Annotated in this window: 48 protein-coding genes and 2 pseudogenes; 13 read left to right on the top strand and 37 right to left on the bottom strand. The window is 52.1% G+C overall.

Going from position 1 to position 56,115, the window contains the following annotated elements:
• On the top strand, nt 1-665 hold a 665-nt coding region (locus BLQ82_RS30160), incomplete at its 5' end, for an IS3 family transposase (RefSeq protein WP_074648827.1).
• A gap of 74 nt (nt 666-739) precedes the next feature.
• On the opposite strand, the gene BLQ82_RS30155 is transcribed toward BLQ82_RS30160, so the two are convergent.
• Entirely contained in the window at nt 740-1,330 is a 591-nt protein-coding gene (locus tag BLQ82_RS30155; protein ID WP_062520873.1) for a TetR/AcrR family transcriptional regulator, read from the bottom strand.
• A 214-nt stretch (nt 1,331-1,544) separates the two neighbouring features.
• Between BLQ82_RS30155 and BLQ82_RS30150 the strand changes: the two genes are divergently transcribed.
• Nucleotides 1,545-2,756 (top strand): MFS transporter, encoded by a 1,212-nt coding sequence (locus BLQ82_RS30150; protein WP_062520871.1) that lies wholly within the window; start codon nt 1,545-1,547, stop codon nt 2,754-2,756.
• Nucleotides 2,757-2,946: 190 nt separating this feature from the next.
• Here the strand turns inward: BLQ82_RS30150 and BLQ82_RS30145 are convergent, their stop codons facing one another.
• From BLQ82_RS30145 to BLQ82_RS30130, 4 genes are all read right to left on the bottom strand, one after another.
• Nucleotides 2,947-3,435, bottom strand: coding sequence for a GNAT family N-acetyltransferase (locus BLQ82_RS30145; RefSeq protein ID WP_062520869.1), 489 nt, complete (start codon nt 3,433-3,435; stop codon nt 2,947-2,949).
• A 125-nt stretch (nt 3,436-3,560) separates the two neighbouring features.
• Nucleotides 3,561-4,412: a GNAT family N-acetyltransferase gene (locus BLQ82_RS30140; protein WP_062520867.1), complete on the bottom strand. Its 852-nt coding sequence runs from the start codon at nt 4,410-4,412 to the stop codon at nt 3,561-3,563.
• A gap of 22 nt (nt 4,413-4,434) precedes the next feature.
• Nucleotides 4,435-5,184, bottom strand: coding sequence for a WecB/TagA/CpsF family glycosyltransferase (locus BLQ82_RS30135; RefSeq protein ID WP_062520865.1), 750 nt, complete (start codon nt 5,182-5,184; stop codon nt 4,435-4,437).
• A complete protein-coding gene (locus tag BLQ82_RS30130) occupies nt 5,181-5,699 on the bottom strand; it encodes an NUDIX domain-containing protein (RefSeq protein WP_062520863.1) in 519 nt (172 codons plus the stop codon). Before BLQ82_RS30130 ends, BLQ82_RS30135 begins: the two co-directional genes overlap by 4 nt.
• A gap of 157 nt (nt 5,700-5,856) precedes the next feature.
• Here BLQ82_RS30130 and thyX point away from each other — a divergent pair, with 157 nt between their 5' ends.
• Nucleotides 5,857-6,573: an FAD-dependent thymidylate synthase gene (gene thyX / locus BLQ82_RS30125; protein WP_062520862.1), complete on the top strand. Its 717-nt coding sequence runs from the start codon at nt 5,857-5,859 to the stop codon at nt 6,571-6,573.
• Between the two features lie 204 nt (nt 6,574-6,777).
• On the opposite strand, the gene BLQ82_RS32910 is transcribed toward thyX, so the two are convergent.
• The 9 genes from BLQ82_RS32910 to BLQ82_RS30085 all read right to left on the bottom strand — a co-directional run bounded on the left by BLQ82_RS32910 (nt 6,778) and on the right by BLQ82_RS30085 (nt 15,785).
• A complete protein-coding gene (locus tag BLQ82_RS32910) occupies nt 6,778-6,918 on the bottom strand; it encodes a MerR family transcriptional regulator (protein ID WP_244281060.1) in 141 nt (46 codons plus the stop codon).
• A 501-nt stretch (nt 6,919-7,419) separates the two neighbouring features.
• Entirely contained in the window at nt 7,420-7,560 is a 141-nt protein-coding gene (locus BLQ82_RS32255) for a hypothetical protein (RefSeq protein WP_157243762.1), read from the bottom strand.
• A 120-nt stretch (nt 7,561-7,680) separates the two neighbouring features.
• Complete coding sequence (locus BLQ82_RS30115) at nt 7,681-8,607, bottom strand: ADP-ribosylglycohydrolase family protein (protein WP_062520860.1); 927 nt, start codon at nt 8,605-8,607, stop codon at nt 7,681-7,683.
• An 81-nt stretch (nt 8,608-8,688) separates the two neighbouring features.
• On the bottom strand, nt 8,689-9,687 hold the full coding sequence (locus BLQ82_RS30110; RefSeq protein ID WP_062520858.1) for a Gfo/Idh/MocA family protein: 999 nt from the start codon (nt 9,685-9,687) through the stop codon (nt 8,689-8,691).
• A 150-nt stretch (nt 9,688-9,837) separates the two neighbouring features.
• Nucleotides 9,838-11,805 (bottom strand): PTS fructose transporter subunit IIABC, encoded by a 1,968-nt coding sequence (locus BLQ82_RS30105; protein ID WP_062520857.1) that lies wholly within the window; start codon nt 11,803-11,805, stop codon nt 9,838-9,840.
• A 241-nt stretch (nt 11,806-12,046) separates the two neighbouring features.
• Nucleotides 12,047-13,993, bottom strand: coding sequence for a BglG family transcription antiterminator (locus tag BLQ82_RS30100; protein ID WP_062520854.1), 1,947 nt, complete (start codon nt 13,991-13,993; stop codon nt 12,047-12,049).
• Nucleotides 13,994-14,111: 118 nt separating this feature from the next.
• Nucleotides 14,112-14,462 (bottom strand): DUF1648 domain-containing protein, encoded by a 351-nt coding sequence (locus BLQ82_RS30095; RefSeq protein ID WP_062520852.1) that lies wholly within the window; start codon nt 14,460-14,462, stop codon nt 14,112-14,114.
• Nucleotides 14,463-14,532: 70 nt separating this feature from the next.
• Complete coding sequence (locus tag BLQ82_RS30090; RefSeq protein ID WP_062520850.1) at nt 14,533-14,922, bottom strand: (deoxy)nucleoside triphosphate pyrophosphohydrolase; 390 nt, start codon at nt 14,920-14,922, stop codon at nt 14,533-14,535.
• 146 nt (nt 14,923-15,068) lie between these two features.
• Nucleotides 15,069-15,785 (bottom strand): YceI family protein, encoded by a 717-nt coding sequence (locus tag BLQ82_RS30085; protein WP_062520848.1) that lies wholly within the window; start codon nt 15,783-15,785, stop codon nt 15,069-15,071.
• Nucleotides 15,786-15,952: 167 nt separating this feature from the next.
• Between BLQ82_RS30085 and BLQ82_RS30080 the strand changes: the two genes are divergently transcribed.
• The 3 genes from BLQ82_RS30080 (at nt 15,953) to BLQ82_RS30070 (ending at nt 18,628) form a co-directional block, all read left to right on the top strand.
• The gene (locus BLQ82_RS30080; protein ID WP_062520879.1) at nt 15,953-16,633 is read left to right on the top strand and encodes a response regulator transcription factor; all 681 of its coding nucleotides are present in this window, start codon (nt 15,953-15,955) and stop codon (nt 16,631-16,633) included.
• Complete coding sequence (locus BLQ82_RS30075; RefSeq protein ID WP_062520846.1) at nt 16,621-18,039, top strand: sensor histidine kinase; 1,419 nt, start codon at nt 16,621-16,623, stop codon at nt 18,037-18,039. The genes BLQ82_RS30080 and BLQ82_RS30075 overlap by 13 nt, the downstream gene beginning before the upstream one ends.
• Nucleotides 18,040-18,133: 94 nt before the next feature.
• A complete protein-coding gene (locus tag BLQ82_RS30070) occupies nt 18,134-18,628 on the top strand; it encodes a hypothetical protein (RefSeq protein ID WP_062520845.1) in 495 nt (164 codons plus the stop codon).
• A gap of 457 nt (nt 18,629-19,085) precedes the next feature.
• Here BLQ82_RS30070 and BLQ82_RS30065 read toward each other — a convergent pair whose 3' ends face one another.
• Nucleotides 19,086-20,012, bottom strand: a complete 927-nt coding sequence (locus tag BLQ82_RS30065) for a DUF6612 family protein (protein WP_062520843.1) — start codon at nt 20,010-20,012, stop codon at nt 19,086-19,088.
• 205 nt (nt 20,013-20,217) lie between these two features.
• Between BLQ82_RS30065 and BLQ82_RS30060 the strand changes: the two are divergent.
• A pseudogene (locus BLQ82_RS30060) lies at nt 20,218-21,680 on the top strand (amidase family protein).
• Nucleotides 21,681-22,257: 577 nt separating this feature from the next.
• Here the strand turns inward: BLQ82_RS30060 and BLQ82_RS30055 are convergent.
• From BLQ82_RS30055 to BLQ82_RS30045, 3 genes are all read right to left on the bottom strand, one after another.
• Nucleotides 22,258-22,578, bottom strand: a complete 321-nt coding sequence (locus BLQ82_RS30055; protein ID WP_062520841.1) for a YciI family protein — start codon at nt 22,576-22,578, stop codon at nt 22,258-22,260.
• 12 nt (nt 22,579-22,590) lie between these two features.
• Entirely contained in the window at nt 22,591-23,148 is a 558-nt protein-coding gene (locus BLQ82_RS30050) for an SLOG family protein (protein ID WP_062520839.1), read from the bottom strand.
• Nucleotides 23,149-23,926: 778 nt separating this feature from the next.
• Nucleotides 23,927-25,957, bottom strand: coding sequence for a beta-galactosidase (locus BLQ82_RS30045; protein WP_062520837.1), 2,031 nt, complete (start codon nt 25,955-25,957; stop codon nt 23,927-23,929).
• A gap of 124 nt (nt 25,958-26,081) precedes the next feature.
• Here BLQ82_RS30045 and BLQ82_RS30040 point away from each other — a divergent pair, with 124 nt between their 5' ends.
• A complete protein-coding gene (locus tag BLQ82_RS30040; protein WP_244281062.1) occupies nt 26,082-26,912 on the top strand; it encodes an AraC family transcriptional regulator in 831 nt (276 codons plus the stop codon).
• Between the two features lie 408 nt (nt 26,913-27,320).
• Here the strand turns inward: BLQ82_RS30040 and BLQ82_RS30035 are convergent, their stop codons facing one another.
• Both BLQ82_RS30035 and BLQ82_RS30030 read right to left on the bottom strand, forming a co-directional pair.
• On the bottom strand, nt 27,321-27,512 hold the full coding sequence (locus tag BLQ82_RS30035) for a hypothetical protein (RefSeq protein ID WP_062520833.1): 192 nt from the start codon (nt 27,510-27,512) through the stop codon (nt 27,321-27,323).
• A gap of 101 nt (nt 27,513-27,613) precedes the next feature.
• Entirely contained in the window at nt 27,614-28,531 is a 918-nt protein-coding gene (locus BLQ82_RS30030) for a LysR family transcriptional regulator (RefSeq protein WP_062520831.1), read from the bottom strand.
• 197 nt (nt 28,532-28,728) lie between these two features.
• On the opposite strand from BLQ82_RS30030, the gene BLQ82_RS30025 reads away from it, so the two are divergent.
• Nucleotides 28,729-28,959 carry a hypothetical protein gene (locus tag BLQ82_RS30025; protein ID WP_062520829.1) on the top strand — a complete coding sequence of 77 codons (231 nt, stop codon included), beginning with the start codon at nt 28,729-28,731 and terminating at the stop codon, nt 28,957-28,959.
• A gap of 85 nt (nt 28,960-29,044) precedes the next feature.
• On the opposite strand, the gene BLQ82_RS30020 is transcribed toward BLQ82_RS30025, so the two are convergent.
• The 3 genes from BLQ82_RS30020 to BLQ82_RS30010 are packed head-to-tail and all read right to left on the bottom strand — an operon-like array spanning nt 29,045 to nt 32,127.
• Nucleotides 29,045-30,352, bottom strand: a complete 1,308-nt coding sequence (locus BLQ82_RS30020) for an ABC transporter substrate-binding protein (RefSeq protein WP_082722549.1) — start codon at nt 30,350-30,352, stop codon at nt 29,045-29,047.
• A 60-nt stretch (nt 30,353-30,412) separates the two neighbouring features.
• The gene (locus BLQ82_RS30015; protein ID WP_062520827.1) at nt 30,413-31,246 is read right to left on the bottom strand and encodes a carbohydrate ABC transporter permease; all 834 of its coding nucleotides are present in this window, start codon (nt 31,244-31,246) and stop codon (nt 30,413-30,415) included.
• Nucleotides 31,246-32,127: a carbohydrate ABC transporter permease gene (locus BLQ82_RS30010; protein ID WP_025705410.1), complete on the bottom strand. Its 882-nt coding sequence runs from the start codon at nt 32,125-32,127 to the stop codon at nt 31,246-31,248. The genes BLQ82_RS30015 and BLQ82_RS30010 overlap by 1 nt, the downstream gene beginning before the upstream one ends.
• A gap of 133 nt (nt 32,128-32,260) precedes the next feature.
• On the opposite strand from BLQ82_RS30010, the gene BLQ82_RS30005 reads away from it, so the two are divergent.
• Both BLQ82_RS30005 and BLQ82_RS30000 read left to right on the top strand, forming a co-directional pair.
• Entirely contained in the window at nt 32,261-34,093 is a 1,833-nt protein-coding gene (locus BLQ82_RS30005; protein ID WP_062520825.1) for a cache domain-containing sensor histidine kinase, read from the top strand.
• Nucleotides 34,090-35,730, top strand: coding sequence for a helix-turn-helix domain-containing protein (locus BLQ82_RS30000; protein ID WP_062520823.1), 1,641 nt, complete (start codon nt 34,090-34,092; stop codon nt 35,728-35,730). Before BLQ82_RS30005 ends, BLQ82_RS30000 begins: the two co-directional genes overlap by 4 nt.
• 296 nt (nt 35,731-36,026) lie before the next feature.
• Here BLQ82_RS30000 and BLQ82_RS29995 read toward each other — a convergent pair whose 3' ends face one another.
• From BLQ82_RS29995 to yicI, 3 genes are all read right to left on the bottom strand, one after another.
• A complete protein-coding gene (locus tag BLQ82_RS29995; protein ID WP_062520821.1) occupies nt 36,027-36,335 on the bottom strand; it encodes a hypothetical protein in 309 nt (102 codons plus the stop codon).
• An 88-nt stretch (nt 36,336-36,423) separates the two neighbouring features.
• Nucleotides 36,424-37,605 carry an SGNH/GDSL hydrolase family protein gene (locus BLQ82_RS29990; protein WP_062520819.1) on the bottom strand — a complete coding sequence of 394 codons (1,182 nt, stop codon included), beginning with the start codon at nt 37,603-37,605 and terminating at the stop codon, nt 36,424-36,426.
• Nucleotides 37,606-37,872: 267 nt separating this feature from the next.
• Nucleotides 37,873-40,194 carry an alpha-xylosidase gene (yicI, locus tag BLQ82_RS29985; protein WP_062520817.1) on the bottom strand — a complete coding sequence of 774 codons (2,322 nt, stop codon included), beginning with the start codon at nt 40,192-40,194 and terminating at the stop codon, nt 37,873-37,875.
• Nucleotides 40,195-40,420: 226 nt separating this feature from the next.
• Between yicI and BLQ82_RS29980 the strand changes: the two genes are divergently transcribed.
• Nucleotides 40,421-41,338 (top strand): AraC family transcriptional regulator, encoded by a 918-nt coding sequence (locus BLQ82_RS29980; RefSeq protein WP_062520815.1) that lies wholly within the window; start codon nt 40,421-40,423, stop codon nt 41,336-41,338.
• A 661-nt stretch (nt 41,339-41,999) separates the two neighbouring features.
• Here the strand turns inward: BLQ82_RS29980 and BLQ82_RS29975 are convergent.
• The 7 genes from BLQ82_RS29975 to BLQ82_RS29945 form a co-directional block, all read right to left on the bottom strand.
• Nucleotides 42,000-44,126, bottom strand: a complete 2,127-nt coding sequence (locus BLQ82_RS29975; protein ID WP_062520813.1) for a class I SAM-dependent methyltransferase — start codon at nt 44,124-44,126, stop codon at nt 42,000-42,002.
• A 102-nt stretch (nt 44,127-44,228) separates the two neighbouring features.
• Nucleotides 44,229-45,029: a hypothetical protein gene (locus BLQ82_RS29970; RefSeq protein WP_062520811.1), complete on the bottom strand. Its 801-nt coding sequence runs from the start codon at nt 45,027-45,029 to the stop codon at nt 44,229-44,231.
• A gap of 114 nt (nt 45,030-45,143) precedes the next feature.
• Nucleotides 45,144-46,019, bottom strand: a complete 876-nt coding sequence (locus BLQ82_RS29965; RefSeq protein ID WP_062520809.1) for a radical SAM/SPASM domain-containing protein — start codon at nt 46,017-46,019, stop codon at nt 45,144-45,146.
• Nucleotides 46,020-46,058: 39 nt separating this feature from the next.
• The gene (locus tag BLQ82_RS29960; RefSeq protein WP_062520807.1) at nt 46,059-47,045 is read right to left on the bottom strand and encodes a Gfo/Idh/MocA family protein; all 987 of its coding nucleotides are present in this window, start codon (nt 47,043-47,045) and stop codon (nt 46,059-46,061) included.
• 166 nt (nt 47,046-47,211) lie between these two features.
• Entirely contained in the window at nt 47,212-47,985 is a 774-nt protein-coding gene (locus tag BLQ82_RS29955; protein WP_062520805.1) for an SDR family NAD(P)-dependent oxidoreductase, read from the bottom strand.
• A gap of 52 nt (nt 47,986-48,037) precedes the next feature.
• A complete protein-coding gene (locus tag BLQ82_RS29950; RefSeq protein ID WP_062520804.1) occupies nt 48,038-48,847 on the bottom strand; it encodes an acetoacetate decarboxylase family protein in 810 nt (269 codons plus the stop codon).
• 23 nt (nt 48,848-48,870) lie between these two features.
• The gene (locus BLQ82_RS29945) at nt 48,871-50,811 is read right to left on the bottom strand and encodes an NAD(P)/FAD-dependent oxidoreductase (protein ID WP_062520802.1); all 1,941 of its coding nucleotides are present in this window, start codon (nt 50,809-50,811) and stop codon (nt 48,871-48,873) included.
• A 131-nt stretch (nt 50,812-50,942) separates the two neighbouring features.
• Between BLQ82_RS29945 and BLQ82_RS29940 the strand changes: the two genes are divergently transcribed.
• Nucleotides 50,943-52,226 carry a PucR family transcriptional regulator gene (locus BLQ82_RS29940; RefSeq protein ID WP_062520800.1) on the top strand — a complete coding sequence of 428 codons (1,284 nt, stop codon included), beginning with the start codon at nt 50,943-50,945 and terminating at the stop codon, nt 52,224-52,226.
• 97 nt (nt 52,227-52,323) lie between these two features.
• Here the strand turns inward: BLQ82_RS29940 and thrC are convergent, their stop codons facing one another.
• From thrC to BLQ82_RS29920, 4 genes and pseudogenes are all read right to left on the bottom strand, one after another.
• A complete protein-coding gene (gene thrC / locus BLQ82_RS29935) occupies nt 52,324-53,712 on the bottom strand; it encodes a threonine synthase (RefSeq protein ID WP_062520798.1) in 1,389 nt (462 codons plus the stop codon).
• A gap of 178 nt (nt 53,713-53,890) precedes the next feature.
• Nucleotides 53,891-54,385 (bottom strand): CYTH domain-containing protein, encoded by a 495-nt coding sequence (locus tag BLQ82_RS29930; protein ID WP_062520796.1) that lies wholly within the window; start codon nt 54,383-54,385, stop codon nt 53,891-53,893.
• 309 nt (nt 54,386-54,694) lie between these two features.
• A complete protein-coding gene (locus BLQ82_RS29925) occupies nt 54,695-55,222 on the bottom strand; it encodes a hypothetical protein (RefSeq protein ID WP_062520794.1) in 528 nt (175 codons plus the stop codon).
• A gap of 565 nt (nt 55,223-55,787) precedes the next feature.
• A pseudogene (locus BLQ82_RS29920) lies at nt 55,788-55,967 on the bottom strand (adenine deaminase C-terminal domain-containing protein); the annotation flags it as partial.
• Nucleotides 55,968-56,115 lie beyond the last annotated feature (148 nt).

The raw sequence follows: 56,115 nt of genomic DNA, 5'->3' as shown, positions 1-56,115 counted from the left end.
ATCGTCAATTGACCCTGCATTTGCGCAGACAAATGGGCAGAGCTATTAACGCGAAGCGAGTATACCGTCTCATGAGGCTTCAAGGCATCCAGTCCGTCATCCGCAGAAAGAGGAAGAAGTACGTAGGCTCCACGCCTCAGCAGGTGGCAGAGAATGTATTGAACCGCAACTTCGAGGCGGAGGCACCAAACCAAAAATGGGTAACAGATGTAACGGAATTTAAATACGGCAACGGACAGAAGGCCTACTTAAGTGCAATAAAAGATCTGCATGACAAGTCCATTGTTGCTTACGTTCTGGGCCATTCGAATAATAATTCGCTAGTCTTCAGGACGCTGGAGTTGGCGTTGCAGGCAGCACCAGAGAGCCGATCCTTACTCCATAGCGACCGTGGTTTCCAGTATACCTCTCTGCACTTTAAGCAGATGCTGGACGAGGCAGAACTAACGCAAAGCATGTCCCGGGTGGGCTGCTGCATTGATAACGGACCCATGGAATCCTTCTGGGGGACACTGAAATGTGAGAAGTATTACTTGCATACCTACCGGACCTTTGAAGAGCTCCAAAAAGATATTGATGCCTACATTCACTTTTACAATAACGAGCGGTTACAGGCAAAACTAAACGGCCTTAGTCCCATTGAATTCAGGACCAAGGCCGCTTAAAATACTTTTATTTTTTGTACTGTCTACTTGACGGGGTGCAGTTCAGCATAGGACACCCTCTTGCTTTTACACACTTAATACAAGCCATTACTGCTCAGCATCGAATGTACAGCCTGATCCACAAAATTCCGCTCAGGGCGGCATTTCATCATTACAGTTAGCCCAATCAGTGCAATGACCAGCGACTGGGCCAGCCCTTTGGCATCCGTACCGGCACCGAGCTCCCCTGACCGCATCCCCCGTTCAAGCGTTTCCTGAAAAATCACGGCAAGATACATCTGATGTTCTCTGGTCAGTATCTCAAACTTCGGATCATGCGGTGATAGCTCCACCATTGTGTTGATGCAGAAGCAGCCTTTATTCGATCCTTCCTCCCTGTACTCTTCCTCCACCAAATGTTCAAAAAAAGCACGGAAAGCCATCTTCACCGAAGCCTTCTTCTGAAGACTGGCCCGCACACTGGCCGCATGGGATTTGGTATACATTCGCAAGGCAGCTTCAAACAAACCAATCTTGTCCCCGAAAGCTGAATATATGCTTGGCCGCTGAATGCCCATTGCTGCAGTCAGATCGCTTAGCGAGGTCGCTTCATAGCCTTTTTCCCAAAAGATCTGCATGGCAGCATGCAGCGCCTTCTCTTCGTCGAACCCACGTGGCCGCACCATAACTTTACCCCTTTACATATCTATCGGTATGTTACTATTCTAATTTTTTAAGTGGGAACTGTCAATTGTTATGCCCATATGTCTTTTATTCATGGCTGGATATTGACATTCTTTATTTGTCGAGGTTATATTAATCGGGACTAGTTACATACCAATCAGTATGTTATTACCTCAGTAACCTCACAATACTTATTTAGGAGTTGAACCAGTGCCCATGGAGAAGGTCCAAGAGAAACACAGCTCACCATTGACCCCTTCACTTTCGCGAAAGACCGCCCTCTTGTTTGCAGTCGCCAGCGGGCTTTCCGTCGCCAACATCTATTTCGCCCAGCCTTTACTGGATGCCATCGCCGCAGAGTTCGGTATCCGGCATTCTGCGGTTGGCATTATCATCACGCTTACTCAAGTCTGTTATGCGGCAGGGCTGCTGCTCTTGGTTCCGCTTGGCGATTTGCTGAACCGGCGCCGCTTAATCACCGGACAGATGCTATTATCCGTCTTGGCTCTTTTAATAGTCGGGACTGCCTCAAGCGGAATTATGCTGTCCATAGGCATAGCCGGGGTAGGATTACTCGCCGTCGCCGCACAGACACTTGTAGCGTTCGCGGCGAGTCTCGCCTCTCCCGCTGAGCGGGGGCGGATGGTTGGTCTGGTGACCAGCGGAATCGTGATAGGGATTCTGCTTGCGCGGACTTTTGCGGGTTTTTTGGCGGATGTGGCGGGTTGGCGGTCTGTATATCTGGCATCTGCGGGAATGACACTGCTTATGGCTGCGGCTTTGTACAGAGTACTTCCTTCTGTGGAGACCGCCAAGAAATCCTTGTCTTACCTAAATCTGATTCATTCCGTGTTCCTGTTGTTCGCCCATGAGCGAATATTGCGGGTGCGCGCCGTTCTCGCTTTCTTAATTTTCACGGCTTTCAGCATATTATGGACTTCACTGGTGCTGCCCCTCAGTGCACCGCCTTATTCACTTTCGCATACCGCTATCGGAGCGTTCGGCCTGGCCGGGGCCGCCGGAGCCTTAGCCGCAGCCAAGGCAGGACGGCTTGCGGATCGGGGCTTCAGCCGGCACACCACCGTCATCGCCCTAAGTCTCCTGCTGTTGTCCTGGCTGCCGATCAGCCGCGCGGAGCATTCGCTTTTTGCTTTAGCCATAGGTATTATCGTCCTGGATCTGGCGGTACAAGCCGTACATGTCACCAACCAGAGCCTGATCTTCAAAGTACAGCCCGAAGCACGCAGCAGACTTACTGCCGGTTATATGATTTTCTATTCTCTGGGCAGCGCCTCCGGCTCTATCGCCTCCACCCAGGTCTACAGTTACGCAGGATGGAATGGGGTGTGCCTGCTGGGCGCGCTCGTCAGTGTCCTGGCGCTTGTTTTTGCACTCTGTTCTTCCAGGATCCGCAAGGATTCCAGATAGCATTCCTACACTTCACGGCACGGCAAAAGGGCATCCCGTTTGGGACACCCCCTCTCTTTTATACATCTAATCTAAAGTTCAGTTACACTTCCTCATAACATTTTCAAGAACGATGGGATCTGGGCTATGGGTTGTGGAACCGGAAAGACGAACCTGTACGGAAGCATACCCAGCAGGCCTATATATCCTCTTACCCGGCCCCCAGGTTACTAAGAACTACTGACGTTTCTATCTGCCGTTCCGGGATGTTCCAGTATTTGCTGAGCAAGTTTCGTTTCTCGCCGGCAGGTACCAGCCTGAAGCCGTTTTTGATGTAAAAGGAGATGGCCCAATTTGCCGCTTCCCATGTGCCGATCAGGACTGGTTTGCTTGTACGTTCTATGATGTGCTTTAGCAGCTTGCTTCCAATCCCGCCTTGGCGCTGAGCCGTTCGGACATAGGCATGTCTGATTAGAGACACCTCGCCTTTATCCTGAATCCCCATCACACCACACAGTTCCCCATTGTCTTCAAATCCCCAAAAGACGACCCCATTCTGAATTTCGTGAACAAGTTCATCCCGGCTCATGTACGGCTCATGATACCGGTCCGCCGGAATGACACCCTGGTATGCCTTAGCGGCATCGTTGATAATCTGGTACATGCTTTCCTCATCCTTTTTCCCGCACAATCGAATCATCAGGCATCCTCCTTCACTGTCTTCATGGATTTGTCAAAACGATTTGACAGCAAGACTGCAGACTTCCTTAAGCGGAAGGTTCAACAGGTTTGACAGCCAATTCGCCGAGTGTACATATAGAGCCTTTAGCGGTCTGGACGTGGGTAGGTATGCTCAGCAAAAAAGCCGCATTCAACGAAATGATTTCTTTCGTAGAACCGTTTGGCCCCTATGTTGCTCCCAGCCACCCGCAGATAGATATGTCCCTTGGCATACAAGCCGCTCATGCGTTTAACACAGCTTTGCAAAATGGTTCGCCCATACCCGCAATTCTGATATTGTGGAGCTACAACGACATCGCGGATAAATTGTCCTTCTGAAATACATGCACCCACTAATTGATCGTGCAGCCAAAATGATTGCACCCCTCCAGCCGATCCGTATCCGGTAAGTGTCCTCATAAAGGTATCCGGGTTGTTCCGGTATCGATCTACTTCCCAGCCATTGTCTTGATTTAATGAATAATATGCTCCGTCAAATAATTCAATAAACGACTCCAGCATATCCGGCGTGAACTCCCGTTCCCGTAATTCAGACTGTTCGTCCAAGGAAATCTGCGAGCCACAGTCATACATGAGCTGATACCCTTCCATATCTGAGACAAAACCAAGGGATCTTACAAATTCAATAATATCCCTATTTGCACCATATACATTAAAGCACAATTCTCTGCACTCATGCGCTTCCAGGTAAGGCTTCATACTATTCTCTATAACCCATAATAATGAACCGATCCGGGCTATTTGATTAAAAACAGTGAAAGCTATAACGCAATCGTCATCCTCTGCCAAACAAAACACGCCCTGATTGTCCCCGGATTCTTCATAGTACACAACCGTTACCCTTTGTTTGGCAAAAGCAGTCCTGACAAAATCAACTGCTCCAGTTGAAATTAGCGAAATGAGCCGCAATATTTTATTGTTTTCCTCTTTCTCCATCTTGTCCTCCACTACTTCTGGATTATCTCCGGATCATCGTCCGGTATACAAATTTCGGCAGCGCGGATTGTCTGCGCCAGCGCGATTTCTGTCCCTTGGCAACGGGAGAAAACAGCAAACGGTGCGCCCACTCCAGGTTAAGCTTTTTCCACACAGGCGGCGTGGGCTTTACTTTTCCCGAAATCACATCCAGACTGCCCCCTACGCCAAAAACCAGCTTAACTCCGGCAAGCTCACCTTTATGCTTGTGAAACCATTTATCCGAATAGGGAGCACCCATGGCTAGAATGAGAATGTCCGGCTTGGGCTGTTGAATGTCAGCGATGATCTCTGTTTCCTCTGCTGCGTCAAAAAATCCATGATGCCTGCCGGCAATCCTGACTCTCGGGTAGCTGTGCGTGATTTTTGCCACCGCTTGCCTGCTGGTTTCTTCATCTGTACCCAAAAAATAAAAGCTCCAGCTCCGCTCATTCCCCTGCTCCAATAATTTCAGCAGAAGATCATATCCCGTAACTCTTTCGGGGATGGGATTACCTTGTCTTTTCGCCGCCAATACAATGCCGATTCCATCCGGAACAATCATATCCGCTGATTGGATAATGCGCTGCAGCAGCTCATCCGTTTGGCTTGCGAGCGTTATTTCCGGATTGGCCGTGATCAGATGAAACAGCTTGTCCCGCTTGTTCTCGATTTGTTCAGCTAAATGAAGTGTCGTCTCTTCAAGCGTCAGCTTGGAAAATGGCACACCTAAAATGCTCACCGTTCCGTTCATAGACTCACCCTGCTTTCCCAATCCTCCAGCACCGCCCAGTTCATGGCAGCTTGTCCCTGCATACCGTGCATGGTGCCAATGTAAGTTTTGTGATTATGTATTCCGGTCTCAAGGAAGTGCCGCATGACCTCTTCAGTAGAGGCTGAGGCATGCTGGCTGGATATGGTGCTGCAGTCTACCCAGAGCAGCCGTCCTTCTTCACTCTCCACCAGTTCGCTGCCTGCCGCTGCCTCTCCTGTGAAAATATATTGAATGCGTATCTCCCGCTCATCCTTCATTCTGTGCACGATGTACCGGAGTTCCAACCCGGCAAGCGCGTGTTCCCCCAGCCCCGTCTCTTCTTGAATCTCCCTAAGGCAGGCCCGCTTCGGATCGCCGATCTCACTGCTCTCCATATGTCCTCCGATGGGAACAAGCAGTCCGGGAAGAAACGCACTGGTGGGTTTCTTTTGCAGAAACAACACTTCCCTGCGCTCATTAAATAAGAATGCTGCGGCCATTTGCCTAAGCTGCATCAGCTGTCACTTCCTTTAACCCTATAGAAATGATGAACGCCCAGGCAAATTATACCATAGGCATATGGATTAGAGAATTAAGAGGCTGCCGCTTGTTGCAGGAAAAAGCCCCCTATCCCCGAATTAGAAAAGGAGAGTCCAACTCAATTAGGAGGTTATGATTTTGCATATTAACGTACTGGACAAAGGGTATGTCCGCTTAGTTAACCATATGGGCAGCGATCTGACCGTTGTGAATGCGGCGCGCGTATCCTATGCCAAACAATCTGATACACTATCGGAAAAAGATATCCGGCTAATTCAGTTTCTCGCACGGGAAGGCCACACTTCACCGTTTAGGCATGCCGTAATCCAGCTGGAAATCTATGCTCCGCTCATGGTCGCCAGGCAGTGGTGGAAATACGTAGTAGGCTCAGCCCATTATGAGGGCACCGGAGACAGTCTGGAGGCGTGGAATGAATCCAGCCGCAGGTATATTACGGAGGAACCCGCTTTTTATATCCCTTCTGCCGGACAGTGGAGAGGAGCTCCCGAGAATTCAAAACAAGGCAGCGGCGGTCTGGTGGCCTGGGAGCTTGGCGAGAAATATACACGAGAACTTATGGAGTACACCCAGCTGGGTATGCAGAAATATGAAGCCGCTTTGGCCGACGGCATCTGCGCCGAACAGGCCAGACTGTTCCTTGCGGCATACGGCCTGTATGTGCGTTGGTATTGGACGGCCTCCCTGCAGTCCGTTGCCCATTTTCTGAACCAGCGGCTGGAGCATGATGCCCAGCAAGAGATCCAGGACTACGCGAAAGCAACCCTTGAAATCGTGAAAACCTTGTTTCCGGTAGCCACAGAAGAACTGCTGACCAGACAGCAGGCCTAGTCCTTATCCGGCGGACGAAAGAATTTCAGATAATTATGAACCTCATCATTGGGCGTTTGAAGCAGACCTGCAAGCCTATCCTCTGAATGGAGCGCAGCGCCTTTACCCGCTCGTCGATTTTTGTGATTTTGCCCCGGACCCGTTCACTTTAGGCTTCAGCATCCATGTCCTGACCCAGCATATGCTGTACTTCCTGAATTTCTCTCAGCGAGTACCCAGGGACTTGGCATCATTAATAAACTTAATCTTTACCAGATAATCCTCCGTATAGATCCGGTAGCCATTAGCTATCCGCGCGGGGACAGAGAGAACGCCGCTGTCCTCGTAGTTGCGGATAGTTGCCATACTTAGTCCAGCTCGTTTAGCCAACTCTCCGCATGTCATTCTTTCCACGCCCCCCCTGCCTATAGATACATTGTTCACCGCACCACTGAGCCGGTAAGTCCTATACTTGGAAGTACCAGAGTGGCACCAAAGCGTTACCAGAGCGGTACCAGAGCGGTATCAGAGCGGTATCAGAGCGGTACCAGAGCGGTATCAGAGCGGTACCAGAGCAGAACCCAAGGTCTTTAGTGGAAAAAGTAGACTTAATCTCTACCGTCCGCCGCTAGATCAATCAGTAGTGGGAAAAAGCAGATCTAATTTATCCATATCGGCCGCTAGGTGGTCAAAAGGCCCGAAATAAGTATACTAATTCCCACTAATCATCGTCTGAGGAGTGGATTCCAGCGAATTAGTTTTACTTTTTCCACTTAGCATTCTATAAGAGCAAACCACCTTTCAGCTCTTCAGCTCTTCAGCTCTTCAGCTCTTCAACACTCCAACAACTGCATTTCTGCCGTTGTTTCATCCCGTTCCCGCCTGCGGTGCTTCAACAACGGTATTTCTGCCGTTGTTCGTCCCGTTCCCGCCCGCGGCACTCCAACAACTGCATTTCTGCCGTTGTTTCATCCCGTTCCCGCCTGCGGCGGTCCAAAGCGAACCCACCACTATCCTTCCCTATCCCAAACGGAAGAATATCATAACTTCCCGAACATCAAAAAAGCCCCGCAGCCGCGGAGCTTCTACCTGCTCTATTTACTTTACTTCCTGCCCGTTGCTATCCGCTTACCTTCCTGCACGCTCCGCGAACAGCCGTCCGGCGTAATCGCTGATCAGAGCGCGCATGGCAAGTCGGCCCGACCAATGCGCGGGTATGCCGCCGAGTCCGTAATAGGCTCCGGCAATCTGGCCGTAGACCGCGCCGGTGGTATCGGCATCATCGCCCAGATTAACGGCCAGCAGTGCGCCTTCGGCGAAGCTGGACGACCCGTGGAATGCCCACAGCGCCGCTTCCAGCGATTGAACCACATAGCCGGAGCCTTTAATCTCCGGCGGTGCCTTAAGCTTGTAAGAACCGCGCTTAATGTCCAGAATGCTGCGGGACAGTGTATCCTCCTCCAGCCAGCCGCCGAAGGCGTCCGGGGCCAGCAGCTCCTGCTTGCTCCAGCCGTGCAGCCCGGCGAGGATATACGCTGCCATCAAGCGGCAGGCATCCACGCACTCTGCGGCGGCATGGGTTGTCCGCGAGCTTCGCGAAGCGTACTCTATGGCTGCCGCCGGGTCTTCCGCGTAGTACATCACCACCGGGGCCAGGCGCATAATCGGGCCGTTCCCGGCACTGCGCGGATCTTCCGAGCCGCTGTATGCTTCGCCGCTGGCCTCGAACTGCAGCAGCGCTGAGCGCGTGGCGTTCCCGATGTCGAAGCACTCCCCCGTGCTGCTGAGGTAGCCTTCGCGGAACCACCGCACATACCGCCGCATCTGATCGGCAGGATCAAAGCCCGGTGCCGTAAGCAGACTGTCCGCCAGGCACAGCGCCATCGAGGTATCGTCGGTCCATTGTCCCGGCTGCAGCCCGAACACTCCGCCGCCTACAATGTCCTCCAGCGGTTCAAAAGTCCCCGGTGCCTTGAACTCGGCGGTAGTCCCCAGCGCATCACCCGCTGCCAGCCCTTGCAGGCAGCCTTGATACCGGTCGCTGTCCAGTGTCATTTCGTACCTCCTGTAATTCATCTTCTGTCTACGCCCGTCATTGAACGGGGCAATCATTGTATCGTTACGCCCATTCGCCGTTTATTCCCCGGGATATACAAGTCCCCATTCCGCACGCACCTGATCCAGCAGCTTCAGAATGGCTAACGATTCATCCAGCGTCAGTGCCGGACTCTCCGTAAGCCCCGCCTGCAGACAGCGCCCCACTTCTTCGGCTTCAAAGGCATATCCGGTAGAAGTCCGGTCATCTTCGAAGGTCTCCACAAGCTCACCGCCGGCATACAGCTCAGCTGACCTTGGATTGACAAAAGAGCCCTTAACAACAATATGCCCTTCCGTCCCGAACACATAGGCCTCCTGCAGCATATTCAGGCGCACCCCGCCGTTTAAGGAGGCCGATTTGCCGCCGCCATAGGACAGCAGCAGCGAGAAATGCTCATCTACCCCCGTTTCACCCATATGTACGGTGCTGGCTACACTCTCCGGGTGGGGTCCAAAGATCATAGAGGCAAAAGAAACCGGATAAATGCCGACGTCCAGCAGCGCTCCGCCGCCCAGCGCCGGGTTCAGCAGACGGCCCTCCGGATTCCAATCGGCACGGAAGCCGAGATCCGCCTTGACCAGCCGGACGTCTCCGATCCGCTGCGCGGCAATCCACTCTCTGACCTTGACGTTGGCCGGAATGTAGCGGCTCCACATCGCTTCCATCAGGAACAGCTTATGTTCACGGGCATACGCCACGAGCTCCTCCAGCTCACCGCTGTTCACCGTAAACGGCTTCTCGCAGAGCACCGCCTTGCCTGCACGCAGCGCAAGCAGCGCATTGTCTTTATGATAAGGATGCGGTGTCCCGATATAAACGGCATCCACCTCCGGATCATTGACCAAATCCTCGTACGTGGCATGGGCTACGGGAATGCCGTGTTTTTGGGCAAATTCATCAGCGCTCTCCTGATTGCGTGAACCTACAGCATAAGCAATCCCGTTGGAGGCATGAGCCAGATCGGTTGCGAACTGGTGCGCAATCCAGCCGGTGCTGAGAATTCCCCATTTTACCTTGTAAGCGTTATCGATTGTCATTGATGAATCCTCCTTATGATTGGCCTGAGGTACCTATGATTCTATCAAACTATACCTTGCGAGTACAGGCTCGGCGGGAACGGCACACAAACAGGCTGGCGGTCCCCGCGGGTGGGGATCGCCAGCCTGTTTCTACTCTTTTACCCTTAATTAATGAACCTGCCCCAGCAGCTGATAAGCCTCTTCCTTCGTCGAAACCGCAAGAAGCGCTTCTCTGAAACCATCATCCATCAGCTTGCGGGACAACATTTGCAGCACCTTCAGATGTGTATTTTCCTTGCTGCTGCGCGGGACGGCAATCATAAATATCAGCTTCGCGTGACTGCCGTCTACACTTTTCCAATCCACTCCGTCCTGCTTGATGCCAAAAACCACGCTCGGCTTCAGGACCGCGTCCGACTTACAATGAGGGATGGCAATATTCATGCCGATGCCCGTAGAGCTTTCGTCCTCACGTGCCAGTATCCCTTCTTTAAAGTCACGCGCAGAGCTGATGGCCCCGATGTTCACCAGAACGGCAATCATTTCATCAATAACAGCGTCCTGTGTGGTTCCAGCCAAATCCAGTTCAATCAGATCCGGTGTTACAATATCCGTCAGTTTCTCAATATGTCCAGAAGACGTTTCTGCGCTGACGGCTGTTGAAGTCCCGGCTGGCTTGGCCAGCTGAACACTTCCCGTGCTCTTTGGAGCATCAGCCGGTTCTTCGGGATGATAATCCTCAGCTGCAACGTCCCGCTTCAGCAGAGTCACCATGGCCACCGTCACGGCAGAGCCGACGATAACGGCAATGAAAAACATAACAACATGGTCAACAGCACCCAATACAGCTACAATAGGTCCACCATGGGCTACTTTGTCGCCTACATTCCCCAGCATCGCAATGACCGAACCAACCATTGAGCCGGCCATAATACTCGGAATCACGCGCAGCGGGTCCTGGGCAGCAAAAGGAATCGCGCCTTCAGTAATCCCAAACAACCCCATGGTGAATGTCGCTTTCCCGGCTTCACGTTCAGCAGATGCAAATTTACGTTTGCTGATCATTGCAGCCAGACCCATCCCGATCGGCGGAATACATATAGCTACGGCGATAGGGCCCATAATTTCATAGTTTCCTTCACCGATCATGGCCGAGCCAAACAGGAAGGCGACCTTATTAACCGGACCACCCATATCGAAAGAGATCATAGCACCCAGAATCAAAGCCAGCAGAATCGAGCTTGTTCCCTGCATCCCGGCAAGCCAGCCGGTTAACGCTACAAATAATTGGGCAATAGGAGCTCCGATGAAAAAGATAAAGATCAAACCCACAATCAGTGATGAGAGTACAGGAATAATGATAATGGGCATAATCGGCTGCAGCGCCCGGCCAACCTTAATTTTACGGATGCCGAGTGCTACATAACCCGCCAGAAAACCCGCGATAATCCCGCCAATAAACCCTGCCCCCGCTTCACTGCCATAAAAGCTTCCGTTCGCGGCGATAAATCCCCCGACTATACCAGGAGCAAGTCCCGGGCGGTCTGCAATACTCATTGCGATAAATCCCGCCAGAATGGGCACCATGAAGGTAAAAGCAGCAGACCCTATATCCTGAATGTTCTTCCAGATAGAGCCTTCCGGTATCACTAGGCCGCCCGGTGTTTTCACGCCGCCAATCGTCAGTGCAATGGCGATCAGCAGCCCTCCAATAACGATAAAGGGCACCATATAGGAGACTCCATTCATCAAATGGCGGTAGACCGGATTTTGTTTCGGCGCTTTATCCCCGGGACGGCTGTCGGTAGAACGGGACTGTGCCTGGTACACAGGCACTTCGCCCTTAATCACCCGCTGGATCAGTTCTTCCGGATGGCGGATACCCTCCTGCACTCCGACAACCAGCAGCTTCTTCCCGACAAACCGGTCCTTCACTACGGTCTTGTCCGCGGCAATAATTATACCGTCAGCTTCGCGTATCTCGTCCTCCGTCAACGCATTCTCCACACCGATGGAGCCCTGGGTTTCAACCTTAATTTCAATGCCTAATTTTTTCCCGGCCTTCTGCAGATTCTCAGCGGCCATATAGGTATGTGCAATGCCGTTAGGACACGAGGTTATCGCTAATATTTTCATATTCAACATCCCTTTCCAGTATTATTAGCGCTTACATTCTAAATTATATCCACCTTATTCACGGATATCGGATATACTTTTTACCGGAACTTCCGGAAAAACGGAATAATACAAACCGCAGCATCTCCAGCTTCCATAAGTGCCCAGGTCCATTCTGCCCCCAAAAAACGAGGGGTATCCCAAGCAGCCGCTTCATGGCTGTTTGAGATACCCCTCTCCAATGCATATTCCATTAGTAATTTTATCCGCCCAGCTTCCGGAGCAGGACCATCGCATCCGTTTCTTTAGCCAACGCGCTGACCAGTGCAGGCTGCTCGCTAATCCGGGACAATTCTCTGAACAGCCTCCGCATTTCTTCCCGTTCGTCAGGTTTGACCGCAAGCAGGAACACCAATTGTACGGTTTCGCTCCCCCAGGACAGCGGCTGCTTCAGCGCAGCAATAACAATAGAAGATTGTCTGATATACTCCGAATTTCCATGCGGGATTGCCACTCCTCCGCCAATGGCGGTATTGGATAGTTTTTCTCTGGCCAGCACACTTTCCGCATAACCCTCTTCCGCATAACCCTTCTGTTCAAGAACTCCTGCCAGCCTGGCAATTAACGGTTCGGGACGCTGCGCCTCCTGCTGGAGAAAGACCAGGAACGGGGTTGTATACTTTAGAAAAACGGATTCTTCCACCTTGCGGTCAGGCTCATCCAGCCGCCGGATGGCTTGTTCCAGCAAGCGCTCATCCCTGGGGTCCAGGAGCGGAGAGACGACGATATGCTGAACGTCCTCTGGAAGAGCCACGGTTGATATAACCAAATCCACGTCATGTGCGGCCAGATATCCCCTGACCTCTGCTTTGGATATAGTGGTTCCCACATGCACCGACGGGAATTTGCGTTCCACTTTCGTACGGAGCAATTGAGACATCCCAATGCCCATGTGACACACAATGACAGCCTTTTGCGGTTGCCGCTCGTTCTGCTGCAGCCGTTCAACAGAAGCTTGAAAATGCAGAGCGATATACGCAGCCTCCTCTTCTGGAAACGTTTGCTGCACTGCTTGGCCTGCCGCCTCCAGAGCCTCAATCACACGGTCAAACATGTAGGGATACATCTTTTTGATATCGGCCAGCATCGGATTGGATACCTTCAAGCCATAATGAAGACGGTTTAGGGTGGTGTACAAATGAACCTTAAGTCCGTTCAGGAGCACCTGGTCGCTGGCGAACTCGATCATATTCAGTTCCGACATCCGCTGGACCAGCTGCCTGATCAGTTCCGGCAGAAGCGGATGGCTGTCCGCCAATAAGGTCCGTCTCCCCTCTGTCTCCTCCTGCCCATATCTGAATTTTCCGCCAAGCAAATGCAGGGTCAGGTAGGCTGTTTCCTCCCGTGAGAATGAGACTGAAAACAGCTTATGCAGTTGCTGCAAAAATGCTGCCGCCCAAGTATATTCCTCTTTTTCCTGCAGGAAGGCAATATCCTGTTCCAGGAGCGAAATGGGCTGGTTCAGCTTGGTCCGCTTGACCATCAGCAGAATATGCAGCATCAGCCCTTCGAAGGTTTCATCCGTGAAAAAGAGCCTGTGCTGTTCCTGAAATATTTTCAATTCGTGATTTACAGCAGCAATCTCATGGGGTTCAAACTGTTTGCGCATCAATTGTCCTGTGAGTTCAGGGCTGTCAATCAGCTGGTTCAGCCTGGCAAGGGCGAGACGTTTATTCTTTTCAGTACCCTTAATCATAAGGCCTATGCGGGGCCGGATAATTAACGCGAGATCAAGCTTATGCAGCCAGTGCTCAATCTTCTCCAGATCTCTGCGGATTAACGTTTTGTTCACATAATACTGTTCCGCAAGCTCTTGCGTAGTCACCGGGATGGCGTTCATCAGAAGCCGATAGGCGATATGCAGCACTCTTTCTTCATCAGATTCATGTTCTGCCTCATGCTCCTCGGAGTACAGCAGCTGAAGCAAAATAGACTGGTCTTCTTCATCCAGCTCCAGATAAATCCCAAGCCCCGGCTTCCTCACAAGTTGTGCTTTGGAATGCCTGGTAATATATTTTTGAATGACCTTCAGATCACTCCGAATGGTTTTGTCCGAGCAGCCGGCCTGATCCGCCAAATCCTGCACTAGCCATAAGCGGTCTGGTTCAGTTAATAAATTGCGCATAATCTCTGTTTGCCTCTTGTTCATTCTGCTCTCCCATATACGATTTAGTTTAGCCGAAGGGTTAAGAATAGGTTTCATTCTATATTCCTTATTATAGCTACAATATCGGATTGCTAATATGGCTTTTGGAAAGAGCAGCCCGCTACAGCATAGCGAGCAGGGCACAGACGCTAATTGCGGCAAAGGCGGCCGTCACAAGCAAGGTTGCCGCATTCCAGATCCGGTGAATCGACGCCAAATTGTGGATATAGCTGCTCAGGAATATTGTACGCAATAAGAATTGCAGCAGCCGCATAAAGCCGAAGCCGAACCAGCCAAGCACGCAGAGGATGGCAACATCCACACTCCATTTATTCACAAACCGGTCAGCCGTGGCTCCGGTGTAATGAATCGGCACGAAATCCGGCAGCCGCGGGTAGAGATAGAAATACAGCACGATAGGAACCATAGCCGCAGCACTGCTTAAGATCATCGTCAGTCTGCTTTTGAACATACATTGTCAACCTCCTGTTGCTACAAGCATCTTCACCTTCCATTATATAGTATATCGTCTGCTGGCCCGCTTACCTTAACGTCTCCAGCAGCCTGTCCACAAAAGGGATATCCGCCGGAGCAAAAGCAAACCCGTCCAGCTCCTTCGCAGTCACCCAGCGGAAAGCGTCATGGTCGCTCAGCGTAATTCTGCCTTCCAGATATTCGGCCTCCCAGGCTGTCAGCCTGATCGTGAATCCGTCATAATCATGCTCATTTACTCCAAAAGCCGCGTAAGGAAGGATCGCGATGCCCATCTCCTCCATCAGCTCTCTGCGCAGGCAAGCCGGCGCGTCTTCGCCGTCCTCCAGCTTGCCGCCGGGAAATTCCCACAAGCCGGCCTGTGATTTGCCCTGCCTCCGCCGGGCGATCAGGATACGGCCTTCATCGTTATGGATAATCGCCGCTGCTACTTCAATCACAGAGCTTCCCCCTTCATACAGTATAAGTAAGAATATACCTCTGAGCAGATTGGATATCCAGCGAAAATCAAAAAAACTCTTCCCGAAAGCCGCTGATAGGCAGCAGCCGGGAAGAGCTTTTCATTGATTTTACTGAACGCGTCCTGTTATTTCGACAGTACAAGCTCCAGGCGGACCTCCAGATTATTTTCAGTGTCCAGTACAATCGAGTGCGGATTGGCCATGCCGAAATCCTCAAAGGTTACAGTGGTTGTACCTGAGAGCATAAGCTGCCCGCCGCTGTACACGGCCTGAGAATCAAAGGTGACCTCTTTTTCAATGCCTTTTACTGTCATCGTACCTTGCAGTTGAACCGGTACTGCTGTCCCCTCCGTCCATTCCGCCGGCAGCTCCGAGAAGGATTTGACGACAAAAGTGGACTGCGGGAATTCTGTGACGGACAGGAAGTCCGCTCCTTTTACATGCTCGTCCCTCTTGGCGTTGCCGGAATCAAGTGCGCTCATCTCCACCGTTCCTTCACCGGTCATCGCGCCCGCGTCGTCCAGGTTCACATTCCAGGTTCCTGTAACTGAAGGGTCTACGAAATTGACGGTTTCCTTGGAGGTCGTTACCGACCAGTATACTTTTGAAGTGTCGGTGATGTTCCAGGCACCATTTAACTGCTCTGCTGTAACGGCGGCTCCTGCCGATTCGGCGGCTGCATCTGCCGTATTCGTACCGTTCGACGCTCCTGTCTCCTGTGCCGGAATAACGGACTCGATTTCAACATTATTGCCCAAGGTGTTATTCAAGAAAGCAAATGCTGTAATGACTCCTACGATAACGACTCCGGCGGCGGTTATGGCGATTGTTTTTTTCTTCATCCTATTCCCTCCATCCAAATTTTTGCATATGCCCTCTTTGGCTTGGTTCCCATTCTAACAAAGCAATATGTCGGGAATAAGTCAAAGCAGTGTGGCCGGCATTGTGGTAAAATTGTCGTAATTTTAACTAAACGTTGGATGCTGTTAAGGAGACTGGACTATATATGATGAAATCGATTCTGATTGTCGAAGATGAGGAAGCGATTGCCCGCGTGCTTAGGGCCTACCTCAAAAAGGCGGGCTTTCAGGTCACCCTCGCTGCAGACGGGCGCACTGCGCTGGAAGCCTTCGAGGCTGCGCCGCCTTCCCTGATCCTGCTCGATATAAATCTGCCGAATATGGATGGCTTCGAGCTGCTGGGCCTGATCCGTGAGAAAAGCAGCTGTCCCGTGATTATGCTGACGGCCAGAGACTCTATCGGCGACCGTCTCGCCGGACTGGACGGAGGGGCCGACGATTACATGTCCAAGCCCTTCATTCCCGAGGAGGTGGTGGCCCGCGTAAATGCGGTGCTGCGCCGCCCTTCCCAGTGGTCTGACGGCAGCCGCAAGCGCCATTACGGCAGCCTGTTTATAGATTTTGGCGCCCGCAGTGTATTCCTTAACGGAGCCGAGGTTTCCTTAAGCCCCCGTGATCTGTCGGTGCTGCTCTTCCTCGCCGAGCGCCCGAATCAGATCTGCACCAGGGACCAGCTCCTGGAGCATGTATGGGAAATGGATTATGACGGAAGCGACCGGGCGGTGGATCTGTCGATCAAAAGGCTGCGCCAGGCGCTTTCGCACTGGCCTGCCGAAGAAGGCGAAATCCGCACGCTTAGAGGAACGGGGTATCAATTATGGACCACCTGAAGCAGAAGAAGCAGCGGCAGAAGCACACCTCCATCCTCTCCTACTGGACGGTCCGTTATCTGCTGATTATTGGCACCGGCCTCCTGCTCACCGCGCTTGTAACCTTTTGGTGGATTCAGCAGGAGGCAATGAACAACCGGATGCAGACCGCCGCCCTGCTTGCCCAGGAGATTGCCGACCGCAGCGTCAGTGCTGACGGCAGCCTGAATGTCACTCCGGCTCTGCATCAGCTGATTGAGGACCGCAAGCGGTTCTTCAAATTGACGCAGGAAATGTGCGTCATTATCACCGGTCCCAAGGGCGAGCTGCTGTTCTCACAGCCGGAGATGACTGAGAAGGAAATGCGCTACGAGCTTAACGACAGCCTGGACGCGGCGCGAAGCCCAGAGTTCAAGGCAGCTGGCGCACAGATTCAGGGAAACGGCGAAATGCTGGGACAGGTGATGGTGCTGCAATCCAAACGCTCGCTTCGCTACATTCCCCGGGAGGAGATCACCTTCTTCTCTATTCTGATCGTCTTCCTGATTATTTTAAGCTGGCTGACCATCTATCTCTTGTCCATCAAGCTGGCGAAGCCGATTCAGCGTGTAGCCTCCGCGGCCTCGCAGATCAGCGGGGGGAAATATAACATCGTCCTGGAGACAGAGGCCAAGGAGCGCGAGATCCACGAGCTGCTGCTCTCCTTCCAGGAGATGGCAGGCAAGCTGCAGCAATTCGAGCAGTCCCGGGCGGTGATGCTGGCCGGGGTCTCCCATGAGCTGAAAACCCCGGTTACCTCCATCAAAGGACTGGTGCATGCGGTGCGCGAGGGCATTGTCGAAGGCGAGGAGGCCAGCGAATTCCTCGACATTGCCCTGCTGGAGGCTGGGCGGCTGCAGCGTATGGTTGCAGATCTGCTGGATTACAACGCCCTGGCCGCTGGCATTGTCGCCATCCGCCATGACAGGCTGGAGGCTGTTCCGCTGCTGGAGGAGATCGTCTACCAGTGGAAGCTGACCCAGAGCGGGGATGTCTGTACGCCGGAGCTTCAGCTGCCGAAGCAGCCCCTGTTCCTGCGGGGCGATCCGCTGCGCATACAGCAGATTATTGTCAATCTGCTCAACAACAGCGTCCAGGCCAAGCTGCCGGGGCAGAAGCTTCAGCTGAATCTCCGCCTTGCAGAGAACCCGCAGGGCTATGCGGTGATCACCGTCACCGATAACGGGCCGGGCATCCCCGAGGAGAACCGCGAGCGGATCTTCGAGGCCTTCTTCCGCAGCAGCGGCAAGCAAAGCACGCTCCGGGGGCTGGGGCTTGGCCTTACCTTCAGCCGTCTGCTTGCCGGAGCGATGGGCGGAAGCCTCCGGCTTGGCGACAGGCCGGAGCAAGGCTGCACGTTTGTAATAACCCTGCCTTTATGGCGGTAGACCCCCGCTGGTTGGTGCCCGGTTCTGGTCCTTGAAGCGGGCGGCATGGTATAATCAGACGACTGTATTTGAAACCGTAAACCGGAGGCTGTATATGCTTACTTTTGAACAGAAATTGGCTATTCTTGATTCCTACCCCGAGCTTGAGCGGAGAAACGTATCGCTTGGCCGGGTGAATTATCACTTGGAGCAAAGCCGCCACGAGAAGAAAACCGTTGCCTTCCATCTCCATCCGAATGGCAACGGGTTTGTATATGGCGGACTGCTGCGCGGCTACGAGACCGATGACAAGGGCATGGTGAATATCCGCGACTACGGGGAACCCGAGCTGCGGAGCCTGCTGGAGGCGTCTATTGCCTCCCTGTCCATGTTTATTCCGGAGGCGCCCGCACCCGGCAAAAGAAAGAAAAAACCGGCAGCCGCCGCAGAGTCGCTGTGGACCAATCATGAAGGACACACGCTGAGCCTGAAGCCGGAGGATGACCTGTGGTATCTCTACGCCGGCCTTCACCTGGAGATGGCCTTTGAGACACTTGAGGAAGCCGAGGAATATCTGGCGGAAGAAGGATTTGCCCGGACCCAGGGCTAGAGTACTTTCCATAGGGTCGGGCGTCTGGCCCAAAGTATTCAAGCACAGCAGCGATTCTCAATTATTGGAGAATCGCTGCTGTCGTTTGGGCGGCCTCACCCTGCATTCAAATTCTGATTCTGATTTGCTCATGCGGACCACAGATCCCTTATTAGGCTCAAAACCTCTATTTTGCGGGGAATGCGGACTCAGGAGACGTTAGTTGAGCTCAAAAGATACGTATGAAGGGGAATGGGTACAAATAACGTATTCTCAGTCCGCAAGAATGGCTGAACAGAAGAATTCTGCGAAATAAGATCTCCTGTGTCCGGAACGACCAAGTGCGCTTCCCGGATTTAGTGACCGCCGATTCTCAACGGACAACAAAGGACAGTCCCGGCAGCCGTTTCGGCCCAGGAACTGTCCTTTATTAAATACACAAAACTTCAAAGTTAATAGCAGTCTGTCGCTATCCGCATTATTTTGTTGCAGGCATCTGTACTTCCTTGGCACTTAGTGCTTCTTCCGGCACTTTAATCTCACTGATCTCATTATGCTGATTAATCGTTGTCTTCATCTTGGTGTCCATGCTGATGCTCTGGCCAGCATTGGTCATATCCATCATGATTTCAACATCCGTGCGGGTAGGCAGATATGTCTTCTTGTCCACCGCATATACTAGCTTCATACTCTTGATGTCCATCTGCTCTACCAGCGCCGCCTGGCTCTTGTCACCGCCGTTTTGTTCAAGATAGCTTTTAGCCAGCTCTTTGACGCTATCCCCCGATACATCCGCCGTCAGCAGATAATTATTGCCGTCTTCGGTGACCTTCGTATCCTTGGCAATGGTTTTGAATTGCTCCAGTTGCGCCTCCGGATTGGCGGATTGCTCCAGTGAAGCTGTCATCTGTTTCGACATCTCTGCCGGGATTTTCAACCATCGCCCGCCTGTCTGGGAGTAGATGCCGGATTCGGTGATATACTGCTCCACATTCTGTACACCTTGCCCGCTATCCACCTTGACAACCTGATGCATTTGCAGCGGTTCCTTGATTAACTCAGATTTAGTGGTCATATCTATTTTTTGCTGCTTGGCCGTTTCGCCCTTAATAGTCATATTCTGCGAGACCTGCGAATCCATCCCGAAGCTTTTCAGGTCCTTGGCGGCTTCTGCCGACTTCCGGATAAGCTCGTCTAACGTTGGAACTCCTTGCTCTGAGGCTTGCTCTACAGGTGCAGCTGACGCAGACGCCGATGGAGCCGTAGAGGCTGAAGGAGCCGCACTACTTGCATTGTTAGGCGCAGTTGACGCCTCTGCAGAATTCTCTGTGTTCTTGTCATTTCCGCATGCGCTCAGGCTTAAGGCCAGCGATGCCCCCATTACTAACGCAATCCATTTCTTCAACTTGTCTTCCTCCTACTCAAAGTGTGCCGATGCCCCTTAGATTTATGGATGGTAACATCTGCCATGGTGTGTATGTCAACTATTAACCAATCGGGCGGGATTTCTAACATTACTTTTTTTGGAAATAACCCCTATCAACACACGGCAAATTATGTTTAGATGAACAAGAAGGCCCATAACCCACAGGGAAAGAAGCGTGAACCGCATGAGTTTTGAAATCGTAGAGGCTACCATTCCGGAGATTCAGGCTGCGCTTGAAACCGGCCAAATGACGTCCAGACAATTAGTCCTCATGTATCTTGAACGCATCGCTGAGCATGATAAAAGCGGGCTGACGGTGAACTCCGTCCTGGAGATTAATCCCGATGCCCTTTTCATCGCCGAAGCTCTGGATGTGGAACGCTCCCTGCTGGGACCCCGCGGGCCGCTGCACGGTATACCGGTCTTGCTCAAAGACAATATCAACACAGGCGATAAAATGCACACCAGCGCAGGCTCGCTGGCTTTGGCGGATTCTTTTGCCGGGGAAGATGCCTTTATTGTCACCAGGCTGCGAGAAGCCGGGGCGGTCATTATGGGCAAAGCCAACATAACATGACGGAATTCGCCAATTTCATGACAAATGGCATGCCTTCCGGGTACAGTTCACGCGGCGGACAGGTGCTAAACCCCTACAACATATCCACTCCAACGGGCGGCTCCAGCGCCGGTTCCGCAGTAGCTGTGGCCTGCAATTTCTGCACAGTGTCCGTAGGCACAGAAACCTCCGGGTCGATTCTGAATCCCGGGAATCTCGGCTCGGTCATCGGCATCAAGCCGACTGTAGGTATGCTGAGCCGTTCCGGTATACTGCCGCTCTCGAACACACAGGACACCGCCGGTCCCATGGCGCGCACAGTCCGCGATGCTGTTCTGCTGCTGAACGCGATGCTGGGCAAGGATGACAGCGACGCCGCCATGGGCACAAGCGTTGGCCGTCTTCATGAGGATTATACGGCTTTCCTCGATCCGAACGGGCTGCAGGGCGCGCGGATCGGCATTCCGCGGGATTATTATTTTGAGGAGCTGACAGACGGGCAGCTGGCGCTGTTCAATGCCTCCGTGGAGCGGATGCGCAGGCTTGGCGCCACCATCATTGATCCCGCAGATATCCGGACAGCGAGGGAAATCAAGTACTCTTCCGTTGTGCTGAATGAATTCAAAACCTCACTGAATGCCTATCTGTCCCGTCTCGGCCCGGGAGCCCCGATGCGTACGCTGAAGGATATCATCGATTTCAATCATGCCCATCCTATGGAGACGCTGAGATACGGACAATCCACGCTGCTGGATGCCCAATATACCTCCTCCGGGACGTTCACCGAGCCGCAGTATCTGCGCGACCGGGCAACGGATCTCCGGCTCTGCAAGGAGCTCGGAATCGATGCCGCCATGAAGGAGCATCAGCTTGACGCACTGCTGTTTCCGGCTGATTTCGGCGCGCGGATTACCTCAAGGGCAGGTTACCCGTCCATCGTCGTACCTGCCGGCTACACCTCCGCCGGCGCTCCCTTTGGCGTAACCTTTTCTGCCCGGGCCTATCAGGAGCCGGTGCTGATCCGGCTGGCATATGCCTATGAGCAGAATTACAAGGTCCGCAAAGCACCTTCCCTGCGAAGCTTTATATAACAAAACGGCTGTGCCGTCCTCCACGGGACAGTGCAGCCGTCTTGGTTCTAGCGTTACCTGGAGAACGATTCCCCATGAATTCTACGGCAACTCTTTAAGTGGAAAAAGGTTAACTAATTTGCCGGAGTACCCTATCCTCGGGCAGATGAAGTGGAAAAAGGGACACTAATTCAGCCTATTTCGCCATTGTACAAGAAATATAGCCCAATTAAGTTTACTTTTTCCATCTAAATCTCAGAATTTCTTGATTTTCGGAAAAATAAAGTCCCTTTTTCCAACTAGCCCCTGCAAAGAAACCAGTAAAGTAAATGCTAGTTGAAATTAGGATATTTAGACCGGCTACCCTCAGAACTCGGCCTTCGGCACTCCAACAACGGTATTTCTGCCATTGCTCGTTACAAATTCGTCCGAAGTATTTATTCTACAACTTTAAGCATATTTTTATCACATGTGGAAGTAATCATAGTTTCCTATACAATTAAATTAGGGGTAAGCTTGGCTTCCTCCAAAACATATTAATAGAAACGGCAACGTCCCTATAGAGACGGTATCGTTTCTGCGGGAAGAGCTGCCTCTTCTATTCTTCTGCGATGCCCATGTGCCGGTTCCCTGCATGCGATAGTCCCCAGGTGCGCAGCTCATAGCTGCGGATTCCCGTAAGAATGTACGGATCACGCTGCGCGATCTGCTCTGCTTCTTCACGGGATTCCGCACGGATGATGACCATGCCTCCCGGACTGTCGCTGAAGGGTCCGCACATAACAAGCTGTCCGCTGCGCTCAAGCTCTTGCAAATGCTTGACATGCGCCCGGATAATATCCATATCCCTCCGGTCCTGCGGGGTTGGGCTTAACATAATGACATAACAAATATCCTCGTCGCTATTCACAGAACCCATTGGTTGTCCTCCTTATTCATAGCCTTGCTGGCTCTCTTCATCAGCAATATTCTGAATCTCCTCGGCATGCATCAGATAGAGGCCATAGTCTCCTTCTGCATTAAGCTTCAATGCACGCTCCTTGAAGAATTTCGGACTACCCTCGGCGGCATCTTCATCGTAGAACAGCAGAATCGCATCGCTTTTGCGGAACAACAGGTCATCTCTGGCCCGGAACTGCCAGCTGCCGTCATACGGGGCATTGCTGACCGCCCCACAATAATCGGCCCCGGCAATAATCCGCCGGTATTCGTTCTGCTTGTCCTCCTTCCACTTTTCCTCCGGCGAAGCGTGTGCGGTGATAATGCCCAGCTTCAGCCCGGGATACTGCTGCTTCAGCTCAAGCACCACTTCACAGGCCCACAGATCCACGCCGTATTGGCCGGGTGTAATGATCCAGTCTACCCCCTCCTCGACGAGCGGGATCAATCTGTTCATTAGCGCTTTTTTAATATAAGGAATCCCCTGATGTTTGCTGTCAAAAATCCCGAGCTCATGCGCACGGTAGCCTGTTACCAGTAAAGTTGTCATGTGCTGCCTCTCTCCTGAACCGTCACTCATCGCCAACTAATTAACGAAGTTCGCAAAAGCAAAGATCGAACATTCTTTGTCTTTCAAACAATTTTCTTGTTCTGGGGTTGAATGAATGGTAGTGTGAGCGGATTCTGTACGGAAGCTCTATCGTATACTGCGTCGGAAACTTCGGAACAAGCGAAAACCCACCGCGAAATAGGTTGGCACCCTAACGGTGGGTTTCGCTTGAACTAGCAATTTTGTTCGTGCGCGCCGTGGTGATCCACAGCCTTACTGGTCCTAAGGAGACTTTGCCGTTGGCGCGGCGGGGTCTCCTTTTTTAGTATACGGAACCGTTGTTCTTCTTTATACCCACTATTTTAGCACGCGTAATAATACGTGTCTATCGGATACGCAATTATATCGATGTAAATTCCAACTTCGCCCTTCACTGACCACACTACCAGTTTAGATTTCGGTTTTGAGCCTGGAGGGCCTCATTAGCTGCACGCGGCAAGCCCAAGTTGGAAAAAGTGAACTTCATTCTTTCTCATCCCGCTTCTCGGCAACCAATTAAATCTACTTTTCCCCACTATTCCTTCTGCTGAAAGCTTTTACGTTCATTTAAGTGAACTAATTCCATTTCACCTTCCTGCAGCAATAGACGGAAATCATAAGAGTGCAAGTAAGTGAGTTTCAGCGCAAAAAAAGGACGATGCTCCAAGCCTAAAGCTTGGGACATCGTCCTTCTTAAACCCATCTCTGCGGAACTGCTCTTTATTCTTCCAAACTAATCTTAGTTCTTGTCTGACAAAATCAGCACGCCCCGCCCCGGAACAACGGCCGTGCCGCTGAAGGTCTTGCCGGTCAGCAGATCGGTGCGTTCAGCGGAGCCGATATCCGCACTGAGTTCGCCTTCCTTATGGTTCAGCAGGAACAGATAGGATACACCGTCCTTAACGCGCTGTACGGATTCGATGCCTTCCGGTGCGCTGACCAGCGGCTGAATCTCCTTCTCTGCACACAGGTTCCACAGGAACCCTTGCAGGAACGCCGCATCCGGACTGGTTGCCACGTAGTAAGCCTTGCCCTCGCCAAAACGGTTCACGGTTAGAGCCGGCATACCTTTGTAGAAATCAGCGCCATATTCAGCCAGCACTTCCGCGCTTTCCGCGTGAATCAGATCGCACAGCAGATCGCACGGATAAGTGCGGTTCAGCGCGCCCCACTCTTTGCTCATTACGATTTCATTGCTCATTCCCGGCAGCAGGGCGTCGATTTCCTCAGCCCAAATGCCGAGCACCTTGCGCAGCTCGCCCGGGTAGCCCCCGACGGTAACCAGATCATTTTCGTTCACGATGCCGCTGAAATAAGTCGTAACGAATGTGCCGCCCGCCTTCACGAAGGCTTCGACCTTCTCGGCAAATCCCGGCTTGATCATATACAGCACCGGAGCGATAACAATCTTGTACTTGGAGAGGTCTTCTTCGACTCCGATCATATCGGCTTCGATATTCTGCTGATACAGCGCGTCGTAATATTTATGCACTTCGTTCACATAATCCAGCGCTACGGAAGGTCCGCTTGACAGATCAAGCGCCCAGCGGTTTTCCCAGTCATAGATAATGCCGATCTGCGCTGCACTGCGCGCATCCAGCAGTTGATCGCCCAGCAGCTCCAGCTCTCTGCCAAGCTCGGCACATTCACGGAAGACGCGCGTATGCTCATGTCCCACATGCTCAATGACGGCACCATGATACTTCTCGCAGGCGCCGATGGAACGGCGGAGCTGGAAGAACAGCACCGTGTCCGCGCCCCGCGCTACCGCCTGATAGCTCCACAGGCGCATTACGCCTGGACGCTTCAGCGAGTTGTACGGCTGCCAGTTCTGCTGGCTCGGCGTTTGCTCCATCAGCATAAACGGCTGGCCGTTCTTCAGACCGCGCATCAGGTCATGCGTCATGGCCGTATGGCTGACCGGTGTATCCAGGGAAGGATAGTTATCCCATGAGACAACATCCATATGCTTCGCCCACTCGAAATAATCCAGCTCAGGGTAGAAGCCCATCAGGTTAGTTGTCACCGGAACATTTGTGCTGTGCTCCTTGATGGCGTTATATTCCAGCTTGTAGCATTCCAGCAGGCTATGTGACATAAATCTGCGGTAATCAAGGGAGATTCCCTGGAAGTTGGTCCGGTTGCCGTTCCATTCCTCACTTAACTCGTTTGGCACAACAATTTCTTCCCAATCATAGAAGGTGTGTCCCCAGAAACGGGTGTTCCAGGCTTTATTGAGGGCATCCAGCGAGCCGTAACGGTTCTTCAGCCAGACCCGGAAAGCTGCTTCAGACTGTTCGGAATAATCGTAGCCGCCATATTCATTAGAAATATGCCAGGCCACCAGCCCCGGATGGTCCTTATAGCGCTCAGCCAGCTTGCCCGCCAGCTTGGCAGCGAATTTGCGGTAAACCGGACTGTTCGGATTGGAGTTATGGCGTCCGCCGAATTTGCGTTTTCTGCCCTGGACATCGACCCGGGTCACTTCCGGGTAGCGGTGGGCCATCCAGGCCGGGTGGGCCCCTGTGCTTGTAGCCAGGCAGACATAGGTTCCATTGTTATATAAGCGGTCCATCAATTCATCCAGGCCGGAGAAATCATAGGTATCCTCCGAAGGCTGAATCAGCGCCCATGAGAATACATTAATCGTAGCGACATCAATGCCCGCCAGCTTGAACATCCGTTCATCCTCTGCCCATACCGGGGCGTCCCACTGCTCGGGATTGTAATCTCCGCCGTACCAAATCTTCGGCAATTTATCGTTGATCACGTATCGCACATCCTTTATAGTATAAGTATATTCTTATTGTAAACGCTCTACGTTTCCCTTTAAATATAAAATTACCACCAACTCATATAATAATATGGAACAACAGGAGAGGATACATTTGCCCGTGACAGCCCCCCGCAGAATTGTGTTCGGCCAAGAAGGCGGATACCACCTGCCGATTACACTCGACAGCATGGGCTACAACCCCGACCAGGAGAAGGTATCCCGCCCTGAGGGGTACCATGCCTATCATTGGCTCCAGACCTCACAGGGTGAGGGAATTATCCATTTCGAGAATAAAAAGCTTACGCTCGCCGAAGGCAGCGGCGTACTCCTGCTCCCGGGGACCACCCACAGATACGAAGCGCTGTCCCCTGAACCGTGGTGCACCTATTATCTGACCTTCGGGGGAAGCTCTGCCCGGCAGATTCTGGATTCGCTCGGCATGAATGCCAACTCCTTTTACCGCTGGGAGAGCGAGGCTCCGTTGCCTTTGATGCTGAAGGAAATGCTCGACCGGCACGATGCCGCCGAGGATATGTTCAGCCTTGGTGCTTCTACCGATGCCTACCGGTTCCTCCTGACGCTCAGCAAATATGGACACCTGCACAACAATACCTCCATTTCCCGCAATGTGGACAAGGTGCAGCCATTGCTGAAATGGATGGATAGCCATTATGGCGATCCTGATATCGGCCTGCATGACCTGGCTTTGCAGCTTGATGTGTCAGGCCGCTACCTTAACAGCCTGTTTCTGCAGACCTTCGGCCTTTCTCCATATGCCTACTTCGTCCGCCTGCGTATCCGCAAGAGCAAGGAGCTGCTGGTCAGCCAGCCCGATCTAACCGTAAAAGCCATTTCGCAGCAGGTCGGCTTCCGCGATGTCAGCCACTTCGTGGCCACCTTCCGCAAGCAGTCCGGAACCACGCCGGATCAATTCCGGCGGCTGCATTGATTCTCTATATGAGTTGGAGAACTGGAAAGTAGCTTGGGGAACGTGAGTGAGGCTCATATGGAACTGATGCTAAGTGGAAAAAGTAAAACTAAATCGCTAAAATTTTGGCTGCAGAAGGTTTTAGTGGGAATTTGTACATCTAATTCATGCCTATTCACCCCATACGGCCGCTTTCAGCTGAATTAGTGGTACTTTTTCCAACATAGACCCTTCATGAGCCGAATGAGTTTGTTGAGTGAGCCTTTTTCCCGCTAAGGATGACTAGCTCTGTTCATGAGTTTCAATCTATATAGTGCCATTCCGGAAGAGACTCAGAACACAAGCAGCGGCACCCGGGGCTGAACCAGCCGGGGTGCCGCTGCTTGTGTTCTTCGGATAAATCCTGCATAAGACCATGAGGTAAATTCGTTAAAAGATCCAGATGCACAGGCCCACGATAACCGCGAGCACAGCCACCGCTATCACCAGATCGGTAGTCTGCCTCCAGAAGCCCGTTATGCCCTTTTGATGATAATTACGCGCGTCGGCATCATGCTTGGCTTTGTGGGCACCGGGGTCCGGACTGGGTACGTTAGGTCCAGCATTAAAAAAGTCAGACATGGAAATCATCTCCTTTTACCCATTATACCCGTTAGTTCCTGGTAGTAACACCCCAGCTGATGTACTTTGACTCCATGGACCAAGTACCGGGTCACTTCCTGTTACTTTACGGCTCCGCCGGTTTCTGCCGCAGGGCTATCCGCTCCGCACACAGCTTCCGGCAGGCGCATTTTCAGCTCTTCTATGAATTCCCGGAAGGCGCTGGTCATATACAGGTCACGCCGACGGATAAACACTGTCGGAACCTCCGCATACCTCTCCGGAAAAGGATAGCAGCGGATTCCCTCTGTTACATTCATCCGGTTAAAATAAGATACGGGCAGAACCGCATACCCAATCCCCGCTTTTACGCATCCCAGCAACCCTTCCATGGTCCCGAATTCCATTACCTTCCCCAGCCGGCAGCCCTCGTCTCCGAGCCACTCTTCCAGCCTGGTGCGGTAAATGCAGTTCGCATTCAGAATCAGCAGCGTCTTGTCATGGACCGACTGAAGGCCCTGATAGTCTATTGCATCAGGAACGATAAGTCCAAGCTTCTCATTGATGACCAGCTCCTGAATAATTTCCGGATGCTCGACCGGCCCGTCTACGAAAGCTCCGTTCACAGCATATTGCAGGACGGCATCGATGAGATCATTGTTTCGTCCGATCTGCAGCTGAACCTCGACGTCAGGGTAACACCCGCGGTAGGCAGACAGGATGGCAGGCAGCCGCACGGCAGCCGTCGTATCCGAGCCAACCGTGATCGAGCCCTTCGGAACCGGCGAATCCAGAACCGCCTGTGCCGCTTCCTCCAGAAGATTAAATATTTTGAGTGTGTATTCCATGAGCGTCTGTCCGGCTGAAGTCAACGTGATGCCCCGGCTGTGCCGGTAAAAGAGCGGAGTTTTCAGCTCCTGCTCCAGTTGCTGAATTCTTGCCGTTACATTGGACTGCACATAGTTCAAGCGTTGGGCCGCTTTGGAGATGCTGCCTTCTTCAGCCACTGCCTGAAACACCTTAAGAAGACCAATATCCATAGTCCGTCTCTCTCCCCCCGGATCAGCCATCAGCCGCAGTGATGTCGTCCATCATTTCTCTTCATTATACATGATCCGCTTCACGGATTATGATGAAAACAGAGACAAAATGAACTTAAGTATACGCATCCGAAGTTCGTTTGCAAAGTGGACTCAAGTAAGAAGAGGTTATCAAAACTTCATAAGGAGTGGGAGTAATGGAGAACAAAAATTGGTGTTTCAAGGTGCCCGGGGACCCGGACGGCAGGGAAAAGGTTATCAATACCAGCGAAGTCAAAAGCGTATATGATCTGCTGGATCTGCTTCACCGTGATGAGCTTCAAGGCCCCCAGAAGAAGCAGGCTGCAGGGCTGAAGGATAATCCGCAAGCCGTGCTGCTCCCCTTTATCTCCCGGATGATGAAAAAGAGACGTCATCCTTCCGCCTGAGCCAGGAGACGTCCCTTTGCAAATCCACTTTTCCAAATCAAGTATGGTCCTATTGGACTCTATAACATAGTGTAAACCGCTATGATTATTTCTTCAGCTTATCCCAAGCTGCCTGCATGCCTTTTTCCCAACCGGCTTCGTCCGTTTTACCGGCAATCAGCTCTTGAATTACGCTGGCAAACTCCTGGGTTACACCATCAGGGAATTTGGAGGATTGCAGACCATATACTTTACCGTCCTGAACGTATTTCCATACATCAGAACCGAGTGCCCCGATATCCTCTGGAGTAGCTTCAATGGTTTTCAATGCAGGGATAAATTTCCATTTTTTAGTGATATATTCTTTACCCATATCGGAAGTGACGAGCCAGTTCAAGAATGTTTTGGCTTCTTCTTTGGAGCCGGAATCTTTATTTACAACCAGGTTGGCAGGAATCCCTACAGTCATCTTGTCGTTTTTTGCTGGGTCATCATTGATTGGCATAGGGAACATGCCGATGTTCATGTTAGGCGTAATGTTGTCCACAAGTGTCTGGGCCCAGTTGCCTTCCTGCATCATGGCCGTTTCGCCCTTGGCGAACATCGCCAGGTGAGTGTTGGCATCGGTAGTCAGAGGATTTTTCTGGCCGTATTTCACGGTCAAATTAAGCAGGTTGCTCCAGTCCTTGAATACCGGGTTGCCTACGATACTTGCAGTGCCCCCATTGAGGCCTTTGATGAACTCATCTACATTATCCTGCTGTGCAAAGGCTACGCTGATGCCCTGGTTGCCCAGCAGCCACCATTCCTGATAAGCGTTGCCGAAAGGTGTGACATCGATAGCCTGCAGCTTTTTAGCGGCTTCTTCAAGCTCGGTGATGGTCTTTGGAGTTTCGGTGATACCGGCTTTGGTGAACAGGTCTTTGTTGTACACATAGCCGATCCCTTCAAGGTTCATTGGCATACCGTAGGTTTTGCCGTCTTTAGTCATTGGCTCTGCCGCCAAAGGGATCAGATCCTTCACCCAAGGCTGGTCCGACAGGTCTTCCAGCTTGTCTCCCCACAGGTCCATTTCGGCATATCCGCCGTTGGAGAAAATATCTGGCGCATCCCCGGAAGCAAACTTGGTCTTCAGGGCTGCTGCATAGTCCGCACCGCCGCCGACGGTTTGAATATCCAGCTTGATGCTCGGATGCTCTTTTTCGAATTCGACCTTCAGTTCATTCAGGCCTTCAACGATTTCCGTTTTGAACTGAAAGATTTTAACCGTTTTCACTGCGCCGGAAGTGTTGCCAGCGCTTCCATTTGATGCATTATTAGATGCGGTATTATTGGAATTTCCGCCGCATGCCGCAAGCATGACTGACATGAGCATTACAGATGACAGCATCAATGCAGAACGTTTCTTCATCATTTCTAATTTCCCCCTTGAATAAATTAACTGCTGTTATATTTGGAACGGGGGCCCGGGGAATTAACCCTTCACCGAGCCTGCCGCTATTCCCTCAACAATGTAACGCTGCATGAACAGATAGAAAATGACGATTGGAGCAACCCCAAGGGTCAGTGCCGGAAGCGCCATATCCCATTGCTTCGTATATTGCCCGAAGAACGAGAAGGTAGCCAGCGGAATGGTGCGCAGCCCGGGCGCCTGAAGAATCAGCGACGGGAGCAGATAATCGTTCCAGATGCCCAGTGCGTTCAAGACGATGATCGTCATCAGCATCGGCTTCAACAGAGGAAGCACGATCCGGAAGAATGCCGAGATCGGATTACAGCCGTCGACCGTTGCAGCCTCTTCTATCTCAAGAGGCACCGACTTGATGAAGCCGTGGAACAGGAAGATCGCCATCGGAATACTTAACCCCAGATTGGAGATGATCAGACCCGCAAAGGAGTTATTGACCCCGAGTATATTAACGACTTTCAGGATCGGAATCATAATGGTCTGAAAGGGAACCACCATCGCCGCAACGAACAGCAGCAGCAGAATTTGATTGAACCGTGTGTTGGCGCGGACCATCCGGTAAGCAGCCATTGCGCTGAACAGCGAGATCAGAACTACAGAGATTATAGTTACAATCAGTGAATTGCGGAACGCTTCGGAGAAGCGGGCTAGCTTCCAGGCATTCGAGTAGTTGGACCACATGAATTCCTGCGGCCAGCTTGCCGCATTGCTTAGAATCTCACCAAAGGATTTCACCGAGTTCGCCAGCAGGAAATAGAAAGGAGAAAGAAACAGCAAGGCCAGCAGGATCATAAGCACTTCAATTCCGATGTTCCATCTGCCTTTAGACTTTGCTTTCATTATGCTTCTACCTCCTTGCTCTTCGTCACACGAACCTGAATGACGGTGATAATCGCTACAATCAGGAAGAAGAGCAGCGCTTTAGCCGTACCCAGCCCGTAACGGTTGTTCAGGAAGGCTTCATTGTAAATATTCATGGCCACAGATTCCGTGGATTTGAACGGTCCGCCTTTCGTCAGGGACAGGTTCAGGTCGAACATTTTGAAGGACCAGGAAATGGCCAGGAACAAACCAATCGTCACCGCAGGCATAATCAAAGGAACAATAATGCTGCGGAGCACCTGCATGCGGGAAGCCCCGTCAATCTCAGCAGCTTCCAGCACCTCTTTGGAGACATTGCTGAGTGAAGCGATGTAGATCACCATCAGATAACCCGAAGACTGCCAGACAAAAACCATGACAATCGCCCAGAAACCGGTGGTTGCATCCCCGAGCCAGGGAAGATTAAAGAAGGACCAGCCGGTGATATCGCCCATCGTGGCGAAACCCTTGATGAAAATGAACTGCCATATAAACCCAAGCAGCAATCCCCCGATCACATTCGGCATGAAAAAAATGGTACGGAGCATATTGCGTGTTTTTAATGGTTTTGTCAGAAAATAGGCCAGAAAAAAGCCTACTATATTGGTCAAAACTACTCCCAGCACAGTAAATCTCACGGTGAACCAGAAGGATGACCAGAAATCCGGATCGTTTGTAAATATCGCTGTAAAGTTATCAGCGCCAACCCAGCTTACGTTCCCCGATACACCATTCCAGTCCGTGAAGGAATAATACATCCCCATCAGAAATGGAATAATCGTAATCAGGGTGAAAAACAATAATGCCGGACCGACGAAAAAAGTCTGTTGGCCTAATTGGGACAACTTTGAACCGCGCATTCACCCGTCCCCCTTTCTTTTACTCACTTACTTGTTTATGATCTAAACATATTATCTGTTTTTTGAAGGGTCTCTTACACCTACTCAGGTGATCTTTCAGGTGTAAAATATTGATCGGATGTGACAAGAATCGATGAAATGGAACAGTATCCGCACGAAACTGATTGTTTTTTTACTCCTTCCAACTCTAGTTTGTATTATAGCTACGATGTTTATCAGCTATTCCTACACGACGAAGTCTCTGCGGACCCGGGCGGTGGATGAGAATACGAATCTCCTATACCAAGGCTCCAAAAATATCAGCAGCTTCATTCAGGATGTAAACCGGCTGTCCCTGACGATCTACTCGGATTCGGACTTTTACCGGCAGCTTGAAGCGGGCTATGACGATATGTCGGCGGGCATCCGCATTTATTCTTCGCTGAATTATATCTTGACCTCCATGCCTGACATCTTTCAGGTCTATCTATACCGCGTTAAGGACAGCAAAGCGACGCTCTTATCCCATAACGCCACGCCAAAGCGCTGGCAGGGAATCCCTCCCTACAGTGACTCCAGGATCACGGATGCCTATCCCTTATCCATCCAGAGCACCCATATCAGCAACACCTACGGGCTGAATTCACCGATCCCGCAGCTGACGCCCGAGCCGGTATTCACCCTGCACAGAAGGATTGAGCGGATTCCTTCCACCGAGGCGCTGGGCTACCTTTCCATTGATGTGAAGCTGACTGCTTTTACAGATATCATGAATCAGCTGTACGAGCAGGATAAGGAAAATATCTATCTGGTGGATGACAGCGGCACTATCGTCTACAGCCATGATGAAGCAGACCTCGGCAAGCCGCTGAACGCCTCCTGGTATAACAAGCCAATCGCGGGAAACGGCCTCTCCCAGGGGTATTTTGAAAAAGACGGTGCCGTGTTTATCTATCAGAAGATTGATAGTCCCGGACTGAACTGGACGCTGGTGAAGCAGATTCCGGTCTCCTACCTGTTCCGCGAAGCCAAAGAAGCCGCCAGAATCAATATTCTGCTGCTGGTGGTGCTGATGTTGATGATCATTGCGTTGACGATTCTCATTTCCTTCCGGATCACTGCTCCCATTAAGCAGCTGACCCGGTACATGAATCAAGTGCAGACCGGTAATCTTGAGATTGATATCCGGCCTGCCGGCAAGGATGAAATCGGCCTCGTCACCGAGCGCTTCCGCAGCATGATGGATACAATCAACAATCTGATTCTGCGGGAGTACCGGCTGGAGCTGTCGAATAAAACCAATGAGCTGAGGGCGCTGCAATCGCAGATCAATCCTCATTTTCTGAACAATACGCTGCAGATTATCGGTACCCTCGCTTTGGAGCTTAAGGTGCCGCAGATTTATGCCCTGCTCTCCGCGCTGGCTAAGATGATGCGCTACAGCATGTACAATGATGAAAAGATCGTTACGGTACAAGATGAGCTGGACCATGTCAAAGCCTATGTCGAGCTGCAAAAGGAACGTTTTGAAAATAAGTTCACTTTCCGCTACGATATGGAAGAATCGCTGCTGAAGGCGCTGATGCCCAAAATGATCCTCCAGCCCATCGTGGAGAATTACTTCAAGCATGGCTTCAATCTCGCCCGCACCGACGGCCTAATTGAAATTAAGGCGGCCCGGCTCGCCTCCGGGCGGATGGAGATTGCCATCCGGAACAACGGCAGCTCCATTCCCGCAGCGAAGCTGGAAGCCCTCCGGGAAGAGCTTCTGCATCCCGGCAGGCTGGATATAGACACGCTGAAAGTGATGGACAGCAAAGACAGCAAGCGGGATGCTCCCGGGGCCCGGATCGGCCTGCCTAACGTGCTGGCCCGGCTGCGGCTGGTCTGCGGGGACAGCGCTATGCTGACTGTGGACAATGATAAGGCCGGCGGAGTCATCGTCCGGCTGGAAATTGATATTGTAGTGGAGAGTGAAGCCATATGAAGGCGCTGATTGTAGACGACGAAGCCAGAGTCCGGAAGGCGGTCAGACTTCTGGTCGACTGGGATGCCCATCAGATCAGGGAAATTCTGGAGGCCGGAAACGGCAATGAAGCCATCGAGCTGATCCGCAAGGAGAAACCTGCCCTGGTCATCATGGATATGTTGATGGAATCGGGCAACGGGATCGAGCTGATGTCCTGGGTCAATGAATTCGCCGGCAACACCAAATTTATTGTGGTCAGCGGCCATAATGATTTTGACTTTGTCCGCCAGACTGTCCGCCATGGCGGCATTGACTATATACTGAAGCCCATTGAGCCGGAAATGATCAATAACGCAGTAGCCAAGGCCGTGACCGCCTGGCGGTCGGAGGAAGAAGAACGCAGCCACCGGCAGAGGCAGAGTATCCGCCTGAATGAAATCAGACCCATTTACGGGGAAAAGCTGCTGTCGGCGCTGATCGATGATCCGATCAATGCGGAAGCTTCACTGCGCAGGCTGTGGGACGACGGGATAATCCCGCATACCGCCACAGTCTCACGGCTGATTCTAGTGCAGACTGATCCCGGCAACAACCCGCTGATCAAACGGTTCGGAGGCGACAGCGAGCTGCTGTATTACGCCATCGTCAACATCTGCAATGAATTTCTGCACCTGCAGGGCAAGGGGATAGCCTTCCGGTATTGGGGAGGACCGCCGGAAATCGCTATTATCCTGTGGGATGTCCAGGAATCTGTAGCCGAGCTGATCAACCGGATTAACCAGGGCATTTACATGACTCTGCAGTTCCGGATGCATTTTGGCATCAGCTCCGTGGGAGCCCTGCCGGGGGGGCTGCCGGCTGAACGCACAGAAGCCGCCGAGGCCTTGCTCCGGCGGAATCTGTTAAGACATGAGGACTACTGCCATTTCCCCTCCTCCTCCTCCTCCTCCAAAACTGTAGTTACCGGAAGTGAACCTCCGATTATCTTTGCCGACGTGCAGGAGGAATGGAGAATGGCAGTGATCAGCGGCAACCCGGAGGTGCTGTCAGCCGCCGCCCGGCACTGGACTCAGGAGCTGAGCCGCCGGGGTGTTGTTACCCCCGAGATGCTGAATTCCTGGAAGGCCGATGCCCTGCTGTTCCGTTCCCGGCTGGTCCGGGAAGCCCTCGGCGGACAAGCAGACAGCGCTCTGGCAGAGCTTGAGCGGGCGGACAGCCTGAACCCGGCTCCCCTGCCGAGCGGCTATTCCTTCTCCTTGTTCGCCTGGCGTGACTGGTCCTTTGCTGTGCTGCAGCGCCTTTCTCAGGAGCTTACAGCCAGAGCGGTGAAGGAGCGCAACCCGATGACGGAAATTGTGAAATACATTGAACAGAACTATCCATCCGACTTGTCGCTGCAAGAAGTGGCCGGCAAATTCTACGTCAGCCGTGAATACATCTCCCGCAAATTCAAGCAGGAATACGGCATTAATTTCTCCGATTATATCGGCAGTGTCAGAATTGAAAAGGCTAAGCTGCTGCTGCAGAACCCCAACCTGAAGCTGTCGCAGATTTCGGAGATGGTCGGATTTCACGATGTCAAATACTTCAGCAAGGTATTCAAAAAACAGGTAGGCCTCTCGCCCAAAGACTACAGAACCCGGATCACCCTCTGATTTATGGAGGGGATGCTTGCCCGCACACAACAGTCCGTAACTTTGAACATTCATCTGTTGTCATCTGGTCAATCGTCCATACAGGAATTGAGGAAGGTGCATATCATGGGTCTGTAAGATAATTATGCGAGGGAGGTTATGCAATGAGCGGTTGCGGAAATATTGGAGGACTTGTTACTTCCACTACTACAATCTTGGTACTGTATATTCTGTTGGTGATCATCCTTAAAACATTTTAATCCGCCATAAGCCAAAAAAAATGAGAGCCTACAATCGTGTAGGTTCTCATTCGATTATTAAGTGTACAATAAAGTAATTACAAGTAATTCATAAAGCACAAGGGTTAAAATCGCTTCATCACTGCTGCTTCCGAAAAAAGACCGTTGTCCTCCATAATTCTTTACTCCCAGATAAAACAACCCTCTATCGCATCCTAAAATTCTTCCTGTGACTACTTGACCGTCTAACGTTTGCACCCGAACAAACTGATTGGCATGTTGTCTGCATATACTGTGCAAGTGTTTTCTAACCGATGTCAGGTTCTGGACATAATTATTGTCAGCTTGATACAGCACTTTTTGCTGTGAGGCCATTTGGATACCCATGGTAAGCACTACCTTCCTGTTAAAAGTACTACATAGTATGCCTAGTGTGCTTTGGGTGTTCATTAGATACCAAACCGTTTAGCCTTATTTAACCGACGGTTTCCCGGTACCATTCCAGAAAAGCGTCCGCCACCGCCCTGCCGGCGGTGCCGTTCGGATGCGGGTCGTCCGTATTGCTCATATACTCCGCGCGGACTCTATGGTCCAATGGAGCCGGCATGGACAGTACGGCCGCGATATTAAATACGCGGTTAACCCCCGCAGGCGGAGCCGTAAGAATCTGCGCATTCACCCTTCTCCAAGCCTCTTCCCGCTCGCCTTCGAAGTTAAATGGCGGCACGGTGCCAAGAATGATTCCTGCTTCGGGGTTAGCCTCTTTGATCAGAGAAACGATATGCGAGAGATCGGCAAGAAGCTCTGCTGCCGAGCGCTTGCCGATATCGAGATCGTTCACACCCAGCACAATCAGCACTTCATCGCCCTGCTTGGCCTTGTTCAGCCAAGCGCCGTCAGTGGCCGCATCATAGGCTCTCCCCCACCCTGATCCAAGGTTCCATAGTCCATACCCGGTTCCAAGCCCTTCGGCAATCCGCGCCGCCCAGTAGGAGTACCCATCCTTTGCAGTCCGTACCCCTTGTGTAATCGAATCTCCCAGGAATACGAGCTTTTTGTGCACTTTTTTCTTATACCCGATATAGCTTGGCAGCACCAGGAGCTTGTCCGATTCGCTGAAGGCAGCGTTCGATTCCTGACCGGCGTGATTCCCGGGAGTGTCGTAAGCAGTGACGAGCATCCCCTCCACATTGTAAGGGAAGCTTTTGCCGGGAGCAGCCGTTCTAAGCGTCCAGGTAAAAGCCAGATAGTGTCCCTCCGGCAGGTCAAGCACCGCTTCATCACTCCAAAAGCTTTCCCCGGGAGCCACTTGCTTCTCTGCTTCATCCGAGAAGGTCACTGGCACCTGGGTGCCCGGTATGACTGTACCATCCGGCTCAAGCCCTCCGTCGGCAATATAGGCCGCCTCAATGCTCCATTTCCCTCCCGGCTCGCTCCCTCTCGATTCAAGCCCCATATCCCAGGTGGAATCCACCGCATTGCTGTGCCAGAATTTCAGGGCTAGTCTTCCATTCTCCCGCAGACGGATGTACGTCCGGTAGGTGTGGGTAAAGGGCTCCGCCCAGTTCATAATATAATTGGCGGCTGTGGACAGCGCCATAGCCGAGGTGTACTCAGACTGGCTGAACACCCCGGCTTGGTTCTCTTGACTGTGCATCGTGAAGTAGCTCCTTCTTTCATTCGGATCTGTAAACAATCACAGTATACGGACATTATCGGCATAACACTAATACGAATCAGCCGATATATAACACAATTTTGATCTTGGGATGAGCGTTTGCGTCTTTTCAGGCAGTTTCCGCTATCTGTCAGAATAAGTCCCTCCGCAGCAAAAAACCTCTCAGGGCGGCAGGAACGCCTTCGCAGGCAGCAGCCGTACAGAGAGGTTTTTGTTCATTTCAGAAATTCCGCAGAATGCTTATTCTTAGTTCAGCGTAATCGTGAACGAGACAGACGCAGCTCCCGCTTTTACACTTACCGTAGAGGCATCTGCCAGTTCCGCTCCATCCACGGAAGCAATCGTGCCGAGGTCCTTCACAGCCAGGGTGAATGCCTTGCCGCTGCCTTCGGCGGTAACGGAAATGGTGCTGCCTTTACGCTCAGCCTTTACGGCCAGCTCAGGCGCGCCCTTGATATCGCGGACGGTTGCAGTTGTCACCGCACCGTCTTCCAGCGAGTACAGGCCGAATTTCACACCGTCGGCAAAATCATAATCCGGACGGGTATCTACACTGCCTGTAGCCAGCAGCGAGTTCTGGCGGACGAACAGCGGCAGGCTGAAGAAATCATACGTTTCCTTGCGCCATGATCCGCCTTGTACGGTTTCACCGCTAAGCAGGTGGGTCCAGCGGCCAGCCGGCAGATAATACTTCACTTCGCCGTTCTCCTGGAAGATCGGAGCGACCAGCAGGGAATCGCCCAGCATATATTGACGGTCCAGAATTTCGCAAGTCGGATCTTCCGGGAACTCCATAACCATCGCACGCATCGAAGCCCAGCCCTGCTCATGTGCCTGTCCGGCCACATCATACAGATACGGCATCAGGCTGCATTTGAGCTTGGTGAAGAAGCGGGTAACATCCACGGCTTCGTCATCGTATGCCCAAGGCACGCGGTACGAGGTGCTGCCGTGCAGGCGGCTGTGGCTGGAGAGCAGGCCGAACGCCAGCCAGCGTTTGAACACATGCGCCGGAGCCGTATTCTCGAAGCCGCCGATATCATGGCTCCAGAAGCCGAAGCCGGACAGGCCAAGTGACAAGCCGCCGCGGAGGCTTTCTGCCATCGACTCATAGTCCGCATAGCAGTCGCCGCCCCAGTGAACCGGGAACTGCTGCCCGCCGGCCGTTGCCGAGCGTGCGAATACGGCGGCTTCATTTTTGCCCAGCTTCTCTTCCAATACTTCGAAGACCACCTTGTTGTACAGCTGAGTGTAGTAGTTGTGCATCTTCTGCGGGTCGGAGCCGTCAAAGTACACCACATCGGTTGGAATCCGTTCGCCGAAGTCCGTCTTGAAGCTGTCTACGCCCATGTCCACCAGATCACGCAGGTAGCCGGCATACCATTCACAAGCTGCAGGGTTCGTGAAATCCACGAGTCCCATGCCCGCCTGCCACAGATCGGTCTGGTATACGTCGCCGTTTGCTTTTTTGATCAAATAGCCGTTTTTCTTGCCTTCTTCAAACAGCGGTGAACGCTGTCCGATATAAGAGTTGATCCACACGCAGATTTTCAGGCCTTTTTCCTTCAGGCGCTTCAGCATGCCGACCGGGTCCGGGAATACGCGAGGGTCCCATTGAAAATCGGTCCATTGGTATTCACGCATCCAGAAACAGTCGAAGTGGAAGACATGCAGCGGCAAATCCCGTTCGGCCATGCCTTCTACGAAGGAATTGACAGTCGCTTCATCGTAATCGGTAGTGAACGAAGTCGTAAGCCACAGGCCGAAGGTCCATGCCGGAGGCAGCGCAGGCTTGCCGGTAAGGGATGTATATTTGGTAATGACCTCCTTAATGGAAGGTCCCTCGATTACAAAGTACTCCAGGCTTTCGCCCGCTACGCTGAATTGGGCTTTTTTCACTTTTTCCGAAGCGATTTCATATGAAACCAGTTCAGGATGGTTGACAAATACACCGTAGCCCTTGCTTGTTACGTAAAAAGGAATGTTCTTGTAGGCCTGCTCGGAGCTGGTGCCGCCGTCTTTATTCCAGATGTCTACCACCTGTCCGTTTTTGACAAAAGCGGTAAAGCGCTCGCCCAGACCATAGACGAATTCGCCTACGCCGAGATCCAGCTCTTCACGCATGAACGTGTTGCCGTCCTGGTCTGTAATGTAGGCCATCGATTTGAAACCGCTGCCGGTAATACGCTCGTCGCCCCGGTAAAAGTCCACGGACCAGTGAGTGCCCTTGTTGATCACCACACGAAGCCCGCCGCTGATCAGCACGGTCTGTGTTTCGGTTTCTTCAATTTGGACATGATCGCCGGTTCCCTTGGTTAACTCAAAAGCAGGACCGTGGTCCACCACACCATCATTATGAATAATTTTAACGCCTACCACGCCCGGAAGCGGGGAATGGAATTTCACAGTCAGCAGTGTAGAGTTCAGTGTTGCTGCGCGTCCTGTAATTGGAGTTGTCTGTGTAACCGCAGTCAAACCCTCGGAGGTTTTTTCTACCACATAGTTTTGCACCGCACCGTTGATGTTAATTCCGTCACGAACCAGCCAGAGGCCGTCTGTAAATTTCATGTGTGTACTTGCCACCCTTCAATTTGGTGTTTATAGTTGCATTATAACGATAATAATTAGACAAAACTAATATATTATAGCTCATTTATAATACTATTCTGATGTTACAAGTAGAAACGGCCTTGCCGTCCATAAAAAGACGGAATCCGTTTCAGCGGGAAATATAAGGACAGAGGATAGTGTGAAACTTATACTTTCTTATGTTCCATCAAAAAGGAGGCTTATTATGGACCGTACCTCGCAGCGTCTGCTGAAAGAAGACCGGGTTCATGGCGATGTGATGTTTCCGCTCGCCGCTTACTGGATCGAGCTTCCAGCCGGGACCCCTGTCCTGGATACGCATTGGCATGAGGAAGCCGAGTTCTTTCTGCTGCTGGAAGGCGAGATTATGTTTCAGGTGGATACCGATTATTTTCCGCTTCGTCCAGGGGAAGCTGTGTTCATCGAATCCGGTGATATCCATGCCGCGTATGCTTTGAAGGACAGTCCCTGCCGGTTCTGCGCACTGGTCTTTCATCCTGATCTCCTGGCCAGCGCTCAATATGACACTATTCAGCAGACTGTGATTCTGCCGCTTTTGGAGAAACGCCAGAGCTTCCCGCGGCATATTTCGCCCGATATTCCCTGGCAGCTTGAGCTGCTGCGCCATCTGGAGCGTATGATGGAGGCATATGATAATAAAATGCCCGGATTTGAGGCCTTTATGAAGGGAACTTTACTTATCATGCTCTCGCAGATCGCCATCGAGGGCCGTTCCGTGAACCGCAGCCAGTCGGAGAGCGCCGATACAACCAAGATCAACCGGCTCAAAAAGGTCATTCTCTATATTCAGGACAACTACCAGGAACCGATCCGCACCCGCGATCTCTCCGAGCTGATTCCGATGAGTGAAGGGCAATTCTGCCGCTTCTTCAAAGCCATGACCCGCAAAACCCCGGTCGACTATATCAACTCTTACCGTATCCGCCAGGCGGCAGATCTTCTGCAGCAAACGGAACGCAAAATCTCCGACATCGCCCTGGAGGTAGGCTTCGACAACGTCAGCTATTTCATTAAGGTGTTCCGCAAGGCCATGAAATGCTCGCCTTCAGAGTTCCGCAAGGGGCAGGGTCAGGTATCCGCACAGGGGCAGCTGTATCCATAGACTTGAAGACCCCTGCGGGGCAAACATTACGTTCGAGGGAATTCAGCTGCCCGGACATTGTTCCCACGGCAGAATCGGCAATGCTTGAAAAACTGGACCATTACCTTGCAATTTACGCATAGCAGCCAACTAGCCAAGCTCCATACACAGCAAATTAAGCGTACACAGCAAATTTACGTATAAACCAACCGATGCATGCAGAGCCAATTTACTTGTGTATAAACCAACTGATGCATACTCAGCCAACTTACTTGCGAATACCAACTGATTATTTAGAGCCAGCTAGCCATCACAGCCAACTTGGGCATAAACAGCCATCTTATGTATTACACAGCCAACTGGCCATTCGCTGCACCGCTAATGCCCCAGCCAATTCAAGTGGAAAAAGGATCACTAATTCCGTCATATTAGCGCTGTTATCAGAAATAGGTGGAAAAAATCCACTTAATTCGGCGATTACAACCCTTTCAGGCCAAAATTCGCTGAATGAAGTGGAGAAATTCCAACTAAAGCTCTGCACCAGCTCAACAGGGCACCATGAAGTGGAGAAATTCCATCTAATCGGTGCCCCGCTGTTAAGCATCCTAAGCATCCATTGATCTGTGAGCTGAACCAAGCACACCGCCGCTGTCCAACTATACAATGGGAAGCTGTGCTAAGCCTACCCTTTCTTGCGTATCACAATAAAACACGTACTGTCCGGCAGCGGCACCTCTTGTCCGCTCTCATCCATAACCATTACCCGGCCCCGCAGCGCGTCCGTATAGCCTTCCTGCAAATAATGGCGGAAAACTTCAAGCTTCGCCTGTCCGCCTAAGGTCTGCTGAATGAAGGTCTTATACTGGGATGGAGTAAAATAGCCGAACTGCTCCTGAACCTCATGGATATAGGCCTCTTCTCCCCAGGTATAGGTGTACAGAAACTCCATGGCATCGTTGACCGGCATCAGCACCTCTTGTTCATCTATCCGCTCATATTGAATGACCCGTCCCGCAAAATCCTTGGCATAGCGCTCCAGCGCCGCCATCCCGTCCGCCTCCAGAAAGCGCACCCGCCGCCGCTGATCCAGCGGCTCGGTCATAATGCCGTCACGGATGATAATCGCCCCGCCGTCCGCCAGCACCTCAAAGCTGCTCACCAGTGCCGCTGCAACGGTCGCATGATTGAACTTCGTGCCGTTCAGCGGCACATAGGAATACAGCTCATGCAGAATCGAGGAGAAAATCACAGTATCCACCGTGCCCGGCTCTACGAAGTCCTTCAGATTCAGCGCATCGCCCTGCAGCACTTCCCAGAGGCGCCCCTCCCGCTGCTTCTTCTGGCGCAGCGCCTCCACCACATTGCTGGAAATATCGATGCCGACCGGGATGACTCCCGGCAATCGCTCCTCGATCAGATCCAGCAGCACACCGCCACCGGGGCCGATGTCCAGCACCTTCCGGCCGGTGACATACTCCAGAATCACCGCCTTATAGTCTGCCGTCTCATTCATTTGGCTTAAGTACGTATCCTCATTATGGAACCGGTCAAAGGCATCGCGGCGCAGCTCGAACAAATCGAACAGCATCAGCACGGCCCGCTCGTACAGTGCCGACTTTTCGGCCTCCATGCAGAACTCGATCAGCTTCTCTGCCGCCGGAGAGAATTCGAAATGGAAGAAGAGCGTGTCCGGCAGATGCTCCTCCCGCCGCAGCCGGTGAACCAGATGCGGATTGCCCGACGGGGTGGCTCCATTCAGAATATCCTCCCAGGCCAGGCCGGACAGATACTTTTCGATTATCCTTTTCTTGTATACATTGATTTTCTTGGTACCCTTGTAGTCATAGTAAATGCTGTTCATGACTGCCTCATAGCTGATATGGTTCAGGCCTGACAGCTTGCTGCCGCAGGCGGTGAGCGCCATAATCTTGAGAAACTGCTCCAGCGAAAAGGTCTGCAGCGCCGATTCCACATACCAAAAGGTGATAGGCTGCATAGGTTCCAGGATATCGGGATTGAAGCCCTCCTCCATTAGGCTGCTCCACTCCGCATCATAATCCTCACCACCGGCAATCGCCCCGGCACGCATTCTGCGCAGGCGCTCCTTCATCGGCACCCCGGCATGCAGATCTCCGGAAGAGATTACCGCAATCAGCCCCATCACTTCCGTGCGCACCGCCTGCCACAGCTCGGGGGACACGGCGGAAATAATGCAGTGATTCAGCGCAAACAGCAGCCGCTCCAGCTCATCGGCGGTCAGCAGCCCTTCTTCCACCAACGCCGCCAGCGGACGGTTTACGGAAGGCGGCACCTCACCGCGGATCTGCTGCCCGATCAGTCCATGGGTCCCGATCAGCCGGTGCACGATCTCTTGCTTGGCTGCCTCGGTACCGCCCGGCTCCAGCGCCGGAACCGCCTGCCCGCCATACGCCCCCACCCCGGTTCCACCCGTATGTCTCAGGTATAACTCGGCCGAACCGATATTATGTACAAAAATATTAATGCCCTCTGCCTGCCACAAACGGCGCTGGCGCAGAGTTCCGCCCTTAGCCGTTTCTGCCCAGATCAGCGTTTCCTCCACCAGCTCCTTAATCCAGTAGGACAGAGGCAGACTATCGAGCAGGCGAAGGCTCCGCTCCACATACTCCAGCACCGGATTGATATATTCCAGCTCTTGCAGCGAGTCAACCCGCTCAAGATTGACTATGGTTTCTTCCGCTTGAACAATATAGTCCAGCCAGGGATAATTCCCGCCGGACAGCTTGCCGTCCTCACGGTACGCTTCAATGGCTTGCAGGGATTTCAGCATGCGGATCGCCTCCTGATCGTGTTGTATATGCCGTAACATCAAACAGCAGGCTCCCGGATGGAAGCTTGCTGTCCGATGTGTAATGCTGTTCTTGAAAAAGTACTAGACTACTTTATCAATCTGGCTGCCCGGGGGAACCGTTGTCTTATTGGCTTCTGCGTAGATCTCTAATTCCGGCCGGGAAGGACTGCCTTCGGCGGTGTCGGCGGCCGGGTCCTCCTTATCCTGCACGTTCGCAGGAGATTCGTCCCGGATAACCGGCGAAGGTGCCGATTGTACATTTTCTTTCATTTGTTCCTGGATGTCCTTAGCAATGCTTATTAGCTTCTGATCCAGATTGGTCACTTTTTGAAGGAGACCTGCCGACTTCCCTGAGTTGCTGTTTTCCCAGGATTTCGCTTCAGTCCGCAAGGTGGTTTGGGCTATTCGCACAGCACCGCTTTGCTTCAAATCATTGCCGGCAGATATGACGCCGTTCATGGTGTATGTAGTATTGGCAAGCTGCTGCTGCTCAGGCGTCTGATTTTCCGGACTCCACGATTCTTGAAGAGTCCCGTCCTTCTTTTTGGGGTTGTCTTCATCCAGACCCTTTGTCTTGCTTTGGTTGTCGATAGCCTGCTTTTGAATTTGCTGCTCCAGCTGCTGAATTTGCTCATCCATTGAGGCAAGCTCGGCCTGGATAGCTTCTTGGCTCTCCCCTCTTTTGAGGGCGTTGCCCAGATACTCGGAACGCCTGTCCATCAGGGACTGCTTCTGCTTGTTCAGATGATCAAGCAGTTTTGATTCCGGTTTTCCCGGAATCCTCATGTTTGAACCGGGGTTCTGTTCTGTTCCCCTTCGCTGCTGCCGGTCATGATCGGCTACCGGAAATGGCGGGCGCTGAATAGAACGCGATACATTCATAAGTCACCTCCTAAATTGTATATGTATATACTAAATAAAGTATATTCTATATCAATATCGGTCTTATCCGTAATTCTTATAAATGTTCGTGTACTTCTATTTCATAGAACAGTTCTACGTCCCGAACCGCTGCCGGTACCCGCATTTGCGGCACAGCTCCTCAACCGCTTCCCGGCGGGAGAAGCCATAGAACAGATTATTCGCGCGTTCGCCCTCGATAATCTCGGAGAACGGCTTCTCATGGAGATTGCCGAGGTTAATTACGCCCTCGCCATCCAGACAGCACGGGACCACCGTGCCGTCGACCAGCACCGCCGCCTGGCTGCGCAGCGCGTGGCAGAACCCTTTGCCGTCATCCTCCGGCTCGCTTAATGCAGGCCATCTGAACTCGTGGTCCTGGTTCAGATAGACGCGCGGGGCAATCTTCACCCCGCTGCCGGGCACCACCTTTTCTTCAATGTTGAAATCCAGATTGAAGGCTTCCTTCAGCAGCGCCAGCGTCTCGCGGTTGCGCTGTTTCTCCAGATTCGTCCGGTTGTCCTCGGTCAGATTCCACAGCCGGAAGGAGACAATAACCCCCTGGGCCGTGACTTCACGCACAAAAGAAATAATCTCCGACACATACCCCTCCCGGTTCTCCGAGCCCGCATGGCCGTCGAAGCTGTGCAGCGAGAAATTCATCTGCCGCAGCGCCGGCTTGCCGAGCAGCTTCGGTCCCGCCTTATGAATCAGTGTTCCGTTGGTCGTAATGTTGACCTTGAACCCTTTGGCGTGGGCGGCATCCAGCAGCTCGCCAAGCTTCGGATGCAGCAGCGGCTCGCCTTTGACATGCAGGTAGATATGATTGCTGTGCGGTTTGATCTCGTCGAGAATGGTATTAAAGGTATCCAGCTTCATGAAGTTTTTCTGCCGCTCCGTGGGCGGACAGAAGCTGCAAGCCAGGTTGCAGACACTTGTAATCTCGATGTAGACTTTTTTAAAAGTTTTCAAGTTCCGCTCCCCATTTCAACATTCGTCCGAAGGCTTCCGCTACAGGTCCGAAGCATAGCGGAGGCCGATCTGTGCTCTGGCTTCCTCCATCACCTCGGCAACGGCCAAAGAATTGGCGTGGCTGTTCACATGGCTCTCGCGCTGCCCGTTTTTGATCAGACTGATAAATTCCTCCACCTCATAATACATCGGCTCAAATACCTGCGGCAGGGTAAGTTCTTCAACCGTCCCGTCGCGGTAGTGGATTTTGACCTGGTAAGGCTGGTTGATCTTGTCGATCACCATCGTGCCATTCTCTCCCTGGATCTCGGCAGGCAGATAGGAGTCGGCAATCTTGGAATGCATGACTACGGCATCCATATCCGGATAACGCATCACAATGCTGCCCTCGCCGTCTACGCCGGAAGCCAGCATCAGGCCTACCGCCCGCACCGACTCCGGTATGCCGAACAGCGCCACCATCGGGTACAGGCAATAGATGCCCAGATCCATCAGGGAACCGTTGGAGTAGGCTGGATTAAAGGCATTCAATACCGTTCCCTGGCGGTAAGCATCATATCTTGATGAATATTGGCAATAACCCGCGAAATAACGGCGCACTTGTCCCAGCTTGTACAGGTTGTCCTTAATCACCCCGAAGTTGGGCATAAAGGTGGATTTCATCGCTTCCATGAACAGCACATCATTGCTCCGCGCCGCTTCGATCATCGCCCGCAACTCCGCGCTGTTGGAGGCCGCAGGCTTTTCACAGATCACATGCTTCCCATGGTTCATACAGACAAGCGCATGTTCAGCATGCATCGAATTGGGGCTGGCAATGTATACCGCATCCACTTCCCCGCCGGCCACCATTTCCTCCAGATTCGTATATATGGAAGCGCCGGCATATTTTGCCGCGAAAACGCGCCCCTTCTCCTCCGTACGGGAGTATACAGCAGTAAGGATAAATTCCTCATTCTCCAGACCCGCTTGAATGAAACGGTCTGTAATCCAGTTGGTTCCAATAACCCCGAATCGAATTGTCATGAAGTGATCCCGTCCTTTTTAGTTCGTACTGATTCTACATGCTATTTTCTCACTACAGGGTAGGGATGTCCACTTTTCCGGACAATTTTCCGACAAATTCTGCTGATTGAGCATGTGAAAAAAAGCACCTGCATAAATGCAGGTGCTCCTTACCCGTTCCTGTAAATTATATGATCGTCCATCCACCGTCTACGAACAGGGTCTGGCCGGTAGTATAGCTGGAAGCATCCGAGGCAAAATAGAGCACCGCGCCGTTCAGCTCACCCGGATTTCCGGGGCGGCCCATCGGACAAACGGCATTGTACATTTTCAGCGCTTGTTCCGTGAACAGTGTATTCTCCGTCATTTCGCTGCGGAATAAGCTTGGGCCGATCGCATTGACGGTAATTCCGTACTTGGCATATGTTGCCGCCACACCCCGGGTCAGGTGGATCACTCCCCCTTTGGCTGCATTATAGGAATGCGTAGGGACCGAAGCGGAGGCGGTAAGTCCCAGCATAGAGGCGGTATTGATAATTTTGCCGTATTTCCGTTCCTTCATTTGCCGGATGACATGCTTGGACATCAGGAAAACGCCCTTCAAATCCGTATCCAGCACCCGGTCCCAGGCCTCCTCCTCCAGCGCTTCAACCGGCACGGCGTCCACGACACCGGCGTTATTCAGCAGGATATCAATTTGGCCAAAAGCATCCATAACCTTCCGGACAGCTTCGATAATCTGGTCCTCTTTTCGCACATCGCACTGGATGGGGATCATTCTGCGTTCCGGGTATTTGGCTCCGATCTCCTCCGCCACCGCGGCAAGCTTGTCATATCTTCTCGCCAATATCGCGACATCCGCCCCTTGCCCGGCCAGCATCTCGGCGAATTGTACCCCGATTCCGCTGGACGCTCCTGCAATGACAGCTTTCTTCCCGGTTAAATCAAAAAGATTAGTCATAGTCTAGCCTCCTATAAATGTTGTAAGCATCGCCATCATGGGATTACCCCGTTCACAACGAACCGGACTGCAGCTTATTCTCCCACCAGTCCCAGCGGAGATAGCAGTAAGGCAGATACTCCATCGGATTCAGCAGTTCCAGCACTCTGCCTTTTTCGAGCACATTTGTACTTACGGTATAAACGGCTCCCAGCATATTGACGACCTCTAGCTCGCTCCAAGGATCATGCGGGGAATCCTGGAACGTAATCGCAGCCTCAGCCGCCTTATAGACCTTGACGTCGCTGACCAGGCGCTGAGTAACCAGCGTTGGCATCAGATCAAAACCGCTACCGTCAATGGCGTTGGCATATTTGATGTTGTACAGCGGAATGTCCTTGCCGTAATATTCGTCGAGAATTTCCCCGGCTGCACTGTCATTGAACTTATCCTCTATACGCGCCTCCATACTGACAAAATCAATGCCGTGCCGGCTGATCGTCCCGCCCATGAAGCCTTCAGCATGGTTCAGGGAAATATCGGCCATTTTTTTGGGCAGGCCGCAGACTTCCCGGCCCATTGCCATGCCGATATCACTCGTAATCGGCATCGACAGGCAATAGTTGCCCAATTGGCCATTATAGTCTGCCAGCACGAACAATCCGGCTTCGCGGTAAGGCGGACAGAAGTTCGTCGCCGGATAATTGGCTACAAAAGCGTTAACGAGCGGACGGCTGGCGGGCTTCAGCGGCTTCGGAAGCAGACGCGCGATGATCTCAGGCTTCGTTTCCCAATACACCGTCAGCATCTCCGCATCATAAAAAGTGGTCGGCTTGCCTCCATACTTCTGGATATCCGTGATCCTTTTCACAAAACTCCCCATGACTGTACCTCCTATAATTGGTATCAACGCAGCATATAAGCCGTTTCGAAGCCGCTCTGAATCGCCTGTCCAATTCTGCCGGGCCGGCCGGCATCGCCAATCACCTTGACATTCGGCAAAGCCTGCTTAAGCTCTTCCGTGAAGGAAGACTCCGGCGCTACTCCAATGGACAGAACTACAGCATCGGCTTCTCGCTCCATGACTTCCCCCGTAGAGGTATTCTCAAGCACGATAGACCCGTCCTTCACCTCTACCAGCTTCGTTGAAGCGAGCAGCTCGACGCCGGACTTTTTCAGCCGGGTAACGATGTCGATCAGATTCGGGAGATAGGCATCCGGACCGATCCGCGGCTGCATCTCCACTACTGTAACCCGGTTTCCTCTGTCCACAAGGTATTCGGCAGTTTCCAGGCCGGTCATGCCGGAGCCGATCACAACGGCCTGCTGGTTGCCGATCACAGCCTTGCCGCCGAGAACATCAACAACCGTACAGACCGCTGCCTTATTCACTCCCGGAATAGCCGGTATAACCGGCTGCGCCCCGGTAGCCACCACTACCGCATACGGCTCAAGCTCCCTTAATTGGTCCAGCGTAGGCTTCGTAGAGAGACGGACATCGACTTCCAGCTGCTCCAGCTGATGCTGCATATTGCCGAGGAACCAGTTCAGCTTCTCCTTCAGCGGCGGCCGGCTCCCCAGCTCCACACTGCCTCCGAGCACATCCCTGGCTTCGAACAGCACCGGCTTGAATTCCCGCTGCGCCAGAATTCGCGCAGCCTCCATGCCCGCAGGTCCGCCGCCGATGACGGCCACCGCTCTGCTTCCGCCGTCCTTTGCCGGTCCGGCCAATTCAAGCTCCCGGCCGGCTCTGGCATTGACGGCGCACTTGATGACCTTGCACTCCATCACCTCCTGGATGCAGTACAGGCAGGAAATGCAGGTTCTGATCTCGGCCTCCTTTCCCGCTGCCGCTTTGCTGCCCCATTCCGGATCGGCCAATTGGGCTCTGCCGACCGCGACAAAATCCGTGTTTCCTTCCTGGAGCAGACTCTCCGCGAATTCCGGCTTGCGGATGACATCGCAGGCGATCACCGGAATTTGAACCGCCTGCTTCATGGCTGCGGCGAGATGTTTTTTCCACCCTTGCGGATAGGAAATCGGCTCGATAATCGTATTCGACGATTCATAAGTGCCGCTGCTTACATTTATGCAATCCACCCCAAGGCTCTCCAGGTGCTTCGCGGTTTCAAGCGCTTCATCCAGCGTAATGCCTCCCGGAACAAACTCATCGCCGTCAATGCGGACAGAGACCGGGAACCCTGCCCCGCAGGCCTGCTTGATGCCGAGCACAATCTCCGTCAGGAACAACATTCTGCCCTCAAGTGAACCACCGTATTTGTCGGTTCTCAAATTCGTAAGCGGACTTAGGAACTGTCCGACCAGATAGCCGTGAGCGCCATGGATTTCGACTCCATCTATACCCGCGGTTTTGGCTATGTGGGCTGCAAAAACAAATTTCCGCACCAGTTCTTCTACCTCTTGGGTCGACAGCTCCCGGGGCATTTCTCCGATTGCCGAGGACATCACCGCACTTGGAGCAACGATCTGCCTGCCGCCAATCAGCCGCCCGTGGTTTTGCCGGCCCGGATGCTGGAGCTGGAGAAATATTTTGCTGTCATGACGATGGACCGCCCTGGCCAGCTTCTCTAACCGTGGAACAAACAGCAGATCGCTTGCGTTCAATTGGTTAGGTGTGCCCACCCCTGTCTCATTGTCCACCCGGGTAATTTCAGTAATGATCAGGCCGCAGCCTCCCGCTGCACGCTCCTCATAGAAAGCGATCATTTCATCCGAAGCCTCTCCGCTGGCCGCAGCCAGGGATGTGCCCATGGCCGGCATGACAATCCTGTTCTTAAGCTCAAGGCGGCCAATTTTCCCTGCGGCCAACAGTTTCTCGTATTTCATCTGCTTAGCACCTCCACCCTCAGTGTAAGCCCCCCGAAACTTTGTGAATATATGAACAAGAGCCAAAAATCACTTCTTTCTAGTGCATTGTGCACTATGATAAAAAAAACTCCTCAAAAAGGGTGATCCCCATGGATGTTTCTCTAGATGAACTGCGGCCGGACCAGATCGAACAGGAGCATTACACCGCCTCCTTATTCACAGCTTACATTTCAGGTGCAGGCTTGTCCGCCATCGTACAGACCGCTGCAGCGCTCCTGCGCAATCCCGTCATTGTATTTGATTCCAGCTTCAAAATTGTGGCCCACTCTGACCCGGATGAGATTACCGATTACTTATGGAGCGGGAATATCCGCAAGGGTTACTGCTCTTACGACTTTATTGCCGCTGTGAACAAGCTGGACAGTGTCCGGCGGGGAAAGCAGACCGGCGGGTCTTATGAAGTCACTTGTGAGGAAACCGCAAACACCAAGCTGATCTCCAAGATCAAAATCGGCAGCAAACCAGTCGGCAACGTGCTGCTTCTAGGCTGCAAGCATCCTCTCCGTCCCCAAGACAAGGAACTGCTGGCCATTACCGCCACCATCCTGGGGGAAGAGATGGGCAAGAGCAGCTACTACCGCAACACGCGGAATATGAAGGTGGAGGATTTCATCTGCGGACTGCTGGATCAGCAGTTTCAGGACAGCCATATCATCAGGGACAGAATGAAAAGCGCAGGCTTAAGGTTCGGCCAGCATCTGCTTGTGCTGCTGTTCGACCTTTCCCGTTATGAGAATTCAGGACATTATGACGACTTTTTAAGAGAGCGTTTACAACAACTGTTTCCCGGCAGCCCTTTCACCTATTATGAGGGACATATTGTGATGATCCATGACGGGGTTCTGTCCAAAGAACATATCCCTGCCCATCTGCGGGAATTTTTGGCCCAGTCCGGAATCATGCTTGGGGTCAGCAGCAGATTCTCCAGTCTTTCCCAGTGCAGAACACATTTTCTCCAGTCCCTAAGCGCGATCCGGATCGGCGGCATTGTCAGCCCAGAGCAGCATCTGACCTTCTACTCCGATATCCGTCTCTACGAGCTGCTTTCTGCCGATGCCCTGTCTATGGAGGAACCCGGCTACCGCGATCCCGAGCTGCTGAAGCTGCAGGAATATGATGCTGCCCATCAATCCAACCTGTACCATACCTTCTTTGTCTATCTCAAAAATAACCGCAACATGCAGCTCACTGCCGAAGAACTGTATATTCACCGGAATACCCTCAGATATAAGCTGGATCATATCAGCAGACTGCTTGACACCAGCTTCTCCGACTCCGAAAAAATGCTGGGTTATTATATTTCCTACAAAATCGCCGACTATTGCCAAAAATCCCGGAAACGGCAGAATCCCTCCTCTTTGCCGATGCGGTGAAGATGCCTTTTCTACGCCAAACGGCCCCCGTTCTTATCCCAAGAACGGGGGCCGTTACAGTATGAGGGAGCTTGCAGAAGACAGCCGGGAGACTGTTCTATTCGTAAAAAGCCTGCAGCTCGCGTACGATCACATCTTTATCATGCTTCACCACCGTCTGGTGCTGAGGCAGCGAGAACAAAGCCGAGATCTGCTCTGGGAACTCCTGCTTGATATCCACCAAGGCGATAGCCTCGTCAAATTTGGCCGGATGGGCTGTCGCAAAAGTAATGGCCGTTTCCCCTGCACCGTTAAACTGCTCATAGGCTGCAATACCGCAGGCCGTATGCGGGTCGAGCAGGTAATCATACTCTTTATTATACTTCCCGATCGTATCGAGACACTGCTGGTTCCTCACACCCAGCGCTGCAAAATCAGCCTGCACCTGCTGAAGCGCTTCTCCGGCGATAGTAATCTTCCCTTCGGTCTGCAGCTCCAACATATAGGCAGAGAGCTTCTCCGCATCCCCGCCCACCAGGTAATAGAGGTACCGTTCAAAGTTGCTGGCCACCTGAATATCCATCGAAGGGCTGTAGGTGCTCGTGAAGCTTCCCGGCTTATATTCACCAGTGTTCACGAACCGTTCCAGGATATTGTTTTCATTCGTGGCGATAATCAGCTTGTTGACCGGCAATCCCATCTTTTTCGCCAAATAACCGGAGAAGATGTTGCCGAAGTTGCCGGATGGCACACTGATGTTGATCTTCTTCTTATCGCTGCCCTCAATTTGCAGATAGGCATAGAAATAATAGACCGTCTGCGCCAGAATACGCACGAAGTTGATTGAGTTGATCGCCCGCAGGTGATATTTGCCCTTAAAATCCAGATCGGCGAACAGTTCCTTAATCACCTTCTGGCAGTCGTCGAAGTTGCCTTCAACGGACAGATTCAGCACATTGCTGTCGTCCACTGTCGTCATTTGCAGCTCCTGTACCTTGCTGACCTTGCCGTGCGGATGCAGAATGCAGATCTTGATGCCTTCCTTGCCGCGAACCCCCTGGATGGCAGCCGCCCCCGTATCCCCAGAGGTAGCGCCGAGGATATGAATCACCTCGCCGCGCTTGCGGGAAATATAGGAATACAGCTCGCCCATGAACTGCAGCGCCACATCCTTAAAAGCAAAAGTAGGCCCATGGAACAGCTCCAGCACATACAAGGAATCATTCACTTGATGCAGAGGCGTTACTTCCGGCGCGCGGAAATTGGCATAGCTGGTGTAGACCATTTCTTTTAGATCATCATAGGGAATCTCATCATTGGTATAATACGAGAAAATTTCAAGAAAAAGCTCCTGGAAGCTCAGGCTCCGCCATTCTGCCAGCTTCTCTGGGGAAACTACCGGGATCTGAAAAGGCACCATGAGCCCGCCGTCATCCGCCAGCCCCATCAGAACCGTATCAATAAAGCCCTTAGCTTCTACATTGCCTCTTGTGCTTATATACTCCATACCTCTCTCATCCTCCTGAACCCCTCTGTAGTTAACCCTAATATAGGCTGGCGTGCAGAAAATGTACCCGTGCTGCCCGGTCCTAAGCTCATTCTATATTAACACGTTTAAGCGTTAAAGTCCGTTACTTCTGTGTTAACTTTTACGTAACCATGGGATGCCGCCGGGCAGCTTCACGTTATTTGTTCTGCAGCTCTTTCCAGACGGTTTTGTTGCTGTATTTCTTCTCCACGCTGACATCCTTGCCGAACCATTCGGGGGCCACGAAGCTCTCCGCTGCCTCCAGCGAATCGAATTCAACCTCCACCACGGTCAGTTCCAGCTGGGTATAGAGGTCAATCTCTATGGTTGTGCCGTTCCAAATGCCGGTAATACGTGTCTTCACCAGGGGTACAGCCTTCACTGCTTCGATCATCTGGTTATATAATCCCTCTGAGATGGAATATTCGATCTCCTTGCGGCTGATGCCTTTGCCATCCTTGAAGGTATGCGTATACGTAATCTCGCCCGAATCCAGGTCCGTGATCTTGCGCACTCTAAGCTCCTGCCCGTCCTCAATAGCCAGATAAGTCTGGTCAATGCTGTGCCGCGTAAGCACCTGCACCTGGCCTTCCTGAATCAGCCGCTCCGGGTACTCCGGCAGCAGGAACTTACGTTCAATCTCCATATCCATGCTGTCTCTCTCCTCTGTGCGTTTCACTGATATAAGCTGAACTTAAATTTTCCATTCTGGGGTTTGGCCGTACACTGCGGGGAATGTTTGGACTTCCGGCCGCTGTTATGTTTAGATTTCTTGATTTTAACCGTTATTTGCGGTAGAAATCCAAACATAAAGGCGGACGCGTTCGCTCCTGCAGTTCCAAACTTCCCCTCCGTTACTTCCCCCTTTTATGATTTCTTTTTTAAAGTTCAGCTTATATAGTTTTTTTATTAATAATCATCATAGGCGCGGGGCATCTGCAAGTCAATGGAATCCGCCAACTCATTCGAACAGGCGGTCGATGGAGCGCATGTCATAATGATTGATGATTTTAAAAGACCCGCTGCTGTATTTGTCTTTTCTGGCCAAGTCATTAATGTATATATACTTTTGGTCGTCCAGGCGAATGCCGAACCTTAAGGATTTGCCCACAATGATACTAATCCAGTAGCTTCTGTTGAAATCGTGGGAAAAACTGGAGCTCATCAATTTAACATCGGCAAAGGCATTCATGATGTCGGCTATTTTTGCAGGGTCGGTCACAGTGACCTTCACTTCGTCAGTTGTCGAGGGCATCGAGCGGATGATTTCAATAGAAGTTATATCCTGCAGATTGATGCGGCCCGATACGCGTTCCTCAAACGAACTGAACATCTGGATGACAGAACCTACCCAGAATACAGCAATCCCGAGCAGGAACACAATCAGGCAGATTTGCGCCAGAGTTGGCTTTTTCCATCTCCCTGAATTTTTACGTTGTCCCGGTTTGTCCGCATGATCTGCGCCTTTCACCCGCTCCATCTCTGCCATCACAACCGCCTCCTCCGGAATCAAGCAATACTTCCATTATATACAATATGTCTTGGAAGCAAAAACTTTATGGGCAAACCGTATGTTTGCTTGAAGGAGCAAGCAGAACAGAGCAGGACCGGCTGCATGCTGCACTGCTATGAGATGGCCGCCTGCCTACTTGCCTAACTGCCTACCTGCCTACCTACTTGACTACTTGCCTACTTGCCTACTTATCAGCTAGCCTACCTGCCGCCTAATGGCCTACCTACCTGACAACTGCTTGCCTAACTGCCTACTTACCTGCTTGCCTACTTGCCTGCTTATCAGCTAGCCTACCTGCCGCCTAATTGCCTACCTACCTGACTAACTGCTTGCCTAACTGCCTACTTGCCTGCTTGACTACTTGCCTGCTTTTCAGCTAGCCTACCTGCCGCCTAATGGCCTACCTACCTGACTAACTGCTTGCCTAACTGCCTAACTGCCTACTTGCCTACCTGCTTGGTCCCTTTCGAGTTCAGGCCGGCGCACTGCGTTCAATTACACTTTGTACAGCAGAATTTCGTGGAACTGCTGCTTTTGACACGCCTTGTTCCGCAATCACCGTATTAGCCGCTACAGCCATGTCCTCCAGGTCGTGGCCCACGACCAGCAGATTGTGATTGTCATGCGAATACTTGGCAGCAATGGCGCCGCGCTTAATGTTGTCTCCACCGATCAGGCCGTAGGCGCGGTTGCCGTTTTTGCCGGACCGCTTAAAAGTAGAAAATTAGTCGGAAGCGCGGCCGCCGGGAATTCGATAACACCGCTTGGCCCAGTGGCCTGCTTATGGCCGGGAATTTTCAAAGGTATTTATACCTCTCCTTTCACTCAATAGCCCATTTATGGCTGGATCAGAGGTATTTATACCTCTC

This window comes from Paenibacillus jilunlii (assembly GCF_900102965.1).
Classification (GTDB): Bacteria; Bacillota; Bacilli; order Paenibacillales; family Paenibacillaceae; genus Paenibacillus_AQ; species Paenibacillus_AQ jilunlii.
This window is presented reverse-complemented; position numbering and strand designations above follow the sequence as displayed.

Coding starts and splice junctions, on each gene's coding strand:
- BLQ82_RS30155 (WP_062520873.1), bottom strand. CDS start 1,330: ATGGTGCGGCCACGTGGGTTCGACGAAGAGAAGGCGCTGCATGCTGCC.
- BLQ82_RS29925 (WP_062520794.1), bottom strand. CDS start 55,222: ATGGCAGAGATGGAGCGGGTGAAAGGCGCAGATCATGCGGACAAACCG.
- BLQ82_RS29945 (WP_062520802.1), bottom strand. CDS start 50,811: ATGAAATACGAGAAACTGTTGGCCGCAGGGAAAATTGGCCGCCTTGAG.
- BLQ82_RS30030 (WP_062520831.1), bottom strand. CDS start 28,531: ATGGATATTGGTCTTCTTAAGGTGTTTCAGGCAGTGGCTGAAGAAGGC.
- BLQ82_RS30110 (WP_062520858.1), bottom strand. CDS start 9,687: ATGACAATCGATAACGCTTACAAGGTAAAATGGGGAATTCTCAGCACC.
- BLQ82_RS30115 (WP_062520860.1), bottom strand. CDS start 8,607: ATGACACTGGACAGCGACCGGTATCAAGGCTGCCTGCAAGGGCTGGCA.
- BLQ82_RS29980 (WP_062520815.1), top strand. CDS start 40,421: ATGGACCGTACCTCGCAGCGTCTGCTGAAAGAAGACCGGGTTCATGGC.
- BLQ82_RS30050 (WP_062520839.1), bottom strand. CDS start 23,148: ATGACAACTTTACTGGTAACAGGCTACCGTGCGCATGAGCTCGGGATT.
- BLQ82_RS30080 (WP_062520879.1), top strand. CDS start 15,953: ATGAAATCGATTCTGATTGTCGAAGATGAGGAAGCGATTGCCCGCGTG.
- BLQ82_RS29995 (WP_062520821.1), bottom strand. CDS start 36,335: ATGGGTATCCAAATGGCCTCACAGCAAAAAGTGCTGTATCAAGCTGAC.
- BLQ82_RS30145 (WP_062520869.1), bottom strand. CDS start 3,435: ATGATTCGATTGTGCGGGAAAAAGGATGAGGAAAGCATGTACCAGATT.
- BLQ82_RS29990 (WP_062520819.1), bottom strand. CDS start 37,605: ATGCACAGTCAAGAGAACCAAGCCGGGGTGTTCAGCCAGTCTGAGTAC.
- BLQ82_RS30150 (WP_062520871.1), top strand. CDS start 1,545: ATGGAGAAGGTCCAAGAGAAACACAGCTCACCATTGACCCCTTCACTT.
- BLQ82_RS30100 (WP_062520854.1), bottom strand. CDS start 13,993: ATGAACAAGAGGCAAACAGAGATTATGCGCAATTTATTAACTGAACCA.
- BLQ82_RS29975 (WP_062520813.1), bottom strand. CDS start 44,126: ATGCTGAAATCCCTGCAAGCCATTGAAGCGTACCGTGAGGACGGCAAG.
- BLQ82_RS32910 (WP_244281060.1), bottom strand. CDS start 6,918: ATGGCAACTATCCGCAACTACGAGGACAGCGGCGTTCTCTCTGTCCCC.
- BLQ82_RS29950 (WP_062520804.1), bottom strand. CDS start 48,847: ATGGGGAGTTTTGTGAAAAGGATCACGGATATCCAGAAGTATGGAGGC.
- BLQ82_RS29940 (WP_062520800.1), top strand. CDS start 50,943: ATGGATGTTTCTCTAGATGAACTGCGGCCGGACCAGATCGAACAGGAG.
- BLQ82_RS30005 (WP_062520825.1), top strand. CDS start 32,261: ATGAAATGGAACAGTATCCGCACGAAACTGATTGTTTTTTTACTCCTT.
- thrC (WP_062520798.1), bottom strand. CDS start 53,712: ATGGAGTATATAAGCACAAGAGGCAATGTAGAAGCTAAGGGCTTTATT.
- BLQ82_RS30015 (WP_062520827.1), bottom strand. CDS start 31,246: ATGAAAGCAAAGTCTAAAGGCAGATGGAACATCGGAATTGAAGTGCTT.
- BLQ82_RS29955 (WP_062520805.1), bottom strand. CDS start 47,985: ATGACTAATCTTTTTGATTTAACCGGGAAGAAAGCTGTCATTGCAGGA.
- BLQ82_RS30085 (WP_062520848.1), bottom strand. CDS start 15,785: ATGAAGAAAAAAACAATCGCCATAACCGCCGCCGGAGTCGTTATCGTA.
- BLQ82_RS30140 (WP_062520867.1), bottom strand. CDS start 4,412: ATGGAGAAAGAGGAAAACAATAAAATATTGCGGCTCATTTCGCTAATT.
- BLQ82_RS30055 (WP_062520841.1), bottom strand. CDS start 22,578: ATGGGTTCTGTGAATAGCGACGAGGATATTTGTTATGTCATTATGTTA.
- thyX (WP_062520862.1), top strand. CDS start 5,857: ATGATTTTGCATATTAACGTACTGGACAAAGGGTATGTCCGCTTAGTT.
- BLQ82_RS30105 (WP_062520857.1), bottom strand. CDS start 11,805: ATGAAAATATTAGCGATAACCTCGTGTCCTAACGGCATTGCACATACC.
- BLQ82_RS29930 (WP_062520796.1), bottom strand. CDS start 54,385: ATGGATATGGAGATTGAACGTAAGTTCCTGCTGCCGGAGTACCCGGAG.
- BLQ82_RS30020 (WP_082722549.1), bottom strand. CDS start 30,352: ATGATGAAGAAACGTTCTGCATTGATGCTGTCATCTGTAATGCTCATG.
- BLQ82_RS30010 (WP_025705410.1), bottom strand. CDS start 32,127: ATGCGCGGTTCAAAGTTGTCCCAATTAGGCCAACAGACTTTTTTCGTC.
- BLQ82_RS30070 (WP_062520845.1), top strand. CDS start 18,134: ATGCTTACTTTTGAACAGAAATTGGCTATTCTTGATTCCTACCCCGAG.
- BLQ82_RS30035 (WP_062520833.1), bottom strand. CDS start 27,512: ATGTCTGACTTTTTTAATGCTGGACCTAACGTACCCAGTCCGGACCCC.
- BLQ82_RS30075 (WP_062520846.1), top strand. CDS start 16,621: ATGGACCACCTGAAGCAGAAGAAGCAGCGGCAGAAGCACACCTCCATC.
- yicI (WP_062520817.1), bottom strand. CDS start 40,194: ATGAAATTTACAGACGGCCTCTGGCTGGTTCGTGACGGAATTAACATC.
- BLQ82_RS30000 (WP_062520823.1), top strand. CDS start 34,090: ATGAAGGCGCTGATTGTAGACGACGAAGCCAGAGTCCGGAAGGCGGTC.
- BLQ82_RS29960 (WP_062520807.1), bottom strand. CDS start 47,045: ATGACAATTCGATTCGGGGTTATTGGAACCAACTGGATTACAGACCGT.
- BLQ82_RS30130 (WP_062520863.1), bottom strand. CDS start 5,699: ATGCAGCTTAGGCAAATGGCCGCAGCATTCTTATTTAATGAGCGCAGG.
- BLQ82_RS30095 (WP_062520852.1), bottom strand. CDS start 14,462: ATGTTCAAAAGCAGACTGACGATGATCTTAAGCAGTGCTGCGGCTATG.
- BLQ82_RS30135 (WP_062520865.1), bottom strand. CDS start 5,184: ATGAACGGAACGGTGAGCATTTTAGGTGTGCCATTTTCCAAGCTGACG.
- BLQ82_RS29970 (WP_062520811.1), bottom strand. CDS start 45,029: ATGAATGTATCGCGTTCTATTCAGCGCCCGCCATTTCCGGTAGCCGAT.
- BLQ82_RS30025 (WP_062520829.1), top strand. CDS start 28,729: ATGGAGAACAAAAATTGGTGTTTCAAGGTGCCCGGGGACCCGGACGGC.